The organism is Halalkalibacterium ligniniphilum, assembly GCF_000334155.1.
In the GTDB taxonomy this organism is placed as follows: Bacteria; Bacillota; Bacilli; order Bacillales; family Bacillaceae_D; genus Halalkalibacterium; species Halalkalibacterium ligniniphilum.
The window spans coordinates 1-41,489 of sequence record NZ_ANNK01000060.1; the positions used below are offsets into that span (position 1 = coordinate 1).

A 41,489-nucleotide genomic window follows, 5' to 3' on the forward strand; every position below is an offset into this window, starting at 1 on the left:
AGGCACTGCCTTGATTAGCGTAATGGCGCTAACAGCCTGTGGTACAGAGGAAGCGTCACCAGAAGAGGAAGCACCAGCCCAGCAAGAAGAGGAACCAGCGGCTGGGGAAGGACAGGCATATGTAATCGGGGCTACCCAAATTGTTGAGCACCCGTCCTTAGATGCAGCCTACGAAGGGTTCCAGCAGGCTTTAGCTGATGCAGGGATTGAAGCGAGCTACGATTTCCAAAGTGCCCAAGGCGACCCAAACAATACGAGTGCGATTGCAAATAACTTTGTTGCTGATCAAGTGGATTTGATTTTTGCTAATTCAACATCAAGTGCAATAGGTGCTTTACAAGCAACGAGTGATATTCCAATTATTTTTACATCTGTAACAGATGCTGTTGGTGCGGGACTTGTGTCAGCAATGGACGAACCAGGTGAGAACATTACGGGTGTTGTTGATCTCCATCCTGATGCGATTGCATTAACCGTTGCTTTTATCGACGATTATTTTCCTGATGCAAGGGTCGGTCTTATCTATAATGCTGGAGAACCTAACTCTGTCGCTCAAATTGAAGCTGTAGAAGCTGCAGCGGACGGAACAAGCTTGAGCTTGGTAACGCGCACAGTTGGTTCATCTTCAGAGGTACAACAAGCAGCGACAACGCTTGTTGGGGAAGTGGATGTATTTTACGTTGTGACTGATAATACGGTTGTGTCTGCGTTAGAAACGGTTGTTGGAGTTGCGAATGACCAAGATATTCCACTTATTGTTGGTGAGCCTGATTCACTTGAACGTGGCGGGTTTGCAACATTTGGCATTGATTATTTCACAATCGGGTACCGTGCAGGAGAAATGGCTGTTGATGTCTTAAATGGGGATGCGACAACGGCTGATATTCCTGTTGAATACCCTGAAAATATGCAGCTCTTTATTAATCGAGAAGCAGCTGAAGAACAAGGAATTGAATGGAATGACGAGTGGGATAGTTTAGCTGAAATGATCAATTAAGGAAGAAACGGAGACCGACCTGTCATAATGGGCAGCGTCGGTTTTCAGATCTGGAGGGTATGGTATGTTTATTTCGATTTTTGGAGCCGTTGAATCGGGTATTATTTATGCCATCATGGCACTTGGGGTCTACTTGTCCTTTCGTATTTTAGATTTTCCTGATTTAACGGTAGACGGAAGCTTTGTGACGGGGGCTGCTGTGGCTGCCATTTCCATTGTGAACGGTGTACCGCCACTGCTGGCAACGTTGTTCTCTGTATTTGCAGGCTTTGTAGCAGGCTGCTTTACAGGCTTGTTGCATACAAAAGGGAAAATTAATCCGCTGCTTGCAGGGATTTTAATGATGATTGCTCTCTACTCTATTAATTTGCGGATTATGGGTCGACCGAATGTTCCATTGCTTAATGAGTCCACCTTGTTCACACAGCTAAGTGGGGTTTGGGAGGGCTTGGGTATTGACAAACTGTTAAATGGAATGATTGCTTTTTTCGGTTTATCGCAGCTTCCGCGGACTTGGGCTATTGTTGTCTTTATGCTTATTGTGACACTCATTATTAAATTTGCGACAGATTACTTTTTAAAAACCGAAGTAGGGCTTGCCTTACGAGCAACAGGTGATAATAAACGGATGATTCGCAGTTTTTCAGCCAATACTGATTTTCTTATTATTCTTGGTCTTGGCATTTCAAATGGTCTTGTAGCCTTGTCAGGAGCCTTTATTGCCCAATACGGAGGATTTGCCGATGCTGGGATGGGCATTGGACTGATCATCATTGGTCTTGCCTCTGTTATTATCGGTGAAGCTCTTTTCGGAACGAAAACGATTGCTCGCACGACACTTGCTGTCATCGGTGGGGCGATCATTTACCGCATTGTGGTCACCATGGCTCTTCGAGTGGACTTCTTGGAGGCTGGAGACATGCGTTTAATTACGGCCGTTCTTGTTATCGCAGCATTAGTAACACCAAAGCTATTAGAAAGTCGAAGAGAAAAGCAGAAACGGAAAGCCAAACGAGCGGCACTTTCTGCAAACGCTGTTGCAAAGGATGGTGAAAGCAGTGCTTCATCTTCATGAGCTTTCATTAACGTTTAACGAGGGGACACCTGATGAAAAGAAGGCTCTCCAATCCGTTAATCTTACGTTGAAAAAAGGTGAATTTGTCACCATTATTGGCAGTAACGGAGCCGGAAAGTCAACGATGATGAATGTGATTTCAGGCTCTTTAACACCTGATGTTGGGGATGTATTCATTAACGATAAGCCAGTTACCCATTTAGCGGAGCATCAGCGTGCCCAGTTCATTGGTCGTGTTTTTCAGGATCCGATGGCAGGTACAGCGCCAGCCATGACAATAGAAGAGAACTTGGCGATGGCGTATTCTCGTAATAAAAAACGCTCCTTACGCTTCGGTGTAACGAAAAAAAGAAAAGAGCTGTTCCGAACCTACTTGGAGACGTTGAACCTAGGGTTAGAGGATCGACTTACGGCAAAAGTGGGCCTTTTATCAGGGGGGGAGCGGCAAGCATTATCCTTATTAATGGCAACATTTACAGAACCGAGCATTTTATTATTGGATGAACATACAGCTGCACTGGATCCCTCAAGGGCAGAGCTAATTACAACGTTAACTGGTGAGATTGTGAAAAAATTTAAGCTGACAACGCTGATGGTTACTCACAATATGCAGCAAGCCCTTGATCTAGGAAACCGCCTAATCATGATGGATAAAGGTCAAATTATTCTCGATGTATCAGCTGAGAAAAAACAAACGTTAACGATAGAAAAGCTGCTTCATGAGTTTCAACGAATTCGAGGAAAACAATTGGAAAGCGATCGGGCTGTGCTTGGTTAGAAGAGAGGAGAGGTACGCTGGCTGCTGTCTCTCTTCTTCGTTCAAAGAAAGAAAAGATAGCATTTCTAAGCTGCCTGGCTACAGGGGCAGAAATTCCAGCGCTTATCACTGTATACGGGCCCGCTTTCCACTTTTGTGATGTTGGTATGCTTAGTATAAGAAAAAAGCGTGAGGGCTTTCCTCACGCTTTTTGGATCTGTTTTAATTCATAGCCGCCTTTCTTTTTTTCTTTTGCGGCATATCTGGCATTTCGTTCACTGAGACGACGGTCTCGACCTTTTTCTTTGGAGGCTCCCAATATTGCTCATTCCCTGGGAGATCATCAAACCAGGCAGCATCCTTGGGACAGTCTAAAACCATAAATCGACCGTAATGTCCATCTCGTGATTGGTGGTATTTTAAATAAGCCTTACCATTTTCAATTGCCAGTACTTCAATTTTCCCAGAAGTGTGGCTCATTGAAAGACGAACTCGCTTTCCTAATCCTGATGTTTTCCCCTTCGCTTCCTCAACAATGTTATAGACTTCTTCCAACGAAAGAACAAAGTCGTTGTTGCCAGCAACTGGGCGGTTAATGAAGAAATAATATGGCGTAACCCCAGCCCATGATAATTTATCAAGAAGCTCTGCCAACACATCAGAATCGTCATTGATTCCTTTCAATACAGGCGTTTGATTGACAACGATTGCCCCTGCATCATGGAGGGCTTCAAATGCTTTCTTTGCCTCAGCTGTAATTTCGACTGGATGATTAATGTGGGCCATAATATAAATGCGGTGTTCAGGCGTTGAATATTCACGAATGAGATTTAATAATTCTTCATCTTCATAAATACGCATTGGGTTAAAAACAGGGAGCTTGGAGCCGATACGGATGATTTTTACATGGTCAATAGAACGTAGTCTTTCAATGATGTAACGGAGCTTTTTTGTGGCGAGAATCAGTGGATCGCCACCTGTAAGTAAGACATTGTTAATCTCAGGCGTTTTTGCAATGTAATCAAGACCTGGATCCACGTCTGACATTGCCTCTTTGACATCGTTACGGAAAAGACGCTTACGGAAGCAATAGCGACAGTATGCACCACACACCTCAGAACAAATTAACAAAGCGGTTGTTGAATACTTATGTTGACACCCTGGAGCGGCATAGTTCGTGTCTTCATCGGAAGCATCCCAGCGCCCATATTCACTTAACTCACCCTCATTTGGGATGACTAACTTACGTATTGGATCGTTCGGATTATTCCAATCAATGAGACTTAAATAGTATTCATTTACGCGAAAGACAAACTTATCTGTAATCTGCTTTAGCTTCTCCCTTTCCGCTTTGGGAATTTGCTGGATTTTGTCCACGTCCATAATGTATTTTGGTTGCGCCACTCTCATCACCTTCCTTCGTAAACTAGCAAGCGGATCACTTGCCAATTGATTATAACAAGAAAAAGAGAAAATCGTCAAAAAAGAAAGAAATATTCGATAATTATAAATAAATGAAAGGAATCATTCAAAATTTCGCCTATTATGAGCGTTGACTTTTCAAGACTAAAAGTATTTGAAGGGGAAATTTCAAAAATAATGAATAAATTCATTCAAATCTAAATAAAAACGAAATAAATACTTCAAAAATAGGCAGATGTCGTGTAGAATGAAATAAATACTTCATAAAATGGAAAGGAGGGAATATTTATTTCTTTTTTCTGTAGAAAAGGGACGAAGCTATAGGACGAGGAGAGTAGGCCAAGAGGTACAATTGCTCACATCCTCCCTTTCATAAGGGTACACAGGGTTTTCAATTAAAATGTTTTTAAATATCTATTTAAAAAAGTGAGGGGAAGTAAAGATGGCGATTGAACGCACGCATCATCCTGTCATGATGTTTTTAGAAAAAACGAAGGCTTCGGCTCAATTTATGAAAGAAGCGGAACATGTGATGCCCGGTGGTGTAACAGCAAACATTAAGCATTTTGCGCCGTATCCGATCGTAATGAAAAAGGGAAGTGGAGCGTATCTTACAGATGTGGATGGGAACGTCTATATTGACTACTTACTCGCTTATGGTGCACTCATGCTTGGGCACGGTCATCAAGCCATTCAACAAGCAATCATGGAGCAGCTGCAGCAGGATGGGACGGTCTTATTTGGAGCACCACATGAATTGGAAGTGACAATGGGGAAAAGGCTTCAATCCTTATATCCAAGTATGGAGCGGCTCCGGTACACGAACTCTGGGACAGAAGCGACGTTATTAGCGATAAGACTTGCTGCAGCATACACAGAAAAATTCAAAATTGCTAAATTTGAAGGTCATTATCACGGAGGCTACAATCAAGTGCTTTATAGTGTAAATCCTTCCATTGAAGCTGCTGGACCAGCGGATGAACCCGTTGCACTACCTGAATCAATGGGAATGACAGATGGGGAACAACGAGATACGATCATTCTTCCGTTTAATGATTTAGATGCATGTGAAAAAATATTACGAAAACATAAAGATGAGATTGGAGCAGTGATTCTTGAACCGATGCAAGGTGGTTTTATTCCGGCAACTGAATCATTTATAAAGGGTCTTCGTGCGGTAACGAAAGAGCTGGAGATGGTCCTAATTTTTGACGAGGTTAAGACGGGATTTCGAGTAGGTTTAGGAGGGGCCCAAGCAATATACGGTGTACGTCCTGATTTAACCGCATTAGGGAAAGTGGTTGGAGGAGGCTTTCCGGTAGGTGTTGTAGGAGGGGCAAAGGATATTATGATGACGAGTGCACCACGGGCCTCAGCCGATGTTTTTGATAGCAGCCAAAGTGCGAAATCAGGGGCGAAAGAGGTTCTTTTTCATAGTGGAACCTATAACGGACATCCTATGATTCTTGCAGCTGGGTTAAAAACAATCATGACACTAGAAGAGAAGATTACCTCTGTATTTTCAATAACTGACACATTGAAAGAAGGGCTGGAAGCCTTGTTTTCAGCAAGAGGGATTCCAATGAAAGCGGTTGGCAGCGGTTCCATCTTTAGTGTAGTATTAACGGATAGAGAGATATTAAATTACCGTGACCTCCAAAGAGCCGATCTGTCAACACGGAAAATGATAGACATGAATTTATTAAGTGAAGGCATTTACACAAAGCCTTTAAATCGTTACAGTCTATCAACAGCCCATACATCGAATGAAATAGAGCAGACATTAGATGCTTATGATCGCGTTTTAACGAAACTTTTTGGAGGGGCCACTAGCTAAAGGAATGAGTACCCCTATGCTACAAAGCGACGTGTATAAACGGATGATAGAATATCAGGAAAAGATGAGCAAATCGCAAAAAAAAATTGCCAATTATTTAACGGCTCATTCAGAAACGGCACCTTTTTTAACCGCATCAAAATTAGCAAAACAAGCTGGCGTTGGAGAGGCAACCGTGATCCGTTTTGCCGTATTTTTAGGATACGAAGGTTATCCAGATTTGCAACGGCATTTACAAGAAGCGATGCAGCGAAAGATGACCTCAGCTGAAGTGTTTGCTCGCACCACGGATCGGGAAGAGGCACCTGCTCATGCGATTGAAGAAATTTTAGCCGATGATATTGTGAATTTGCGAATGACTTTACAGCAAATTGACCCGAAGGAATTTGAGCAAGCAGTTGAGGACATTGTAAATGCAAAACGGATCTATATTATAGCCTATCGAAGCGCGGCAAGCTTAGGCATGTTTCTTTCATTTTACCTCGATCTTGTGCTGCAAAACACAGAACTTGTTGAGCAAGCAGATGGTGTATCAGAGCATTTGCTCGATATCTCAGAGGATGACTTGGTCATTGGCTTTGGGTTTGCTCGTTACACGAAACGTACGGTAGAGGTGATGAAATATGTGAAGCAAAAGGGTGCAAAGACGATAGTCATCACTGATCATGTGCTGTCTCCTCTTGTTCCATATGGAGATCGTGTCCTACTCGCAGCAACTGAAATCAATTCATTTATTGATTCCTTTTCTGCGCCTTTAAGTGTTGTCAGTGCCCTTGTAACAGCAGTGACCCGATCTCAGCATGAGAAAGTTGAAAATAGGCTCAAACAGCTGGAGGAGCTTTGGGAGACCTTTGATGTGTTTCATGAATAACGGTTTAGTGAGGCTGCTTTCGTAAATAGAATCCTTTAAATGCTAAAAAAGGGCGTGACAATTTGTCAAGCCCTTTTAAGTGGGTCTATTATGCACTAGCCTGCTGTGAGTTGTTCTTACGGTCTTTGATGACTTGAACAAGACAAATGCCTAGGAATACTAGAAAACCTATACCAGATACCAGTACGCCTTCTGGATAGATTAACGCAATACCTGAAGCAAAAAGAATCAATCGTTCCAGTATAGTAACATTTGTAATAAAGTAGTTTATCAATGAAGCACTAACAGCTAGCATCCCTATAAATGCAGTTAATAGAGGGATGATAATTGTTTGAAGAGATGCATCTTGTAATAATAAAACAGGATTATAGACAAAAGCAAATGGGACGACGAAGGCGGCAATTGCTAGTTTAAAGGCAACAACTCCTGATTTCATAGGATTCGCCCTAGCAATTCCCGCACCTGCATATGCGGCCAAACACACTGGAGGCGTAATATCTGCAACGATGCCAAAATAAAAGACAAAGAAGTGAGCAGCGATAACCGGTACACCAAACTCAATAAGTGCAGGCGCAGCAATGGAGGCTGTAACAACATAATTTGCAGTAGTCGGTAGCCCCATCCCTAAGAGAATACATGCAAACATTGTTAGAAAGAGAATGAGGAAAAAGCTTTCTCCAGCTAGATCAAGGATACCACCAGCAAGTTTTCCTCCTAGTCCTGTTGTGGTTACAGTCCCAGCAATGATACCGGCCGTCGCACAAGCAGCAATAACGGGAAGGGCGACCCGTGCCCCCTGTTCAAGTGTATCTACTATATTGCGGAAGCCCATACGTGTATCTTTACGGAACAAACTGACAAGAAATGCAGCAGCGATTCCAAATAGGGCGGCGGTTGTTGCCGTATATCCAAGATAGAGCATACCAATTATTGTGATGAGTGGAGCTAGTAAGTCAATTCGTTTCAAAATCCCTTTTGCAGAAGGGAGCTGATCTTTTGGTAAACCTAAAATCCCTTGTTTTTTCGCTTGAAAATGGGTGCCCATGAAAATACCCGTAAAATATAAAACGGCAGGAATAATGGCAATCAGGATAATCTCACTATAAGGAATCCCTGTATTACTTGCCATAATAAAAGCTGCAGCACCCATAATAGGGGGCATAATTTGTCCACCAGTTGAAGCAGAAGCTTCTGTGGCAGCTGCAAACTCAGGCTTAAAGCCAGCACGTTTCATCATTGGTATCGTAAATGACCCCGTACTAACCGTATTAGCTACAGAGCTTCCAGTCACCATTCCTTGCATGGCGCTTGCTGTAACAGAGGCTTTTGCCGTTCCACCTGTCATTCGACCTGTGGCACTAAAAGCTAGATCATTAAAAAATTTACTGATACCTGTTTTTGTAAGCATGACACCAAAAAAGAGAAACAAGAAAATAAACGTAGAAGAAATTCGGATGGGTGTGCCAAAAATGGCTTCTGTATTAAAGAACATCATTGTCATTAACCGATCAAAATCAAACCCTGCATGTCGGAAGTGTGAAATTGGAAAACGGTCACCAAACATACCATATAACAATGCTAGTATGGCTATAATCACGATCGGTAGCCCGACAGCTCGACGAGTTGCTTCTAGTACTAGAAGCACTCCGATTGTTGCAACCGTAACATCCAATGCTGTGTATCCTAAAATTGTCACTTGATTGCTCGTTAACCGCGTGTAATCAAAAACGATATAAAAGTTAACAGCTAATGCAAGAAGCGCTAAAATACCATCATACCAAGCAACACCTGGCTTTTTTAGCAACGAGCGTTTAGCAGGATAAAGGATGAAAATTAATGACAATCCACCAGCTAAGTGAATGGCACCTTGAATCAGCGTGACATATGGGCCTCGAAAAGAAGTGTAAAGTTGAAATAGTGTCAGAGAAATAGCAAGAATTGAGACAACCCATATCCATTTCTGGAGGTCCGTTCGATAAGCAGACTCTTTATCATATTTTCTTAGTATTTCCTCGCTACTTAGCGCTTTTTCCTCTTTCAAAAGTGATCACCACCTAGTATTGTTTTTATTACAAAAAAAGGACTGGACAGTTGAGATGCCCAGCCCTTGTAAGAATTGAATTAATTGAGTAAGCCCTGTTCTTTGAAATATCTTTCTGCACCAGGATGAAGTGGTAATCCTTCAGAACCGTTTAAGATATTTTCTAACGAAAGGTGAACCCCTTGTGGATGAGAAATACTGTCGACATTCTCATAAAGACCTTTGACAATTTCATAGCCGAGCTCCTCACTAATTTGATCAGTAGAGCCAACGAGAATGGCATAGGCAGTGATCGTATCAACAGGTCCATCTAGGAATTCATATGCATCAGCTGGAATTTCTAGATGCCCATAATCACTATTTTCTGTGATGTAATTAAGAGCATCACCTTCAATTGGTAAGATAACAACTTCACGTTGGAAGGAAAGCTCTTCAATGTTGCTGGCTGGTAAACCGAGTAACCCGAAGGATGCATCAAGCTGGTTATCTTGTAATCGTGCTGCAGCATCACCAAAGCCTTCTTCAAATGCTTCATAATCGCCATCTTCAATACCGTAGGCTTCAAGAATGAGTTTTGCAGCTGATTGCGTTCCACTACCAGCAGGACCAATGGCAACGCGCTTACCACGTAAGTCTTCGATGGAAGTAATCCCTGTGTTTGCAGTTGTCACAACCTGCATCACTTCTGGATAAATGTGACCCATAAAGCCAAAATTTTCAACCTGTGCACCTTCAAAATCTCCTTCACCGTTAAACGCTTCAAGTGCTGGGATATGAACGGTCATACCGAGCTGCATCTCGCCACGGTAAATCCCGCCGAGGTTTTCTACAGAAGCACCTGATGCAACTGCACTAACGTTAAACCCTTCATATTCTACGTTGTCATTCATAACATTTGCCATTTCCTGACCAAGTGGATAATATGTACCACCTGTACTGCCTGTTCCCATTTGAAGTTCAGTGATGAAATTTTCCGATAATTCTTCCGCGTCCGCTGCTGGTTCTTCCGTAGCCGGATCATCTGGCTCTGCTTCAATCGTTGTGTCGGTACCACCACATGCACCAAGAATGAGGCCGATTGAGAACAAACCTGCCGTTAAGAAACCAAGTTTTCTTTTCATACAAATTCCCCCTTTTTATGAAGTTTATGCGTAAATAGGTATTCACACTACAATTTAATTCTAATCAAGAGATTGATAGATTGTCAAAGAAAATGTGAAATGATTGTACAGAATTTTTTGTCTTTCAAATATATAAAGCTAATCTATATAACTGATAAATGATTAAAAAAATAATTGATTGGCATATTCATTTTTTAGTCCATAATATGTAAAGTGTAGGATGGTTGATAAGAATAACTAGTAGACTATAACCATTTTTAGAAAAGGTAGTGCTGTCGGGGGTGTAAGAGGTTAGTAGGTGGGAATTATTAGTATAAAAAAGATAGCGGCTTGTCTCGAGAAAAACGAGAACAGACCGCTACCTAAAACTGTTTCAATGTTATTCGATTTTTTCATAAGACTCAGGATCATTTGCTTCAATGGGGACACTCGTATCAATATGTCCAAAAAGTTCAGCTACTGGCTCGCCATCAATCAAAATTTGCGTTGAATGAAAACCAAATTGTGCCATCACTAAAGCAATTTGTTGGATAAGCATTTCTTCCGTTCCAGAGCCAACTTGGGCATTCAGTAGCTCAGAAGAAAATGAAACATGAGCAACACCGTCAATGCCTTCAACGGATTGTACTTCTACTCCTTCAGGAAGCAGGGAAACAAGGGCTCCGTTTTCAGGGCCTTGCACCCATGCTTCAAGGGCTGCTTGATAAAGCTTATCCTCTGTTGCTTCTACACTTCGTTCTTCACGATACATAGCCATGACATCAGCGTCAGCAAAAAATAGCTCTACAGGAGTAACAATAGCTTCCTCCGTAGCCTCTGTTGAGCTTTGAGCCTCGGTTGATTCCTCAGGTTCTGTTGACTCTTCAGCTTCCACTGTATCCTCTGTTGTTTCTTCAGGTAATTCTTCGTTTTGCTCCGTATCAATCGCATCTGCTGGTTCTGAGGAATCAACAGACTGGTCTCCTTGTCCACAAGCTCCTAGCACGACAAAGGCTGCTAGCAAGGAAAGGCGAAAAATGTGTTTCATTTTTAAATCCTCCAATTCTCTTCTTTGTTCAATTTTGTTCCATCTTGTTTCGTAGAAAGTTACACCAATCGAAAAAATAAGTGGAAAAGGGCCTTTCTTACACTAGATCTTACAGCATCCATCCTAAAATTCAATCATTTTTTTGAACTCATTCTTTCGTACTAGAACGATGTTAAACTTTGTAAAATAAAAGCTTTACAAGTATTGATGAAGCAAAAAGAAAGAGCGACTTCTCACGATGGTGAAAAGCCGCTTCAGATGGTATATTTTAAGTGAAACATTGGAAAAACATATTCAATGAGAAACAAATGATACTAAAAAAGATGAGCTAAAATTGCTTTATGAAAAATTTCTAAAAATCCCAGCGGAAGATTGGCACTAGAAAGAAGAATGATATAATATAGAAAACTGTTTTGGAAAGGACTAACTAACTAATGCCGCAAAGTAAAGCATTTCGATTTGGGTATGGAATTGCGCTTATTTTTCTTATTATTTATCTAGGTACACTTGTGGATTGGATTTTTAAGCCAATCGTTGTACTCGTTCAAACCCTTTTTGCACCAATTGTGTTAGCAGGTGTTTTATATTATCTATTACGTCCTTTCGTTAATCTATTGGCAAGGAAAATTCCTCGAGGGCTGGCGATTCTTATCATCTATTTATCAATGATCGCCATCATTACCCTTCTATTTCTCGTCATTGGGCCTGAGCTACAAAGACAGTTCAACTCACTCGTTCAAAACATGCCAATGCTGATTAATGAGGGAAGAGATATGCTTATTTCCTTGCAGCAAAATGAATACATCTCTCGCTTCCAAGAAAGTGAGAACTTTTCACTTGAAGACATAACCTCAAGATTTTTTGATTATTTAAATGAATTTATCGCTTCACTTGGGTCAAACATCGCTTCCTTTCTCGGATTTATCGCTAATGTTGTGATTATTCTTGTTATTCTCCCGTTCATCCTTTACTACATGCTAAAAGAGGGAGAGAAGGCACCGAAGCAAGTGTTGCGTCTTCTTCCGGAAAAGCAACAAAAAGAGGGTCAGCGAGTCTTAAGTGATATGGATAAAGCACTAAGCTCCTATATCCAAGGTCAGATCATCGTAAGCTTTTGTGTCGGTGTTTTATGTTACATTGGCTATTTAATTATTGGGCTTGAGTATCCCCTTGTTCTTGCTCTAGTTGCTATGTTTACAAATGTTATTCCGTTTATTGGACCTTGGATTGGAACGTTTCCAGCAGTGATTGTCGGCTTTTTTGATTCACCACTAATGGCCCTTCTCGTCATTGTTGTTGTGATCATCGTTCAGCAGTTTGAAAGCAATGTGATTTCACCTCAAATTATGGGAAGAAAGCTTTCGATCCATCCTTTGACGATCATCTTACTGTTGCTTGTTGCAGGACGTTTTGCTGGGCTCCTTGGCCTTTTATTAGCGGTTCCTACCTATGCAGTAGGTAAAGTGATTGTGATGCATACGTATCGTTTGTGGCGTTTAAAACGAACGTCAGGAAATTGACCACGGATGGGACGTTCGATAAAGTACGGAACAAATAAAGAAAGAGGTGGTTTTTATGGCATTTGTTCAAGATGGAATTGAGCAAATTGAAGCTGAGGAGCTAAAGGCTTTATTAAAATATAAAGAAACAATGATCATAGATGTTCGAGAGCCAGATGAGTATGAGGAAGGACATATTCCAGGTGTTCCTTTGATTCCCATGTCTACGATACCGAAAGTGGCTGAACAGTTTGATCAGAGCAAATCGTATGTGTTTGTTTGCCGAAGTGGATCAAGAAGTCATCATGTTGCTCTCTTCTTAAAGGACCAAGGAATCGAAAATGTAAAAAATTATTACGGAGGCATGCTTGCGTGGACAGGAGAGTTAGCCTATGGTCTTGAACGCGTCATACAAGAGATGAATGAGCTTTATGAAAAGGAATAAAGTCGGACTCTACACTAGTTGTAGAGTTTTTCTTTTTATTTAGGAGTAATTGACCGGTGAGGGGCCAAGGCCAACACTTTTGTTGAACGAGGAATAAATTTGAGTTTCATTTTTTCAAAGACAGGGAACATAACAATCAAGCAACAGAAGCTTTGAAAAGGAGAGTGGATATCGTATGTGGACTATTTTGATTGTTTTAATTGTCTTATGGTTACTTGGCTTTAGCTTTGAAATTGCAGGGAATTTAATTCACTTACTATTAGTAATCGCTCTTGTTCTATTAATTTTCCGTTTAGTAACAGGTCGTCGAGCGTGACACAGCATAGAGAGCTAAAAAGCATAAAGTCAAACTGACTTTATGCTTTTTGCTGTTTTTAAAAAGCATACCGAAGAAATTACGTTGGGCAGTTAGCCGGATCTTATTCTTTAACGAAAACAGAAAGTAGTAGGCAATCATTAAGTTTGGTTGTAAAATAGTAGCAAAAGATAGAAAAGATATGAAGGATGTTCAATGATGAAAAAAACGTTTTTATTGATTTTACTTGTATTTGTGATGCAGCTCACATTCCAACAGCCTTCTTCTGCATCGACGCCGATCGCGTTTTATTTAGATGGCCAAGAACAGCGTTATGGCGGACAAGTTATACGTCATGAAGGAATGATTTGGTTACCGGTGCGACCTATTTTAGAGAAGCTTGCAGATTTTCATGCAACTTGGAATGGTGACTATCTTGGTGTGAATAGACTGTTGCGTGGTGAAGATGTGGCAGAAGAGGAAGTTGAACTTTTTGCTGAACTAGACATTCGCTCGATTCAAAATCGGGACATGATTTCAATTGAAGATGTAAGGTGGCTCGGTTTCGATGCGTATTTGTATGAGTCTGAAAATATCCTTCATGTAAGCACGCCAGACCTTATGACGGTTGCCGATATTTCGATCGGCTTATCAATGGATGAAGTCAATCGGAAATTAGGGGACATTCATTGGAACACTGGATTCGGGCAAGAGGCTGATTATATCGGTTTTTATGGAGAGATGAAAGAATTTACGTATGTGGATCGCTATGGATATAAGCGTAAAGGGTCAGTCCCCGATATTCAAATTGAAATAAAGGAAGACGCCGTCTCGTATATCCTTGTTTCATCAGAAAATTTTCCAACCTCCAAGGGAGTGAAGGTTGGGGATCGAATATCAGAGGTGACCCGTGCGTATGGAAGCCAGGCAGTGCGTGAGCAAATCGATGGAAAGCAAGTCGTTATTTATGATGTGGAGTACGGCTCGATTTGGTTTATTGCAAATCAACAAAATGAGATTGAACGAATTGGCTACTGGAACCATCATATAAAAGGGTTCGGTAAAGAAGAGGAGGAAGCAGCGTAAGCTTTCTCCCCTTTACTGAGGAAAAGGGGCAGGGGACGTGAACAGGATGAGGAGCGGTATATGCATTCTCGAAAAAATCACCTTTAAATGTTGTACAGGCCTAACCTTAAGCATTTGTTTCTGTTCCGTGTGAGAAGAGTAGATCGTTATATGTGATCAGTGTCTTTTGAATATTGGTGTTTCCCCTGCTCGGCATTTTTTTCAAAGGCCTGATTATTTAGCTGGTTTTTCGCTTGATTGTCTTTCTTTTTCTTGTTATTATCCTTTGTCATTTGTACTTCTCCTTTTTTATAGGGTTTTCTTAGTTTGAACATAAAAAATGCTTTTATGTTTTTTTGTTTAAAAATTCAAGAAAGGGGAAAGGATTGAATAAGGGAGAAAGGAGATGGTCGCATGAAGAAAAAATGGACGTTACTTTCTACGGTGGTTGCGGGAGTTGCAGGGGCAGCGACGGTTATTTTGCAGGATGAAAAGAAGCGTGAAAAAGCTAAAAGCATGGTAAAGCAGACATATGAAAAAATAAAAAAGAAAAATAATCTTGATGCAACCAATCAAAAGCTCAAGATTGGACATCCTGACCCACATGATACAGAAGATGCAAAAATGGTTGGAGAAGGTGCCCTTTACAGCGTAAAATATTATAATCATCACGAGCAAGAAAATAGCAAGCCATCCTAAAGTGATGGCTTTTTTACTTTGAGCAAAAGACAATGCTATAATCAGGGAAAAATGAAAGTGAACGAGGAGTGTTCAATTATGATTACGATTCAACATGAAACGATTGCAGAAATTCCAACGTTACATGTTGTGAAAGCAGACCTTTCGACTCAAGCACGACCAACTGTTTTTTTCTTACATGGATATACAAGTGCAAAAGAACATAATTTGCATTATGCCTATTTACTTGCAGATAAGGGCTTTCGGGTACTCCTTCCTGAAGCGCTGCACCATGGGGAACGAGAACAAGAGCTAGTAGGAAAAGAGCGAGATTTGTCTTTTTGGAACATTGTTATCCAAAGCATTAAGGAGCTTGAACTGCTTAAAAATCATTTCGTTGCACAAGGATTGACGATTGAACTGCAAATCGGTGTGATGGGTACATCAATGGGTGCCATTACTACATATGGTGCACTTACTCAATATCCTTGGATTCATACAGCTGTTAGCTTGATGGGCACTGCGTATTATCAGGCCTTTGCAGAGGGACAATTAGAGATGTTAAGCAAGTCTGGGATTGAATGGTCAGATGAAGCAAAAAACAAAGCATTGTCATCATTAGAAACATACGATCTCTCCAAACAGATTGAGAAGCTGGCTGGAAGACCCCTTATGATTTGGCATGGAGAGAGGGATCAAGTTGTTCCCTATCGGTTTTCTCCATCCTTTTATCAATTGATTCAGAAGCAATATGAAGAACAACCAGAAAAGCTTTTGTTTATTAGCGATTCTCGCGCCGATCATAAAGTTTCAAGAGAAGCGGTTCTAATGAGTGTCGAATGGTTCGAGACTCATCTTTTAAAGGATAAAATTGGCGTAAGCCATGCGTAGGCAGGAGTAAACAGTATGTTAACTGAAATCAAAAAAATCATTGTCATTTTTATAGGAGCTATTTTTTTAGCTGCCTCTCTTAATTTTTTTCTCATTCCTGCAAATGTTTTTGCAAGCGGATTTACGGGTGTAGCACAACTATTAGCAACCGTTTTACCGATTTCAACGGGTGTGCTTTTGTTTTTATTAAACATTCCTGTTGCCATTTTAGGGTGGATGAAAATTGGAAAGGCCTTTACGATCTATAGCTTTGTCAGTGTTGCTTTCACGACGCTTTTTCTAGAGATATTACCCGTCCATCAATTTTCTCCAGATATTTTGTTGAATGCCGTATTTGGAGGCGTGATTGCAGCGATTGGTGCAGGTATCACGTTGAAATTTGGCGCCTCCTCTGGAGGGTTAGATATTGTCGCCCTTGTTTTATCGAGATCTAGCGACAGGCCTGTAGGCATTTATTTTTTCTTATTAAACAGCCTGATCGTACTAACGTCAGGAATCATGTTTGATGCGGAAAAAGCGTTATATACACTTGTCACATTATATGTAACATCTCGAATTATTGATGCGATCCATACAAGGCATGTCAAATTAACGGCAATGATTGTGACTAAAAAGCCGGTAGAACTTCGAAAAGCGATTCACGATCGGATAACGAGAGGAATCACGAGAATCCCTGCAAAAGGCGGTTATATGGAAGATGATAAGGAGGTGCTCATGACCGTTCTAACTCGTTATGAATTATATGATTTAAAGCAAGTGATTCAGGATGTGGATCCGGAGGCTTTTACAAATATCGTTCAAACGACAGGTGTTTTCGGGTTGTTTCGAAAACAAGACTAATGGCTTGAAGAGGAGGGGCCCTGCATATGAGAATAAAGGGCATGACGCTTGTCGCGTTTGCGATGATATTCCTTGCTGCATGTGGTCAAGGGGTGAATGTGCCGACGGAAGGTGAGCAAACAGAAGAGCAAGTCGCAGAAGGGGAAAAGAGGGGGGAGGCTCAATTGGATGGGCTGCACGTTGTTGTTGATACACAACGAGGGAATGAAACGATCGATGTGAAAATGTTACTTTCAAACGAGTTAAATGAAGCACTTGAGCTAGAGTTTGCATCAGGACAGCAATATGAGCTTACTTTAACGGATCCCAACGAGAATGTTGTATACCGCTATTCGGATGACCGAATGTTCACAATGGCTATTATTCAAGAAACGCTCCTGCCAGGTGAAAGCATTGAATGGAATGAAGTGATTCCCATTCAAGCGATGGAGGCAGGAGCATATGAACTAAAAGCTGAGGTACTCGTTCAAGCAATAAATGGAAAGGCTGTTGAACCTTTGACAACAACCATTGCTGTGAACCTTCAATAATCATATCTTTTAAAAAAGCAGAGATTTACAGCTAGGTATTCTCTGCTTTTCTATGAGCGTACGTCTATACCTCTTTGTCTGTCTTTTCTATTCTTGAGAATGCCCGCTGTGCTTCAGCTTGGAGTGCTTTGCGAAATTGAAGCCACTCTGCTTGATAGTGGGTGTTCTCATCTTCTGAAGACGTTAATGGTCTTTTTGGAATCGTTGAAGCTAAATGCCAGTAGCGAACAAATCGCTCCTCCTGCCGGTCCATTTTCATCATCTCCTATTACAGTCGTATGAGATCATATAATTCTTCATTTGACATTTCAGTAAAGCGTGTTGTTCCTGTTGAGAGCACTTGCTCCGCTAATGCCTGCTTTTCTGAAAGCATTTGGTCAATGCGCTCTTCTAATGTTCCTTCCGTGATCAGCTTATGAACGGTTACGTCTTCTGTTTGACCAATTCGGTATGCGCGATCGGTTGCTTGGTTTTCTACAGCGGGGTTCCACCAACGATCATAGTGAATGACATGGTTGGCTGCCGTCAAATTTAAACCGACTCCTCCTGCCTTCAATGAAAGAACAAACGCAGGAATTTCTTTGTTTTCTTGAAACTGTTCGATCGCTTCCTGTCTTTTTTGCCTTGTTAAGCTTCCGTGGAGAAAAGGGATTTCTTTTCCATATTTATCTTGGAACGCATTTGTGATTAGTGTTCCCATTTCTTTAAATTGGGTAAAGATAAGCATTTTCTCACCTTGATCGATTATCTGGTCTGAAAGGGTAAGGAGCAGATCCCATTTGTCAGACTGATGTCTCTCTACCTGTTTATCTTTTAAAAAATGGGCAGGGTGATTACAAATTTGTTTGAGCTTCGTCAAGCTTTTCAAAATCAGTGCCCGCCGTTCCATTTGCGATACACGGTTAATTTCAGAAAGCAGCTCATCAACGACAGCTTGATAGAGGGCAGCTTGTTCAAGGGATAAATGAACGCGGTGAATGGTCTCAAGCTTTTTAGGTAATTGAAGTTGAAGGCTTGCATCTGATTTTTTTCGCCTTAACAGTAATGGTCGAATAAGCTGCTGCAGTTTTGTAAGCTGTTGTTCGTTGCCATCCCGTTCAATTGGACGAATAAAACGTTCTAAAAACTGTTGGAACGTTCCTAAATAGGAAGGGTTTAAAACATCCATTAACGACCATAGCTCTTTTAAACGATTTTCAATCGGAGTGCCAGTTAAAGCAATACGGTGCGACGCTTTGATTTTTTTGATCGCCTGACGCTGCTTTGTTTCTGTGTTTTTAATATGCTGAGCTTCATCTAATATGAGTCCGTTCCATTTCATTTGGTGCCAAAATTCTTCATCTCGGACAGCAAGAGGGTAGGAGGTGATCACAAGATCCCACTTACTTTTGTCTAACCATTCTGTCTGTCTAGCTGAACCGTGGTGAACATAGACACGAAGTGATGGGGCAAACCGCTTGCATTCATGGACCCAGTTAAAGATCAGCGAGGTTGGACAGATCAGCAAAAATGGTGAATGATCTGCTTCTTGCTCCTGAAGAATATGAAGCATGTAGGTGATGGTTTGTACCGATTTTCCTAAGCCCATATCATCAGCAAGGCAGCCTCCAAAGCCTACTTCTCTTAAATGAACAAGCCAAGCAACCCCTTGCTCTTGATAGGAGCGGAGCTCGGCCTTTAACGTCCTAGGTAATGCGGGCAACGGAGAAGGGTTTTGCCGGTAGAGCGCATCAAGAGCTTTCTCTAGGTCCTCACCCCATTCAATCTCCCATTCAACCTCTTTTTCAATTCCTTCCACTTCCAAGTTCATATTTTGTTCTAATCGCCAAGCGTCCATGTTTGTTTGCTTATGAAGCTGATCTAAATAGGAGCGTAATTGTTCGGCAAGCTCTGGATCCCAGGCAACCCACTGCCCATTCCTATAAATAAATGGTCGTTGACTTTCTACATACTGACTAAATTCCTCTTCGGTTAAGCGAGTATCTCCAATAGCCACTTCATAGTGAAAAGAGGCAAGGCTTTGCCAATTTAGTAATGGCTCAGCTTGAGATTGATTTTGATGAACATCCATTTTTAAATGGACACGAAAATGTTTCGTGTCTTTTAACCATCGAGGAACAATTAAATGAAAGCCTGCATCCTCAATTAAATCGTGATAATCGGTAAATAGCTGATAGGCATCATCGCTGCTAAGACGAAGGACGGGGGATGCCAAACTCAACGGTTGAAGGAGAGAAAGATGCTCTTTCACTTTTGTCAGTTGCGTTTTTAAGAGTGCAATCGGATTGCTTCGCCATGGATGCTGTCCTTTTTCAAGCTCGTTCATTTCTACAACAAATGAAGGGCTTTGCCGATCAACGACGCATAATGCCAGTGACCAGTCCCCATCCTGATTGACTGGTTCTTTTAGAGCCAAGCCAGGAACGAAAGGTGCGACGGGCACCGCTCCTACTTTTTCTAAAAATCCTTCCATTGAAACATGACTGTATGAAGGAGATTGGTCAGAAGTAAGGGCTTTAAGAGCAGGTTGAACTGCTTTATCCGTACTTTTTTGCCATTGGCTGAATGCTTTGCTCACCTCTGTTCTTTTTAAAAGTAAACGAATCCAAGCGTCAGCCAAATGATTTCCTATTTCAGCTAATCTTTTTTCAACGGAAAGGTGTTTAAAGACGTTATCTTGTATAAGCGCACTATTTGGCGAAAGGGAGAGGCAGGCATGTGGCATGATCTCCTCCCAATTTTTCCAATCGGCTTTCAACTGCCAATGCCCACTAGCGGAAGGTATAATTTGCCCTTCCTTGATGTACCATTCAATTTCTGCAAAAAAATGAAGCCAAAATCGAAAGTCATCGCCAATCTCCCATTCATCTGTTGTGAAAAGAGAGTGGAGCGTGTGGTAGTGATCAAAAATCTCTGCTCCTGAAAGAACGATCCCTTCAATCGGAAAACGGTAGCGTGTCATGCTTTCCTCTGCTTGGTAAACCGTTGTGGTGCCAGCAGGTGAACGAAAGGTACGCTTCTCTAACGGGACCTCTAAAATCGCTTTGTCCGTTTCTAAAAACGTTCCGTAGTAGGACGGTTGATCATGTCGAAAGATGGCAAGCTTTAATTCGAACGGTGAATAAAGAAAAGGATATTGAAAGGGAACCATTTGTTCAAATTTAGAGCGGGGTGATTTCTCAGCCCAAATAAAGAAGCGCTCCTCTAGCCATCCTCCATGAACAATAAAATTAGGCTTCAAGCTGTTTCAACTCCTTGAGTAAAGCACGATACGATTTATACGCTTTTTTCAGCTTCTGAAGAAACGTGTGAAATGATTCTAGGTTCTCATGCTCTTCATAAATGTGCTTAAGCTTTCGTAAATAAATGATCGCTTCCTCGTAATGAGGGCGTGTTTTCTTTTCGATCAAACGAACGACAAATTGATGATAAATGGGCAAAAGAGCCTCGCTCTCACGAGTTTCGAGAAACGATAGAAGCTCCTGCTTTTCTGGTGGCATTCGAAAAGGGTCTTTTTCTCGTTTTAAAAAATAATGAAGTCCTTCTTCATAGCGTTGTTCACTTACTAGAAGACGCACATACGTCATTCGGGCTGCAGGTTGATCTAATTGTTGTTTAAGCATAGGGAGAAGCTCCTCAACAATTTCCTGTCGTCTTTTTTTGGATAAGCCCTTCGTTAAATTTTGAAATCGCTGAAAGGAAGGCGCATGAAGCCACCTTATCCACACAGTAGAGGTGGAAGTTGGATCATCGCTTAGTTGAAGGAGCATTTCATCATAGATAGGCTGTAAGCTCCCGAATGAACCCTCTTTAGAAGGGAATAGGTGCGCAAACCAAGAAGAGATTAAGGTCCATTTCATTCTTTTTTTTAACAAGTAAAAATGTAACAGCACATCTTTTTCATTCAGATAAGGGAGACGCTGCAATAAATGGATAGCCGTATCTTCTCTTCCAAGTAAAAGTGATACATAGCTATAGGCAAGAATCCCTTTTACTGGAGAAGCTCTCCCTTTCAGTGTCTGCTCAAGAAATTGGTCAACCGGTTTCAACGTGGAAACAGGAAGAGCTGGAATCAAGGACAGCAACATTCGCCCCCATGGTGCCTGTTCATCCTCCAAGTCATATGCGAAAGAAAAAAGCAAGGTCTCGAGGAAGAAGCGGTAGTCCGCATCTTCAAGATGGGACATACTATGGGTGATTTCTTGGCTCATTGCCGAAAAAAAGTGCTGAAAACGACGTTCTTGCATCGAAAAAGTACGGAAGTGGCGGGCTAATGAATAGACTGCTTTAACGATAAAAAAATAACCAAACCATGGAGATGAAGAGGCATTTTCCCTTACCGCTTCTTTCATGTCAGCCACCAATCGTTCTAATTCTGCCGCACTCATATAATGGGACGTGACAAGCTGTTTATACCACTGTACAGCATCTCGTTCGAGCGCTTCTTGAATGGGAGCAGGAATCCCAAAAAAATTTGTATCAAGGTGATATTCAGGTTTTTTTAATTGATACAAAACAGCCGCCATATGCTTGCAAAACCCTTGATATGGACAGGAACAGCTGCTTTCTTCAAAATGTTCGAATGCGAGGCTCACATCATAGGCAGATGAGCCATAAACCATTGCACTTATGTTCCCGTTTAAATGAGCATTAACCTCAGTAACGTATCCTTTTTCTGCATAAATCAAGCCTCTTCTAGCAATATGAGGTTGAAAGTAGCGATCCAAGAGTGAATCAATCGTGTTTGTTGAAAGAAAACGCTTTGTCTCGGCCATTTTAGTCTCCTCTGAAAAAAATCCATTCTTCTATTGTATCGCTATATAAAAGGAAAGAAAAGGGGAGTGGCGAGTTAGATAAGGGGTGTCTTGTGTAAAGGATGTAAAAAGAGGAAGAAAGAACATTGGAACCAGAGCAGCTGGACTCTGGTTCTCATTTTTACTAATCAGAAAGTATAAAAATCATAATAACTTTCTAAACGAATAAAAAAAGATTAAGGCTTTCGCCATTAAAAGTTTAGCGATAAGCCAAATTTTTCTAATCATTAAAATGGGAAAAAGTATGTCAACAAGCCAAGGGCAACGATGCTGCTCAGTACAACGATGATCAAATTTGCCCCAAAGTAAGCGACTAAAATAGCGACGCCTCCACCAATGATGCCAAACCAAATATTCTCATGGACGGTAAGAATACCTGGGAAGATCAGTGCGCCCAAAGCAGCATAAGGAACATTCCGCAGGACGGCTTGAAGCCAGGCTGGAAAAGAATTTGTGTTAAGAAAGATAAGAGGAAGCATCCTTGGAATATATGTAACGACTGCCATTCCAGCTATGATGAAGAGCATGGTCATATTCATGAACAAATCCTCCTTAAATGTTTGACGCCTTCATAACCAATTGAAGCGAGAAGTGTGGCACAAATGATCGCCCAGCCGCTCGGAAGAAACATAGAAAATAGCAAATTAAAAAGTGCCGCACTTCCAGCAAGTAAAAGAACATATCGATGCTTTCTTAGTGAAGGCATGAGCAAAGCGATGAACATGGCATAGAGGGCGATACCCATGCTTTGCTGCAATGTGGCTGGCAAGGCAGTTCCTGCTACATAGCCAATAGCTGAATGACCGACCCAGCTTACATAAGCAAGCAGGGCAACCCCCATAATATAACTGGTTTTTACTCGTTCGTTTTGTGTTGCCACCATGGCAAATACTTCGTCTGTGATCCCAAACGCAGTGATGGCCCGTTTAAACGGATGATCATCCTCCATTTTTTCCCGAACGGCCGCACTCATCAGAAGGTGGCGAATATTGACAATAAAGGTTGTAAAGATGATTTCAAATGCCCCTGTTCCGATCGCTAGTAAGTTAAGTGCCATATATTGAGATGCTCCTGCAAAGATAAAAATACTCATCGCGACCGTCTCTAGAAAGGTTAGTCCTGTTCCTTTTGCCAGTAGCCCAAAGGTAAGTGCTGCCGGCATATAGCCAATCGCGATCGTCATTCCTGCAAGTAACCCACGAGAAAATTCGGACTTTTGATGTGTTAAAATAGATGTTGACACGCTTGTCACCCTTTTCGTTTTATCTGCGTATGTTTTATAATAATAATTGTACGTTATAATATACATTTCAACAAGGAGTTTTTTATGAATAAAGAACAGCTATCGCGGCAAATAGGAAGGCGTCTAAAGGCAATTCGCACGGAACGGAAATGGAGTCTCGACAGGCTTTCTCAGGAGACTGGTGTGAGCAAACCGATGCTTGGTCAAATTGAACGGGGGGAATCAAACCCGACCGTGAGTACCTTATGGAAAATTGCCAAAGGATTAGATGTTTCTTTTACAGCGTTTCTTGAGGAAGAGAGGCCAAAAGTTACAGTTGTTCGGCGCTCACAAGTCGAACCGCTTCGTGAAGGAGAAGCCTTTCATGTGTATACACTCTTTCCTCGCACAGCTGAAAAACCAGTTGAATTGTTTTCTGTTTTATTAGAGCCGGGATGTCGGTATTTTTCAGAGGCTCACGCTGATGGGGTAGAAGAATACATTATTGTCGATCAAGGAAGCTTGACGGTTTTTATAGATAAGAAGCCGTACAGCTTAGAAGCAGGTGATGGTCTTCATTTTAAAGCCGATCAGCCACATGAATATATGAATGAAAGCAAAGAGGAAGCATGTACGCTTACGCTTCTTATCTACTATTCAACAAATTGGGGAATAAAATAATACAGGAGAGACTTTTGGATAAGATCAACGCGCTCTTACTTCGGGTGCTATTTCTTACTAGGTCATGCGATGAGGGCATTTTTCATAATCAACACATAAAAAAATCAAGCATATGATAACAATCCTATGCTTGATTTTTTTATAGGCTTGTGGGTGACCTGTACTAGAAAGAGGACCTGTATCGCTATCGTCGGCTAAAGCTTTTATAATAGCTGTTCAACTTGCTCCCGCCGGGAAAGAAGTTTTTTTAGCTTTTTTTTGTGTAGGTTAGCCTGTTCTTCATCTCCATTTACAATGGCTTCATGCAGCTCCATTAAAACGTAATCAATCTCGAGATTCATTATATTAAAGATAATACGAGGTTCGAGGGATTTTCCATTGTCTTTGTATTGAATCATTGAGCTGTTTCCATTCATTAATTTCTCACTCCCATCTATTTCGAACGTGGATTCGATGTCACCTGCTTGATAGGACGTAATGTACTGAGGGCCTTTTGTCAGTCGCTTCACAATACCAGTTCCTTTTTCCCATTGAAGAAGTCTTTCAATCGCTTGAGCCAATGGTCGTTCAGTAATGAGGAGAGTATCGGCCTTTAATGTTAAGAAGGAGCGATTTTTAACAAAAGGAATTTCTTGAACCGTTTGATCTTTCTCTAACATAAGGAAAATGAATTTTTCGTCATAACGCCAATACAAAGAATACGCTTCGTGCATCATTTTCTTAATAAATTGATAGAGAGATTGCTTTGTTATGTTAATGGACAAATCATGAAATTCAATACCATCATAAGCATCACGCATCTTCTCCACACTCCTTTACCAATCAAACGAAGGCGGTTCTTAACAAGGAACCAATACAGGAGGTTCGTCGATTCTGATAGATTGCTATATCATATGTCGCCATGAGGAAAAAAAGAAGTAAAAAGCCTATGTTTAAGCGAAATGGGCACGTATTTTGAGTGGGAACAAAAAAGATTGCAAGCGTGTATTAAGAGTAAAAACGGAAACAGGATAAACCTGTTTTCTAAAAAAAAAAACAGCATAAGCGGCCCACTCTTCCTACTTGGATCGAAATGAGTCCGTCAAGTAACGTTGAGAAACCTTTCAATGAAGGGGGGAGCGGGACGGCTTCACCGTTTTATCAACTTCCACTGAAGTTCCGTCCCCTTTTCCATAAAAAAAGCTACTGAAAAATCAGCAGCGTAGAAAATAAGTTTAAAAACGGAAACCGTACCGTTTCGAAACAATATCATAAAAGCCAAGCGAATTATACAAAGCTTTTGTCGCTTCATTGTTAATTCCTGTTTCAAGCTCAATCCCTTTTATATCCTCTGTTTCAGCCCAATGTATAATTTTTAGCAGCAGTTTCTTTGCAATCCCTTGGTTTCGATGCTCTTTATGTACGTAGAGATCATTTAGCCAAATGTAATGACCTCCTTTTTCCATGCTTATACCAACATTAAAAAAAGCAGCACCGACGATCGCTTTATCTTTTTCAGCAACAAAAATATGGGCTTGTGACTGAGTTTCTAATGAAAGATAAATTGTATGAAGCAATTGTTGATAAGGATCATTGGAACCAATTGATTCCATTTGCCCCATTAGTAATTCGGCAATCTTCAAGCGTAAGGATTCGTCTGCATCACGAGACACCTCAAATACCTTCACCATTCTCCAGTTCCCCCTACTATTCCAAGCGGTTCTCTCTCCTAATAGGGTAACATAAATCAGGTAAAGGGAATAGGAGGATTTTAACGTAAATCTCCAAACGAGTCGAACCGTCTGAGAAGCAGAAGTTATGCTAAGTTGAGCGCATTTTCTAAATAGACGGCAATGCCATCCTCTTCGTTTGTCTGTGTCGTTGAGTCCGCAAGGGATTTTAATTCAGAAATGGCATTGCCCATTGCTATCCCTTGTCCAGCATATTCAATCATCTCCAAGTCATTATCTTCATCGCCGAAGGCAATAATCCGCTCGCGAGGAATCTGATAATAATCAGCAACTCTTTTTAAGCCAACCGCCTTATTCATCCCGGCTCTAATAATCTCAATGACATTCCACGGAGATCCCCAAACCCGTTGGTCGATGACCTCGGCATGGGCATTAGAAAGAAGGGAACGCAGCTCTTTAACATGGTGGTGCTGAGGATGGATGAGCACACATGTGGGGTCTTCTTTTAATAGCTCAACTAAATTGCCATGTTCAAGAGGTCCTTGACCTTCAGTGAAGGTTTTAATAAATACTTCATCATAATGGCGCAAATAAAACTCGTCCAGTACTTCCACCATGATGTTGCTGACATTGAAAGCTTCACATGTTTCAATAACGGCTTTGGCGGTTTTTAAATCCATTGGGTGGTGATACGCTCCAAAGCTACGATCCTTCGGATGGTGAACAAAGGCACCATTAAAATTAACAATCGCCGTATCTAGGTTAAGCTCTTGGTAATACTGGATACTGGCACGGTAAGGACGACCAGTTGAGATAACGACGATGTGGCCAGCGGCCCTTGCTTTGAAAATGGCCTTTTTCGTTCGTTGAGATATTATTTTATTATTCGTTAATAATGTTCCATCTAAGTCTAAAGCAATTAAGTGTTGGTTTGACATAAACGCTCCCTCGTTAATTGTTATCATAGGCATTTCAAAATTAGGTAACAAAATGGTCAGATTCAACAGCCAATCCCGGCTTAAAAATATGCTATAGTAAGTAAGGAAAATGTCATAAATAATCGGACATCAAACATTTGTATAAAGGAGGTTACTCCATGGACCAGCTATTTAACAGCTTCGGCTTTCGACCATTATGGACACCCGAACTATTAATCATGTTAGTAATCATTGGGTTTGTTTATTTTATGGTGGTCACAAAATGGCGACACCGCTTTGCTGAAAGCACACCTGTCTCATTACGAAAAAAAATCTACTTTGTCCTTGGGCTGATTGCCCTCTATTTAGGATGGGGAAGCCCACTCTATATAGCAGGTCACATCATGATTACTTTTCATATGATACAGATGGTTTTTGCTTATTTTGTTGCGGTTCCACTCTTTTTGCTTGGGATTCCAGCATGGTTTTTTAAATCGCTCTTTAACGCGTTAAAAAAGCCAGTCACTAAGCGATTGAGCAAATGGACATTAAATCCAATTGTTGCCTTGTTTCTATTTAATGGTTTATTTTCATTTTATCATGTTCCGATTATGTTTGACACATTAATGAAATCGCCAGTCCTTCATAGTCTGTATCAATTCTTACTCTTGTTTGCTGCCTTTTTAATGTGGTGGCACATGATTGCACCAATTCCGAGTACATCAAAGCTTTCTGACTTACGTAGAATTGGCTATATTTTTGCAAATGGAATTTTAATTACTCCAGCGTGTGCACTCATTATTTTTGCCGGACAACCTTTATACCAAACCTATACGGACCCGACATTCTGGGCACAGGTGATGGCCTACTGTTTACCGGCTGGGACAGAAGCTCCATTGGGCTTATTAACTGGACCAAATTCCTTTGCATTCCTTGAGACTAGAATGGATCAGCAGCTTGCAGGGGCTCTGATGAAAGTTATGCAAGAAATCACGTACGGTTTTACTATTGGCTATGTATTTAAGCAGTGGCTAACAAAAGAGAAACAGCAGGATGGTACATTAACAATTAGTGATGTGTCAACTGTGAAATAGAGGAGTGGTTAGATGAAGCAGTTTTGGATGGCTCTTGGGCTTGGTTTTTTAGTTATACTTGGAGGCTGCAGCTGGTTATATGGAGCGGGAAGCTCTTCCTCAGGACAAGGGGATCTTTCATCTGCAGGTATGGTTGTTCCTGAGTTTGAATTTGTGAATCAACACGGGGAACCTTTTGGAAGTGAGGATTTAGAAGGGACGTATTGGCTAGCAAATATGATATTCACGAGCTGTTCGACTGTTTGCCCAACAATGACACCAAATATGGCAAGATTGCAAGATGCTATGCTTGAAGAAGGTGTTGATATGCAGTTCGTGTCCTTTACAGTTGACCCAGAAAACGACAATCCTGAACTCCTTGCGAAATATGGAGAAAATGTTGGCGCAAATTTTGAGTATTGGAATTTCTTGACGGGTTATCCACAAGAGGAGATCGCTGAGTTCGCACAAGAAGGATTTAAAACGCTTGTGCAAGAGACAGACGACGACATTATTCATAGTACGAGCTTCTTTCTCATCGATGGAGAAGGCAATGTCGTCCGTAAATATGATGGATTGGCGAGTGACCAGACAGAAATTGTTGCTGACTTACTTGATGTCGTTGAGTAGTTCATATGGAAGGATGAAGGAGCACGAAAAGCAGTTTGGTTGACTCCGATTGATTGTGAGCATACACTTGTCCGTATTATAGATAGAGAAGAGGGAGGATGAATCATGAAGCTGGTTTCAAAGCGCTCGTTATGGGCTCTTGCTCTTATTATCGTCGCTGTGCTTGCACTCACGGCATGTGGTGAAGAAGAGCAAGCAGGACCAGAAGGGAATATGACGCTTCTGAATGAGCAGGGACAGGAAGTAGCCCTTACGAATAAAGAGCGAGCAACGATTTTGTTCCATTTTACAGAGGTTGGCTGAGGACATTGTCAAGAGCAGCTAGTTCAGCTGCAAGAGAACCTGTCCTTGCTTGAAGGTGTTGATGCAGATTATTTCGCCATTAGCATTGATTCACCGGAACAGCATAAGGCCTTAAAGGAAGCAGGAGATTTAACATTTTCCTTTCTTTCAGATCCTGATCTTGAAGTGATTGATTATGTAAATATGAAAAATGATCAGATGTCTTATCGCGGCTACAGCATACTTGATAAAGATGGAAACTATGTTTCTCATCAAATCAATGATCTATGGGGAGAGCAAATTGACGTAATGATCAACAACATTAAAGAAGAGCTTGCTGAATAAGCAGCACTAAAAAAGTCGACTCTGGATTGCAGAGTCGACTTTTTTTAGTGCGTCGAGCATGGGCGCAATCTATAGGGTGAGAGTCCCAAGCCGTGAAGGGAGAAGTAACGGTTCGCTTAATGCGAGTGTCCATGGAGACTGAGGACAAAACTGCAAAAGAGGTTAAAATCCGATAGCTACAACAATCATACGGTGTATTTATGGCAGATAGATGGAGGGAAAGTACGCCATGTTGAGCAAACGTAGGAGACACAATTGAAAAATTATTAAGAAATAAAATAAAAATACAGTTGAATTTATTTTTATTCAGTTTTATAATCATAGACAACGTAAAAAAAGATTCGAGAGATAACTGGGGGAGGTACCATGAACGTCGCTATTATCGGAGCAACAGGGTACGGAGGAGCAGAACTGATTCGATTTTTAACACGTCATCCAAATGTAACAAGCATGACGTTTTATTCTTCATCGCAGGAAGGAACCTTGCTTGCACAGACTTATCCACATCTGCAAGCGGTGATTGAAGAGGAGCTGCAAACCATTGATGCAGACATGATTGCGAGTCAAGCAGATGTTGTTTTTCTTGCGACACCTCCAGGAGTGTCGGCAGAATTATCAGGAACACTTAGTGAAAAAGGATTGCAAGTGATCGATTTGTCCGGTGATTTACGATTAAAAGAACAAGAAGTCTATGAATCTTGGTATCAACGAAAGGCCGCACCTGCATCTGTCATTAATCAAGCCGTATATGGACTAGCTGAATGGAACCGGGATTCAATTTCAAAAGCTCAAGTCATTTCAAATCCTGGCTGCTATCCAACGGCGATTTTATTAGGCCTTGGGCCGCTTGTGAATGAAAGGTTAATCGATCCAAAGACAATTATCATTGATGCGAAATCTGGGACGTCAGGAGCTGGACGAAACCCTTCAGCGATTACCCATTTTAGCGAAATGAATGAAAATTTTAAAATATATCAAGTGAACAAACATAAGCACACACCTGAAATTGAGCAAATGCTTAAAAGCTGGAATGAAGACATTTCAACTGTCACTTTTACACCTCATCTTATTCCGATGGTTCGTGGAATTATGGCAACGATGTACGCTCAAGCCGTCAATCCTTTAACCGAAGCGAAGCTTAGAACCCTTTATGAAGAAATGTATCAACATTCTCCATTTGTGCGGATTCGACCAGAGGGAGTATTCCCAGCAACAAAAGAAGTATATGGTAGTAATTTTTGTGATATCGGTATCACCTATGATGAACGGACAGGAAGAATCACCGTTGTATCGGTTATCGATAATCTCGTAAAAGGGGCTTCAGGCCAAGCAATTCAAAACTTTAACTTAATGAACGGATGGGATGAAACCCTTGGACTTGAGGGAACACCCCTTTACCCATAATGGAGGAGATCACGTGAAAGCTTTACAAGATGTAAGTGTGAACATAGAGGAAATAAAAGAGGGTCGTGTCACAACACCGAAAGGGTTTAAAGCAACAGGTATCCATACAGGGGTGAAACGGAAACGGAAAGACCTTGGTGCAATTGTATGCGACGTACCAGCAAGTAGTGCAGGTGTGTATACACTCAATAAAATTCAAGCAGCACCACTGAAGGTGACCCAAGAGAGCATTGCGAAGGAAGGAAAGCTCCGTGCACTGATTGTGAATAGTGGAAACGCGAATGCGTGTACAGGCAAAAGAGGACTAGAGGATGCCTATGAGATGCGTCGACTCGGTGCAGAAGTATTTGGGATTCCTGAGCATCAAGTTGCGGTTACTTCCACAGGGGTCATTGGCGAGTTTTTACAAATGGAAAAAATAACAGCTGGAATTCAATCACTTCTCCCAGTCGCTGGGGTTGATGGAGCATCAGCCTTCAATGAAGCGATTATGACGACCGATACGATGGAGAAGCATGCTTGCTACCAAACAACCATCGATGGGGTAAAAGTGACATTAGGTGGAGTTGCCAAAGGGTCTGGCATGATTCACCCGAACATGGCGACGATGCTTTCTTTCGTAACGACTGATGCGAAGATTGAACCAGAGCATTTACAGGCTGCCCTTTCATCGATTACAAACAAAACATTTAATCGAATCACCGTTGACGGAGATACCTCAACAAACGATATGGTTGTCGTTATGGCAAGCGGCCTTGCTGAGCATGAGCCACTTACGCCAGAGCATCCAGACTGGCTCAATTTCTACGCAGCGCTCGAGAAAACGTGTGAGCAGTTAGCGAAAAAAATTGCCCGGGACGGAGAAGGGGCTACAAAGTTAATTGAAGTGCAAGTTCAAGGTGCAGCAACAGACGAAGAAGCTGGAATGGTCGCAAAGAAAATCGTTGGTTCCGATTTAGTTAAATCAGCCGTCTATGGTACGGATGCAAACTGGGGACGGATTATTTGTGCGATTGGCTACAGTGGCTGCACTGTCGATCCTGATACGATTGATATTGCGATTGGACCGATTCAGACTTTAAAGGACAGTCAGCCAATGACGTTTTCTGAAGAAGAAGCAACAGCCTATATGCAACAAAATGAACATGTTATCATTTCAGTCGATCTTCATCTAGGAGATGGCTTCGGAAAAGCATGGGGTTGTGACTTGACATATGATTATGTACGCATTAATGCAGGGTACCGAACGTAAGGAGAGGAGTCGAGCATGAAAGAAAAAATTGTCATTAAATGTGGTGGTAGCATTCTTGATTCACTGTCTGACTCATTTTTTGCAAGCATTCAGCAATTAAAAGAGCAAGGAAAAGAACCGATCGTTGTCCATGGTGGCGGGCCGGCAATTAATGAAATGCTTGAACTCAAAGGGGTTGAAAGTACGTTTGTTAACGGGCTGCGAAAGACGACAAAAGACGTGCTTGATGTGGCTGAAATGGTCTTGTGTGGAAAAGTGAATAAGCAGCTTGTCTCGAAGCTACAGCTTGCGGGGCTACCTACCGTTGGCTTGTCAGGCTGTGACGGTCAGCTTATCACGGTTGAGCCAGTGGACTCAGAAGGTTTAGGCTATGTAGGAGAGCCAACAGCTGTGAATGACAATTTACTTCTTACAATGCTTGAGCAAGGGTATGTTCCGGTCATTGCGCCAATTGGTGTTGGTGATGATGGTGCTCATTATAATATTAATGCAGATAGTGCAGCTGCAGCGATAGCTTCTGCTATTGGAGCGGTTGAGCTTATGTTTGTGACCGATGTGCCAGGCATTTTAAAACAAGGTGAAGTGATTGAAAAGCTAACGACGGCGGATGTTGAACAGCTTATGAAGGATGGAACAATTCATGGGGGAATGATTCCAAAAGTGAAAGCAGCTGTAGCAAGCTTAACCAATGAACTCCATTCTGTATTAATTGTAGACGGTCGTCAGGCTTTTCTAAAAGAAGAAGGAAAATTTACCGGAACCATTATTCAAAAAGATCCCGTCACAACAGAGGCGTTGTAAGGAGGAAGGTAACATTGAGTCATTTATTCCCAACATACGGTAAATGGGACATTGAAATTAAATCTGGAAGTGGAGCATTCGTCGTTGATTCGAACGGAAAAAGCTATTTAGATTTTATTGCAGGGATTGCTGTTTGTAACTTAGGTCACTGCCACCCGAAAGTGATAAATGCAGTAAAGGAACAATTAGACACCCTTTGGCACATTTCTAATTTATCACCAATTCAAGGTCAAGAGGATGTGGCGAAAAAGCTGACAGAAAATCACACAGGTGACTATGTGTTCTTCTGTAACAGTGGGACAGAAGCGAATGAAGCGGCGATTAAGCTCGCAAGGAAAGCAACAGGAAAGCATCACATCATTAGTTTGGTTAATTCGTTTCACGGGCGAACGTTAGGAAGTATGGCGGCAACAGGTCAAGAAAAAATTCATGCTGGCTTCGGACCTATGCTGTCAACCTTTGATTATGTGCCGTTAAATGATATCCACGCACTGCAAGCTGCTGTAAATGAAGAGACAGCTGCCATTGTGGTTGAAGTGATCCAAGGAGAAGGCGGCGTTCATGTCATGGCTCAATCATTCGCAGATGGGCTGCAAGCACTTTGCGAAGAAAAGGGCATCCTGCTCATCATTGATGAAATTCAAACAGGGATTGGGAGAACGGGTAAGGCGTATGCCTATGAACATTACGGCTTGTCACCAGATATCGTCACACTTGCAAAAGGATTAGGGAATGGTTTTCCTGTAGGAGCGATGATTGGGAAAGCTCATCTTAAAGAAAGCTTTTCTGCAGGAAGTCATGGATCGACATTTGGCGGAAACCCATTGGCGATGGCAGCTGCAAAGGTCGTTTTAACCGAAATATTCAACGAGGAATTTCTCGATGAGGTAGCTAAAAAAGGAAAGACCTTTAAGGCAAAGCTTCGTGATACGCTTCTCGATTACTCAATGGTTCAAGAAATACGTGGAATAGGTCTGATGATTGGGATTGAGTGCAATACGGATGTCACTGCCATTGTAAAAGCACTCCGCGATAAAGGGTTGCTTGTTATGAATGCAGGATCGAAAGTGATTCGTCTGCTGCCTCCATTAACGGTTACAAACGAAGAGCTTGAGCAAGCACTACAATTACTCAGTGAAGTATTTCAAGAACTGGAAACAAAACAAACCTTAACGAAATAACCGATAAAGGGATTTTATTTTTCATGGATTTGTATAAAAATACTTGTTGTTCGATAGATATACGGATTTGGAGGGAGACCATTGAAAGCTTATTTAGTTCTAGAGACAGGGGAGCGCTTTGAAGGGGAAATTGAAGGAGAACATCAGGATGTGTATGGAGAAGTTGTGTTCTACACAGGAATGACAGGATACCAAGAGGTCATGAGTGACCCCTCATTTAAAGGACAGCTTGTTGTGTTTACATATCCTTTAATTGGGAATTACGGCATCAATGAGCATGATTTTGAAAGCACAGCCCCTCAAGCAGCTGGGATGATTGTGAGTGAAAGCAGCTCGAAAGGCTATCATTATGAAGCCAGCCAATCTTTAGCAAGCTGCTGCAAAAAAGCGAATATCCCACTACTATCTGGTATCGATACTAGAGCTGTGGTCAAACGAATTCGTGAGCAAGGGGATATGGGTGCGGTTATCACGACGGATCCGGCTAACATCTCATTTGAAAATTGGACGCCAATTGGAGAGCAAGAGTTAGTAAAAGAGGTGGCGACAGCAGAGGTAATGACAACGGGAGAGGACGGACCTCATGTTGTTCTTGTTGACTTTGGTTTTAAGCAGTCAATTTTTGATGCATTGATTGAAAAAGGGTGTAAAGTCACTGTGGTTCCATATCATACGTCATTTGAGGACATTGCCTCACTTAAGCCTGATGGTGTTCTTTTCTCAAATGGTCCTGGAAATCCTAAAAAAATGGAGCCTTTTCTTCCAACCGTTCGAAAGCTGGCGGAAAACTATCCGGCTCTCGGTATTTGTCTCGGTCATCAGCTGTTAGCTCTCGCATTTGGGGCGGACACTGATAAGCTTCGCTTTGGTCATCGTGGGGCAAATCAGCCTGTACTAGATGTTGTGACCAAACGTGTCTACATGACCTCTCAAAATCATAGCTACGTTGTAAAAGAAGAGTCACTTGCAGAAACAGACTTTGATGTTTTATTTAAAAACATTAACGATGGTTCGATTGAGGGGCTGCGTCATAAGCACTTGCCAGTCCAAACAGTGCAGTTTCACCCAGAGGCACATCCAGGACCGAGCGATAGTGAAGTAATCTTTTCTCAGTTTATTGACGAGATTCATAGTAAAGGGAGAGAGAAAGCATATGCCTAAACAGTCAGACATCCAATCCGTTCTCGTCATTGGTTCGGGACCAATTGTTATCGGTCAAGCAGCAGAATTTGATTACGCAGGAACACAAGCGTGTCTTGCTTTAAAAGAAGAAGGAATTAAGGTGATTCTCATTAATAATAATCCGGCAACGGTCATGACCGATGAGGCATGTGCCGATGTCGTTTATTTTGAACCACTAACCGTAAAAAGCATTGAAGGCATTATAAAAAAAGAACAGCCAGATGGGCTTCTTGCCACGTTGGGTGGACAAACTGGTCTAAATTTAGCCATGTCTCTTCACGACGCAGGCATTCTTGAAAAATATAATGTCAAACTTCTTGGAACGCCGATTGATTCGATTAAAAAAGGAGAAGATCGAGAATTATTCCGTGCTTTAATGAACGAGCTAAATGAGCCCGTGCCTGAAAGTGAAATTGTGGAAACCGTGGATGACGCGGTTGCATTTGCGATGCAGGTCGGCTATCCAATTATTGTTCGACCAGCATATACCCTTGGAGGAGCTGGAGGCGGAATTGCTGACAGTGAAGAAGAGCTGCGTAAAATTGTAAAGGGGGGCTTAGCATTAAGCCCGATTCAGCAATGTCTGATTGAAAAAAGCATCGCTGGCTATAAAGAAGTAGAATATGAAGTGATGCGGGATGCGAATGATACGTGCATTACCGTTTGTAACATGGAGAACATTGACCCTGTCGGCATTCATACAGGTGATTCCATTGTCGTTGCTCCATCACAAACATTGACAGATCAAGAGTACCAAATGCTCCGTTCGACCTCTTTAAAAATTATTCGTGCCCTCGGAATCATTGGCGGATGCAACATTCAATTTGCCCTTGATCCACACAGCAAGCAGTACTATTTAATTGAGGTGAATCCTCGTGTGAGTCGCTCATCGGCCCTTGCATCGAAAGCTACTGGCTACCCAATTGCAAGAATGGCTGCAAAGCTAAGCATTGGCTACGCATTACATGAACTTCTTAACCCGGTTACAGGCCATACGTATGCAAGCTTCGAGCCTGCCCTCGATTATGTCGTCGTTAAGTTTCCTCGTTGGCCGTTTGACAAGCTCATTCATGCCGAAAGAAAGTTAGGAACACAAATGAAGGCCACAGGCGAAGTGATGGCGATTGAACGGAAATTAGAAGCAGCTCTTCAAAAGGCGGTGCGCTCTTTAGAAATTAAAGTGAATGGACTTGAGCTTCCAGAACTCACAAGCTGGAAGACAGAGAAGCTTTGGCAGAGCGTCAAAAAAGCTGATGATCGTCGATTTTTTGCGATTCTTGAACTCATGCGCCGTGGGATTACGACGGAGGAACTGCACAAGGAAACGAACATCGATCGTTTTTTCCTTCACTCCTTCCAGCTTTTAATTGAACTGGAGCAGCAGGTGAAGAAGGATTCACTAGAGATGGTTACAGAGGAAGCCCTTATCACTTATAAAAAGTATGGGTTTTCGGATGCGTGGCTTGCAACTGCATGGGATGTAAGCGAAAGTGATGTTCGGGAAAAACGTGCATCGCTTGGGCTTAAGCCTTCGTATAAAATGGTTGATACATGTGCTGCAGAGTTTGAAGCATCAACAGCTTATTACTATTCAAGCTGGGGTGGAGAAAATGATGTTGAGCCATCAAAAGATAAAAAGAAGGTATTAATTATTGGTTCTGGTCCTATACGAATCGGGCAAGGGATTGAATTTGATTATTGCTCGGTTCATGGGGCGAAAAGCCTTCACCGGTTAGGGTATGAAGCAATCATTATGAATAACAACCCTGAAACTGTGAGCACCGATTATGAGACAGCAGACAGACTGTATTTTGAGCCATTGACTGTTGAAGATGTTCTCCATGTCATTGAACTGGAGAAAGTGGATGGCGTCATCGTGCAACTCGGTGGTCAAACCGCCATTTCTTTAACAGAAGGGCTAGAAAAAGCTGGGGTTCTGATTCTTGGAACAAATCAAGCGACGATTGATGATCTTGAAGACCGTGAACGCTTTTATCAGTTCATGCAAAAGGTAGGTGTTCCTCATATTCCTGGCGTGACAGTGGACAGAAAAGAGCAAATCGCACCTAAAGCGAAAGAAATAGGATACCCTGTCTTGTTACGTCCATCCTATGTTATTGGAGGACAGGGAATGTTTATCGCCAGTGATGAAGAGGAATTACATGATTATTTGCATGATGAAAAGGTCTCGATTACATTACCAGTATTAATTGATGCCTACTACCCAGGCGTAGAATTTGAAGTTGATGCCATTACAGATGGTAAGGAGATTTTTATTCCTGGTATGTTCGAACATGTTGAAAAGGCAGGCGTCCATTCCGGAGACAGTACAGCTGTCACCCCACCGTATTCCTTGAGTGAAGAAATTAAACAGCTGGCGGTCAGCTACACTGAAAAAATCGCACAAGGTATGCAGTTTAAAGGGATTTTTAACATCCAGTTTGTCTACGATAATGGTCAGCTTTACGTGATTGAAGTCAACCCGAGAGCTTCACGGACGGTGCCGATCTTTAGTAAAGCTACAGGAACGAATTTAATCGATATAACAATCCAAGTGCTGCTTGGAAAAACATTAAAAGAGCTTCAGATCAAACCGGGCTATGGAGAAGAAACTCCTTATTATACAGTGAAAGCACCTGTATTCTCCTTCCAAAAGCTCTCAGGCTTAGACCCACTGTTAGAAGCGGAAATGAAGTCAACAGGTGAGTTGATTGCCATGAGTGAAAGCTTAGACGAGGCCTTTGCAAAAGCCTTTGCTTGGGGAGAAGAACAGACGCCTGCGTTGTTCCGAAAAACAGGGTCGATTTATTATGATGTTAACGAAGGTGACGCTGATGCCTTTCAAGCACTTGCCGATACTTTAAAAGAGAAAGGCTTCCAGCTTGAAGATTCAAAGAACGTCTCTTTTGAGCAATGGATTCAGCAAGATGATGTGGTGGCCCTTATTACGATTCCGGCACCTGGGCAGAAAACGGGGAAAAGCTGGAGGGAGGAAGCTTTAAAACAGCGTGTTACTGTTATTACAGAAATTTCAACGCTTGCGAAAATGATCGACGGGTTAGAAGGCGTTGGCTCAGAGGTGTATTCTGTTCAAGAGCGTTTAGCTAAAGCCTCTGCCATGCACATTTAAAAAAAGGACGTGAGTTGAACGTGAATGAGGTATCTATCAATCCATCCACACTGAAAGGTCGGGATTTCTTAACCCTTTTAGATTTTACACCAGATGAAGTTCAATATTTATTGAGCAAAGCAGTTGAATTAAAGGCTGCACAAAAGCAAGGAATAGGAAAGCTCGAGCTTGCAGGAAAATCTCTCGGCATGATCTTTGAAAATGCTTCGACGCGAACAAGAGTCTCATTTGAAGTTGGGATGACACAGCTAGGGGGCCACGCCCTCTTTTTAAGCCCTAGAGATTTGCAAATTGGCCGTGGAGAGCCAGTGAAGGATACAGCCAATGTGTTGTCTCGTTACGTAGATGCGATCATGATTCGAACGAATTCTCACGAAACGGTTCAGGAGCTTGCTGAGTATGCAGCCGTTCCTGTTATTAATGCCTTGACGGATGCTTTTCATCCATGTCAGGCCCTTGCTGATCTTTTAACAATCCAAGAGCAAAAAGGTGAGCTACAAGGGAAAAAGCTGGTCTATTTCGGAGACGGCAATAATGTTGCACACTCCTTACTTATCGCAGGTGCAAAAACAGGTATGGATGTAACGGTTGCCTCACCTGTTGGTTATGAGGTTGACCCATCGATTTTTAATCTTGCGGTAGAGGCTGCAAAAGAGACTGGAGCAACGCTGACACTTTCCTCCGATCCAAAAGCGGCTGCAAAGGGTGCTGATGTCATTTATACGGATGTATGGGCAAGCATGGGCTATGAACAGGAACAGCAAGAACGGGAAAAAGCTCTTTTCCCATATCAAGTGAATGACGAGCTTGTAAGCCAAGCAGCATCCGATTTTATTTTCCTTCATTGCCTACCTGCTCATCGAGGAGAAGAAGTGACGGCATCAGTGATAGATGGTACTAGATCATTTGTCTACGACCAAGCTGAAAATCGCCTTCACGTACAAAAGGCTGTACTTGTTTCCTTAATCGGTTCTTAAATATCGCCACGCCCTTCTGGATATCCTAATGATTAAAGGAGGCGAAGGTAGATGGGACAAAATCGTCAGTTTGAACCAGGAATGAAAGCACCAAATAACGGTATGTATGTTGAAATTGGGGAAACAGGCAGTACGGTAAAAAAACCAAAAGCTGTTAAACTGAATGCTGGAGATCCATTCCCAGAAACGTCAAATCACAATCGAAAATGGACACCCAAGCGAAAACCGTAAGAAAAAGCTGACGATCCAACGATCGTCAGCTTTCTTGATCATAGGTAAGCTCGTTGACGCATATGTTACTAGACCATCTTTTATTTGAACAAAACGAGAAAACGGATCATAAGCTGAAAGTTCATTCAGGAAAGATGCTCGATTATACGCTAGCCTTAGTCCGTTTTTACATCTGCTGCATAACGTATAGTGGGGAACGAATGGGGATTTAGAACATTCGTCAAGGGAACCAAGCAAGTAGATGAGAGGCGAAGACATGAGTGTAATCCGACGTTTTTTGTGTTTAGAAGAACAGTGGTGTGTGATTCATTTGCCAGAGCAACCGAGTGGGTTTGCAGTATTGTTGCTTGGCGACGTTAATCATTATGTGGAAAAGAATACATGTTTTTGGGTTCAGCATCCAAGCAGGAGTCAATTTATTCAATATTTGCTGACAAAGGGGTATACCGTATTTACTTCAAATTTTTTTGGCAGGCATTGGGGAAGTGAGAGGGCCACTCGCCTAGCGATCCGACTTTATCATCTTGTTATGAAACGAGAAATTTTAAATAAAAACATTCATCTATTTGCAGAAGGTATGGGTGCACTAGTGGCGATAAAGCTTGCAAACATGATCCCTGAAAAAATACGCTCCGTGATGCTAGTGAATCCGTGTCTTGATTTACGTGCGTATTATGAGCAGGAGGAACAAAATAAATTTTTCTATAAACGCTTTGTGTATGAAATCGCCACCGCTCATAGCATCAGTAAAAAAGAAGTTGGAGAATATATCCGTCACAAGGAAGAGCAGGGATGTGAGTGCCCTTTATTGCCTATCTCTATCCTCCATGAAATGCATGAAAAACGCTATCCACTTCGTCTGCACAGTCGGCCATTTCAGCAAGCGTGTGAAAAAGAAGGGAAACCTGTATCCTTAAGACTTTTATTGCCGGGAAAATCGTTTTCTTATTTTGCAGAACTGGCGTGCCTCTTTTTTCGTGCGTATGAAAAAAAGCTATAAGCCCTCTTCTACTGGGGGAAGAGGGGGTACATAGAGGGAAGTGGAGGAGATTAGCGTGCAAAAGGCAGTTATAACGGGAGCACTTGGATTTATTGGCTTTCATTTATGTGAACATCTTGTCCAAGAAGGAGTTGAAGTAATCGCTATTGACGATACTAGAGGTCCTCATACCCAGGAGGTTTACGAAGAAAAGCAACTACGAATTGGACGCAATGCCCTTTTTACATTTGTTAATCAACGTGTGGAAGACTGCAATTTAACAAAGCTTTTAAAAGGTGCCGATGTTATTTTTCATCTAGCAGCAGCGACAAAATCAGATAGTAAGTGGCCGTACTTACCTGAGGTCATCAAAACAAATGTTCATGTGACAAAAACACTCCTTCATGCATGCGTTCCACCGGCACGCTTCATTTATGCTTCAACTGTTGAAGTGTATGGGGACAGAGTCGGACTGATTACAGAAAGAACGCCAACAAACCCTTCATCATCGTACGGTGTGACAAAGTTAGCAAGTGAAGAAATTGTCAAAAATGAAGCGAGAAAAAAAGGGCTTGATTATATTATTTTACGCTTACCAACCGTGTATGGTCCGTGGCAGCGTGACGATATGACCTATCAACAAATTTTAGTGGGAAAAGAACAAATGACGGAAGATCGGTCTACCCTTGATGTGCTTTATATCGACGATGTGATAGAGGGCTTGCTGCTTGCTGCGAAAACAAAAGCAGTAGGAGAGGTCTTTCATTTAACAACAGGGAAAGAAAACCTTTGGTACAAAGGCAAAAGCTATTTATTAAATAATAAGACATTGACTAAACCTCTTCACAAGGTATCACTTTGTCCCAAAAAAGCAAAAACACAACTAGGATTCGAGGCGAAAATGTCTTTAAGCGAGGGGCTTGAAAAACAACGAGAACATGTGACAAAATGGCAAGAGCGTAAAGACTTGCTCTAGAAAGCGGGGGGAGGATTTGGGTGCTAGACGTGCAGTGTTAGGGCTGTTCATTTTTGCGTTGGTCGCAGTGGTGCTTTTTATGATTTTGAATCAATTGATTGGTTTGAATGAAGGTGTTAGCGTATTACTCGCATTACTGATTGGATTTTTAGTAGAATGGCTTTTTTATCGTAAGAAACAAGGATAAGAATGGGGCTGGGACAAAAGAGTTTTTATTGATGAGAAATCTAAACGTCATGATCGTTGATGCATAGCCTTCGCTTCGGAAATATCCTTCGCTTTCCGCGGGCGGCTGGTGAGCCTCCTCGTGCTTTTTGCACTGTGGGGTCTCACCCTTGCCTTTGATCCCTA

The 41,489-nt window shown here is 41.8% G+C and carries 41 protein-coding genes and 1 pseudogene; 29 read left to right on the forward strand and 13 right to left on the reverse strand.

Going from position 1 to position 41,489, the window contains the following annotated elements; genetic code table 11:
* The 3 genes from BLT_RS0105790 to BLT_RS0105800 form a co-directional block, all read left to right on the forward strand.
* On the forward strand, positions 1-997 hold a 997-nt coding region (locus BLT_RS0105790; RefSeq protein WP_017726861.1), incomplete at its 5' end, for an ABC transporter substrate-binding protein.
* A gap of 64 nt (positions 998-1,061) precedes the next feature.
* On the forward strand, positions 1,062-2,072 hold the full coding sequence (locus BLT_RS21505) for an ABC transporter permease (protein WP_017726862.1): 1,011 nt from the start codon (positions 1,062-1,064) through the stop codon (positions 2,070-2,072).
* Positions 2,044-2,850 carry an ABC transporter ATP-binding protein gene (locus BLT_RS0105800; RefSeq protein WP_394295500.1) on the forward strand — a complete coding sequence of 269 codons (807 nt, stop codon included), beginning with the start codon at positions 2,044-2,046 and terminating at the stop codon, positions 2,848-2,850. Before BLT_RS21505 ends, BLT_RS0105800 begins: the two co-directional genes overlap by 29 nt.
* Before the next feature lie 201 nt (positions 2,851-3,051).
* On the opposite strand, the gene BLT_RS0105805 is transcribed toward BLT_RS0105800, so the two are convergent.
* Positions 3,052-4,233: a KamA family radical SAM protein gene (locus BLT_RS0105805; RefSeq protein ID WP_017726864.1), complete on the reverse strand. Its 1,182-nt coding sequence runs from the start codon at positions 4,231-4,233 to the stop codon at positions 3,052-3,054.
* Between the two features lie 460 nt (positions 4,234-4,693).
* Between BLT_RS0105805 and BLT_RS0105810 the strand changes: the two genes are divergently transcribed.
* Positions 4,694-6,088, forward strand: a complete 1,395-nt coding sequence (locus BLT_RS0105810; RefSeq protein ID WP_017726865.1) for an aspartate aminotransferase family protein — start codon at positions 4,694-4,696, stop codon at positions 6,086-6,088.
* Between the two features lie 16 nt (positions 6,089-6,104).
* Positions 6,105-6,959: a MurR/RpiR family transcriptional regulator gene (locus BLT_RS0105815; RefSeq protein ID WP_017726866.1), complete on the forward strand. Its 855-nt coding sequence runs from the start codon at positions 6,105-6,107 to the stop codon at positions 6,957-6,959.
* Positions 6,960-7,047: 88 nt separating this feature from the next.
* Here BLT_RS0105815 and BLT_RS0105820 read toward each other — a convergent pair whose 3' ends face one another.
* From BLT_RS0105820 to BLT_RS0105830, 3 genes are all read right to left on the reverse strand, one after another.
* Positions 7,048-9,000, reverse strand: a complete 1,953-nt coding sequence (locus BLT_RS0105820; RefSeq protein ID WP_017726867.1) for a TRAP transporter permease — start codon at positions 8,998-9,000, stop codon at positions 7,048-7,050.
* Positions 9,001-9,080: 80 nt separating this feature from the next.
* Positions 9,081-10,121, reverse strand: coding sequence for a TAXI family TRAP transporter solute-binding subunit (locus tag BLT_RS0105825; RefSeq protein ID WP_017726868.1), 1,041 nt, complete (start codon positions 10,119-10,121; stop codon positions 9,081-9,083).
* Between the two features lie 379 nt (positions 10,122-10,500).
* Positions 10,501-11,148, reverse strand: a complete 648-nt coding sequence (locus BLT_RS0105830) for a GerMN domain-containing protein (RefSeq protein WP_017726869.1) — start codon at positions 11,146-11,148, stop codon at positions 10,501-10,503.
* A 434-nt stretch (positions 11,149-11,582) separates the two neighbouring features.
* Between BLT_RS0105830 and BLT_RS0105835 the strand changes: the two genes are divergently transcribed.
* The 4 genes from BLT_RS0105835 (at position 11,583) to BLT_RS0105850 (ending at position 14,473) form a co-directional block, all read left to right on the forward strand.
* Entirely contained in the window at positions 11,583-12,668 is a 1,086-nt protein-coding gene (locus tag BLT_RS0105835; RefSeq protein WP_017726870.1) for an AI-2E family transporter, read from the forward strand.
* 55 nt (positions 12,669-12,723) lie between these two features.
* Positions 12,724-13,092: a rhodanese-like domain-containing protein gene (locus BLT_RS0105840; protein ID WP_017726871.1), complete on the forward strand. Its 369-nt coding sequence runs from the start codon at positions 12,724-12,726 to the stop codon at positions 13,090-13,092.
* A gap of 175 nt (positions 13,093-13,267) precedes the next feature.
* Complete coding sequence (locus BLT_RS23615; protein ID WP_017726872.1) at positions 13,268-13,408, forward strand: lmo0937 family membrane protein; 141 nt, start codon at positions 13,268-13,270, stop codon at positions 13,406-13,408.
* A 198-nt stretch (positions 13,409-13,606) separates the two neighbouring features.
* Complete coding sequence (locus BLT_RS0105850; protein ID WP_017726873.1) at positions 13,607-14,473, forward strand: hypothetical protein; 867 nt, start codon at positions 13,607-13,609, stop codon at positions 14,471-14,473.
* Positions 14,474-14,619: 146 nt separating this feature from the next.
* Here BLT_RS0105850 and BLT_RS23620 read toward each other — a convergent pair whose 3' ends face one another.
* Positions 14,620-14,745 (reverse strand): DUF3941 domain-containing protein, encoded by a 126-nt coding sequence (locus BLT_RS23620; RefSeq protein WP_017726874.1) that lies wholly within the window; start codon positions 14,743-14,745, stop codon positions 14,620-14,622.
* A gap of 121 nt (positions 14,746-14,866) precedes the next feature.
* On the opposite strand from BLT_RS23620, the gene BLT_RS0105860 reads away from it, so the two are divergent.
* From BLT_RS0105860 to BLT_RS22625, 4 genes are all read left to right on the forward strand, one after another.
* Positions 14,867-15,151, forward strand: a complete 285-nt coding sequence (locus BLT_RS0105860) for a hypothetical protein (protein WP_017726875.1) — start codon at positions 14,867-14,869, stop codon at positions 15,149-15,151.
* A 78-nt stretch (positions 15,152-15,229) separates the two neighbouring features.
* Positions 15,230-16,021, forward strand: a complete 792-nt coding sequence (locus BLT_RS0105865; RefSeq protein WP_017726876.1) for a prolyl oligopeptidase family serine peptidase — start codon at positions 15,230-15,232, stop codon at positions 16,019-16,021.
* 15 nt (positions 16,022-16,036) lie between these two features.
* Positions 16,037-16,861: a YitT family protein gene (locus tag BLT_RS0105870; RefSeq protein WP_017726877.1), complete on the forward strand. Its 825-nt coding sequence runs from the start codon at positions 16,037-16,039 to the stop codon at positions 16,859-16,861.
* Between the two features lie 26 nt (positions 16,862-16,887).
* Positions 16,888-17,391: a BsuPI-related putative proteinase inhibitor gene (locus BLT_RS22625; RefSeq protein WP_017726878.1), complete on the forward strand. Its 504-nt coding sequence runs from the start codon at positions 16,888-16,890 to the stop codon at positions 17,389-17,391.
* Positions 17,392-17,455: 64 nt separating this feature from the next.
* Here BLT_RS22625 and BLT_RS0105880 read toward each other — a convergent pair whose 3' ends face one another.
* From BLT_RS0105880 to BLT_RS0105900, 5 genes are all read right to left on the reverse strand, one after another.
* The gene (locus BLT_RS0105880) at positions 17,456-17,644 is read right to left on the reverse strand and encodes a hypothetical protein (protein ID WP_017726879.1); all 189 of its coding nucleotides are present in this window, start codon (positions 17,642-17,644) and stop codon (positions 17,456-17,458) included.
* 15 nt (positions 17,645-17,659) lie between these two features.
* Complete coding sequence (locus tag BLT_RS0105885; protein ID WP_017726880.1) at positions 17,660-20,632, reverse strand: DEAD/DEAH box helicase; 2,973 nt, start codon at positions 20,630-20,632, stop codon at positions 17,660-17,662.
* The gene (locus tag BLT_RS22630; protein WP_017726881.1) at positions 20,622-22,166 is read right to left on the reverse strand and encodes an SWIM zinc finger family protein; all 1,545 of its coding nucleotides are present in this window, start codon (positions 22,164-22,166) and stop codon (positions 20,622-20,624) included. The genes BLT_RS0105885 and BLT_RS22630 overlap by 11 nt, the downstream gene beginning before the upstream one ends.
* A 266-nt stretch (positions 22,167-22,432) precedes the next feature.
* The gene (locus tag BLT_RS0105895; RefSeq protein WP_017726882.1) at positions 22,433-22,744 is read right to left on the reverse strand and encodes an AzlD domain-containing protein; all 312 of its coding nucleotides are present in this window, start codon (positions 22,742-22,744) and stop codon (positions 22,433-22,435) included.
* The gene (locus BLT_RS0105900) at positions 22,741-23,448 is read right to left on the reverse strand and encodes an AzlC family ABC transporter permease (RefSeq protein WP_017726883.1); all 708 of its coding nucleotides are present in this window, start codon (positions 23,446-23,448) and stop codon (positions 22,741-22,743) included. Before BLT_RS0105900 ends, BLT_RS0105895 begins: the two co-directional genes overlap by 4 nt.
* 84 nt (positions 23,449-23,532) lie before the next feature.
* Here BLT_RS0105900 and BLT_RS0105905 point away from each other — a divergent pair, with 84 nt between their 5' ends.
* Positions 23,533-24,108, forward strand: coding sequence for a helix-turn-helix domain-containing protein (locus tag BLT_RS0105905; protein WP_017726884.1), 576 nt, complete (start codon positions 23,533-23,535; stop codon positions 24,106-24,108).
* A gap of 203 nt (positions 24,109-24,311) precedes the next feature.
* Here BLT_RS0105905 and BLT_RS0105910 read toward each other — a convergent pair whose 3' ends face one another.
* The 3 genes from BLT_RS0105910 to BLT_RS0105920 form a co-directional block, all read right to left on the reverse strand.
* Positions 24,312-24,908, reverse strand: a complete 597-nt coding sequence (locus BLT_RS0105910; RefSeq protein WP_017726885.1) for a hypothetical protein — start codon at positions 24,906-24,908, stop codon at positions 24,312-24,314.
* A 414-nt stretch (positions 24,909-25,322) separates the two neighbouring features.
* The gene (locus BLT_RS0105915) at positions 25,323-25,778 is read right to left on the reverse strand and encodes a GNAT family N-acetyltransferase (protein ID WP_017726886.1); all 456 of its coding nucleotides are present in this window, start codon (positions 25,776-25,778) and stop codon (positions 25,323-25,325) included.
* A gap of 125 nt (positions 25,779-25,903) precedes the next feature.
* Positions 25,904-26,716 carry a Cof-type HAD-IIB family hydrolase gene (locus tag BLT_RS0105920; protein WP_017726887.1) on the reverse strand — a complete coding sequence of 271 codons (813 nt, stop codon included), beginning with the start codon at positions 26,714-26,716 and terminating at the stop codon, positions 25,904-25,906.
* A 158-nt stretch (positions 26,717-26,874) separates the two neighbouring features.
* Between BLT_RS0105920 and ctaG the strand changes: the two genes are divergently transcribed.
* The 15 genes and pseudogenes from ctaG (at position 26,875) to BLT_RS23990 (ending at position 41,325) form a co-directional block, all read left to right on the forward strand.
* Positions 26,875-27,789, forward strand: a complete 915-nt coding sequence (gene ctaG / locus BLT_RS0105925) for a cytochrome c oxidase assembly factor CtaG (RefSeq protein WP_017726888.1) — start codon at positions 26,875-26,877, stop codon at positions 27,787-27,789.
* 12 nt (positions 27,790-27,801) lie between these two features.
* Positions 27,802-28,398 carry an SCO family protein gene (locus tag BLT_RS0105930; RefSeq protein WP_017726889.1) on the forward strand — a complete coding sequence of 199 codons (597 nt, stop codon included), beginning with the start codon at positions 27,802-27,804 and terminating at the stop codon, positions 28,396-28,398.
* A gap of 105 nt (positions 28,399-28,503) precedes the next feature.
* A complete protein-coding gene (locus tag BLT_RS0105935; protein ID WP_017726890.1) occupies positions 28,504-28,701 on the forward strand; it encodes a hypothetical protein in 198 nt (65 codons plus the stop codon).
* A 15-nt stretch (positions 28,702-28,716) separates the two neighbouring features.
* A pseudogene (locus BLT_RS0105940) lies at positions 28,717-29,025 on the forward strand (redoxin domain-containing protein); the annotation flags it as partial.
* Between the two features lie 366 nt (positions 29,026-29,391).
* Entirely contained in the window at positions 29,392-30,429 is a 1,038-nt protein-coding gene (gene argC / locus BLT_RS0105945) for an N-acetyl-gamma-glutamyl-phosphate reductase (RefSeq protein WP_017726892.1), read from the forward strand.
* A gap of 13 nt (positions 30,430-30,442) precedes the next feature.
* Entirely contained in the window at positions 30,443-31,681 is a 1,239-nt protein-coding gene (gene argJ / locus BLT_RS0105950) for a bifunctional glutamate N-acetyltransferase/amino-acid acetyltransferase ArgJ (RefSeq protein ID WP_017726893.1), read from the forward strand.
* Positions 31,682-31,696: 15 nt separating this feature from the next.
* The gene (gene argB / locus BLT_RS0105955) at positions 31,697-32,482 is read left to right on the forward strand and encodes an acetylglutamate kinase (RefSeq protein WP_017726894.1); all 786 of its coding nucleotides are present in this window, start codon (positions 31,697-31,699) and stop codon (positions 32,480-32,482) included.
* A gap of 14 nt (positions 32,483-32,496) precedes the next feature.
* Positions 32,497-33,663: an acetylornithine transaminase gene (locus BLT_RS0105960; protein ID WP_017726895.1), complete on the forward strand. Its 1,167-nt coding sequence runs from the start codon at positions 32,497-32,499 to the stop codon at positions 33,661-33,663.
* A gap of 81 nt (positions 33,664-33,744) precedes the next feature.
* Positions 33,745-34,824, forward strand: coding sequence for a carbamoyl phosphate synthase small subunit (locus BLT_RS0105965; protein ID WP_017726896.1), 1,080 nt, complete (start codon positions 33,745-33,747; stop codon positions 34,822-34,824).
* Positions 34,817-37,975: a carbamoyl phosphate synthase large subunit gene (locus BLT_RS0105970; protein WP_017726897.1), complete on the forward strand. Its 3,159-nt coding sequence runs from the start codon at positions 34,817-34,819 to the stop codon at positions 37,973-37,975. Before BLT_RS0105965 ends, BLT_RS0105970 begins: the two co-directional genes overlap by 8 nt.
* Before the next feature lie 20 nt (positions 37,976-37,995).
* The gene (gene argF / locus BLT_RS0105975; protein WP_017726898.1) at positions 37,996-38,952 is read left to right on the forward strand and encodes an ornithine carbamoyltransferase; all 957 of its coding nucleotides are present in this window, start codon (positions 37,996-37,998) and stop codon (positions 38,950-38,952) included.
* 51 nt (positions 38,953-39,003) lie between these two features.
* The gene (locus BLT_RS0105980; RefSeq protein WP_017726899.1) at positions 39,004-39,183 is read left to right on the forward strand and encodes a YjzC family protein; all 180 of its coding nucleotides are present in this window, start codon (positions 39,004-39,006) and stop codon (positions 39,181-39,183) included.
* A 256-nt stretch (positions 39,184-39,439) separates the two neighbouring features.
* Positions 39,440-40,183: an alpha/beta hydrolase family protein gene (locus tag BLT_RS0105985; protein WP_017726900.1), complete on the forward strand. Its 744-nt coding sequence runs from the start codon at positions 39,440-39,442 to the stop codon at positions 40,181-40,183.
* Positions 40,184-40,238: 55 nt separating this feature from the next.
* Entirely contained in the window at positions 40,239-41,138 is a 900-nt protein-coding gene (locus BLT_RS0105990) for an NAD-dependent epimerase/dehydratase family protein (protein ID WP_017726901.1), read from the forward strand.
* Between the two features lie 16 nt (positions 41,139-41,154).
* Complete coding sequence (locus tag BLT_RS23990; RefSeq protein WP_017726902.1) at positions 41,155-41,325, forward strand: hypothetical protein; 171 nt, start codon at positions 41,155-41,157, stop codon at positions 41,323-41,325.
* The last annotated feature ends 164 nt before the right edge of the window (positions 41,326-41,489 follow it).

Excerpts from the sequence above, each read along its gene's own strand:
- BLT_RS21505 (WP_017726862.1), top strand. The coding sequence starts at position 1,062 with ATGTTTATTTCGATTTTTGGAGCCGTTGAATCGGGTATTATTTATGCC.
- BLT_RS0105800 (WP_394295500.1), top strand. The coding sequence starts at position 2,044 with ATGGTGAAAGCAGTGCTTCATCTTCATGAGCTTTCATTAACGTTTAAC.
- BLT_RS0105810 (WP_017726865.1), top strand. The coding sequence starts at position 4,694 with ATGGCGATTGAACGCACGCATCATCCTGTCATGATGTTTTTAGAAAAA.
- BLT_RS0105815 (WP_017726866.1), top strand. The coding sequence starts at position 6,105 with ATGCTACAAAGCGACGTGTATAAACGGATGATAGAATATCAGGAAAAG.
- BLT_RS0105825 (WP_017726868.1), bottom strand. The coding sequence starts at position 10,121 with ATGAAAAGAAAACTTGGTTTCTTAACGGCAGGTTTGTTCTCAATCGGC.
- BLT_RS0105830 (WP_017726869.1), bottom strand. The coding sequence starts at position 11,148 with ATGAAACACATTTTTCGCCTTTCCTTGCTAGCAGCCTTTGTCGTGCTA.
- BLT_RS0105835 (WP_017726870.1), top strand. The coding sequence starts at position 11,583 with ATGCCGCAAAGTAAAGCATTTCGATTTGGGTATGGAATTGCGCTTATT.
- BLT_RS0105840 (WP_017726871.1), top strand. The coding sequence starts at position 12,724 with ATGGCATTTGTTCAAGATGGAATTGAGCAAATTGAAGCTGAGGAGCTA.
- BLT_RS23615 (WP_017726872.1), top strand. The coding sequence starts at position 13,268 with ATGTGGACTATTTTGATTGTTTTAATTGTCTTATGGTTACTTGGCTTT.
- BLT_RS0105850 (WP_017726873.1), top strand. The coding sequence starts at position 13,607 with ATGAAAAAAACGTTTTTATTGATTTTACTTGTATTTGTGATGCAGCTC.
- BLT_RS23620 (WP_017726874.1), bottom strand. The coding sequence starts at position 14,745 with ATGACAAAGGATAATAACAAGAAAAAGAAAGACAATCAAGCGAAAAAC.
- BLT_RS0105860 (WP_017726875.1), top strand. The coding sequence starts at position 14,867 with ATGAAGAAAAAATGGACGTTACTTTCTACGGTGGTTGCGGGAGTTGCA.
- BLT_RS0105865 (WP_017726876.1), top strand. The coding sequence starts at position 15,230 with ATGATTACGATTCAACATGAAACGATTGCAGAAATTCCAACGTTACAT.
- BLT_RS0105870 (WP_017726877.1), top strand. The coding sequence starts at position 16,037 with ATGTTAACTGAAATCAAAAAAATCATTGTCATTTTTATAGGAGCTATT.
- BLT_RS22625 (WP_017726878.1), top strand. The coding sequence starts at position 16,888 with ATGAGAATAAAGGGCATGACGCTTGTCGCGTTTGCGATGATATTCCTT.
- BLT_RS0105880 (WP_017726879.1), bottom strand. The coding sequence starts at position 17,644 with ATGGACCGGCAGGAGGAGCGATTTGTTCGCTACTGGCATTTAGCTTCA.
- BLT_RS22630 (WP_017726881.1), bottom strand. The coding sequence starts at position 22,166 with ATGGCCGAGACAAAGCGTTTTCTTTCAACAAACACGATTGATTCACTC.
- BLT_RS0105895 (WP_017726882.1), bottom strand. The coding sequence starts at position 22,744 with ATGAATATGACCATGCTCTTCATCATAGCTGGAATGGCAGTCGTTACA.
- BLT_RS0105905 (WP_017726884.1), top strand. The coding sequence starts at position 23,533 with ATGAATAAAGAACAGCTATCGCGGCAAATAGGAAGGCGTCTAAAGGCA.
- BLT_RS0105910 (WP_017726885.1), bottom strand. The coding sequence starts at position 24,908 with ATGCGTGATGCTTATGATGGTATTGAATTTCATGATTTGTCCATTAAC.
- BLT_RS0105915 (WP_017726886.1), bottom strand. The coding sequence starts at position 25,778 with ATGGTGAAGGTATTTGAGGTGTCTCGTGATGCAGACGAATCCTTACGC.
- BLT_RS0105920 (WP_017726887.1), bottom strand. The coding sequence starts at position 26,716 with ATGTCAAACCAACACTTAATTGCTTTAGACTTAGATGGAACATTATTA.
- ctaG (WP_017726888.1), top strand. The coding sequence starts at position 26,875 with ATGGACCAGCTATTTAACAGCTTCGGCTTTCGACCATTATGGACACCC.
- BLT_RS0105930 (WP_017726889.1), top strand. The coding sequence starts at position 27,802 with ATGAAGCAGTTTTGGATGGCTCTTGGGCTTGGTTTTTTAGTTATACTT.
- BLT_RS0105935 (WP_017726890.1), top strand. The coding sequence starts at position 28,504 with ATGAAGCTGGTTTCAAAGCGCTCGTTATGGGCTCTTGCTCTTATTATC.
- argC (WP_017726892.1), top strand. The coding sequence starts at position 29,392 with ATGAACGTCGCTATTATCGGAGCAACAGGGTACGGAGGAGCAGAACTG.
- argB (WP_017726894.1), top strand. The coding sequence starts at position 31,697 with ATGAAAGAAAAAATTGTCATTAAATGTGGTGGTAGCATTCTTGATTCA.
- BLT_RS0105970 (WP_017726897.1), top strand. The coding sequence starts at position 34,817 with ATGCCTAAACAGTCAGACATCCAATCCGTTCTCGTCATTGGTTCGGGA.
- BLT_RS0105980 (WP_017726899.1), top strand. The coding sequence starts at position 39,004 with ATGGGACAAAATCGTCAGTTTGAACCAGGAATGAAAGCACCAAATAAC.
- BLT_RS0105985 (WP_017726900.1), top strand. The coding sequence starts at position 39,440 with ATGAGTGTAATCCGACGTTTTTTGTGTTTAGAAGAACAGTGGTGTGTG.